This window comes from Streptomyces sp. PH10-H1, from assembly GCF_030063355.1.
In the GTDB taxonomy this organism is placed as follows: domain Bacteria; phylum Actinomycetota; class Actinomycetes; order Streptomycetales; family Streptomycetaceae; genus Actinacidiphila.
Genome location: NZ_JASISZ010000029.1, coordinates 1 through 57,262 on the forward strand (window position 1 = coordinate 1; position 57,262 = coordinate 57,262).

Sequence of the window (57,262 nt, forward strand, 5' to 3'; positions counted from 1 at the left end):
CACGCGCCATCAAACGCATCATCTCCCGCTACCGCATCAAGAAACCCGACGACCGGCAAGCTCCCACACCACCCCGCACCCCCACGCTCATACCACCCCACCCGAACTCTTAACCTAACGGCATTGGATACGGATCAAACGTTCGACGGCTGCCCGGTCCCTGGCGGACAGGCCGTCCTCGCCGACGATCTCTGCGAGCACAGTCAGGGCTGCAGCACGCAGCCACCCGGGCCCCGCGCGGCGGATCTCCTGCAGCAACGGCACGATGGACGGCCCCCAGGAGGTCAGGACGTACCGAGCCCGACTCCCGGTCCGGACGTCGGGGTCGTGGAGGAGGGGAAGCAGAGCGGTCACGGCCCGGAAGTCTCCTGCCCCGTGCGACTGGATGCCGCCCACAGCGGTCCTTCGGACGGTTGCCTCAGGATGAGACAACGAGGCCATGTACAGGGCCAACTCATCTGGCTCTGCACCGGACCTGGACTCCCGCTCCTTGCGCGCCTGGGCAGCCGTCTCGTCAGGAATGACGGTCTCCCTTTTGGCGGGTTGTACGGGCCCGCGTCTGCGACAAGGCAATGCGACGCCGTGCCAGATCGACATCGATGATCTTCACGGTAAGAGCGTCGCCGACCTCGACAACGACTCCGGGCGATTCATCCAGCTCGCTGGTGTGCACGAGCCCCTCGAAGCCGTCCTCTCGGTCTTCGATGCGGACGAAGACTCCGAACGGCACGATCTTGGTGACCGGTCCGGTGACCACCTGCCCGATTCTCTGCGCTACCTGCGGCCACGGGTCTTCCTGCACTACTCGGAGCGACAGCGGTACCCGTTCCCAGATCATGTCGACGTCGAGGACCTCAGCTGTGATCTTCTGGCCGACGCTGACGACGTGAGACGGGTGGTTGATCGGACGCCAGGACAGCTCCGGAATGTTAATCATTGCGGTGAAGCCGCCGATGTCCACGAAGGTGACACCGAAGCTGGCGATGGTCGTTACCGTGCCGGTGACGAACTGGCCGCGCCGCAGGGTTTTCAGGAACGCCCAGTCCCGGTCGCTGGGCGTCGGCTCGGTCTGCCAGCGTGCGCGGAGAACCCCATCGCTGTCCGGTAGCACAGCGGTGAATAGGGGGTGTCGCTCATCGGTAGCCAGGGATACGACGCCGGCAGCACGTGCGCTGGTGATCTGGGGGGTCACTGCCTCGAATTGGGTCTCGTCCACGACCAAGCTGCTGATCCGCCCGTCCTCGTCCTCCCAGAGGACTTCCACAAGGCCCTCCTCAGGCAGAGAGCCCATGGCCGCGTCGACGTCGGTGAGCAGGTCCGGCCAGACCGCCAGCTGTGCGCGAGGGGTCAACTGGGAGCGCACTGCCTCGACATTGTCGCGGGTGAGGCGGTGCCAGCGGGAGGCGTTCGCAGCGTAGTTCTCCTCCAGGAACGTGGCGCGGAAGGCGCTGACCGCCCAGTGCAGGCGGGCCCAAAAGTCGGCGTCGGCCGGGCGCTGTACGCGCAGTGGGTCGTCGGGGGCGAAGTCGTACGGCGATGCGTCCAGGCGTTCCGGGAACAGTCCGAGCGAGCGGGTGCGGGCGAGGGCTGCTTCGCAGGGGCGGCTGCTGCCGACGTACAGGTATTGGTCCCAGCCGACGTGCACGGTGAACACTCCCTCCGCCTCCAGACGGCACCAGGCGCCGTTGTCGCGGAGCATGGCCCGGACGAGTTCCAGGCCGGCGGCCATCGGTACCAGGGCACCGTCGTGGAACCCGGTGAGGCCAGCTGGGAAGAGGTCGGCTAGGCCGTAGCCGTCGACCGGCGGTTCCAGGCCGAAGGTGGCGAAGCCGCCGATCTGCGGCTCGCGGATGGCCAACTGGTCGACGCCGGTCTCTTCGGCGAAGGCGGCGATGGCCTGCAGGTAGGCGGCTTCGACCGGTCCGTGGTCACTGGTCGCGGGCTCGGCACCCGCGTAGTGGCCGTGCTGATCGCGGTCGGCAGGGTCGTACTTGGTGACCTGGTAGACGTAGGGCAGCACGTCACTGCCCGCCGGAGGTCGAAGGCACTGCTGCCGGGGTCTGGTGGCGTTCAAGAACGCGGTACACCGTGGCGCGGCTGACGGAGAAGAGCTCGGCAAGGTCGGCGATGGTGTGCTCGCCGGACTGGTGCTGTTGGACCAGATGAGTCTGCTGGCGGGAGGTGAGCTTGGGCTGCTTGCCTCTGAGTTTGCCCTTGGCCCGTGCGACCGCCATGCCTTCGCGGGTGCGCATGCGCAGCAGGTCGACCTCGAACTCGGCGAAGGTCGCAAGGATGTTGAAGAACATCTTGCCCATCGGATCGGCGGGGTCGTAAAGGGTGCCGCCGAGCGAGAGTTTGACGCCGCGGGCGGTGAGCGAGTCGCCGATGTCGCGGGCGTCGGGTACCGAGCGGGCGAGGCGGTCGAGCTTGGGGACGACGAGGGTGTCGCCGGCGCGTACGGCAGCGAGGGCCTGGGCCAGGCCGGGCCGGTCGCGGTTGGTCCCCGTCAGTCCGTGGTCCAGGTAGATCCGGTCCTCGGGGACGTCCAGGCTGAGCAGGATCTCGCGCTGGGCGGTGAGGTCCTGCTTGTCCAGACTGCATCTCGCGTAGCCGATGCGTTCGCTCATGCCCGGAGCGTACGGTAAGCCCCCGCTCACCGTACAGATCACCGGACACCCTAAATGAGACGCCGTCAGTGCAGGTCCCGGTACCAGGGCCCGTCCCAGCGGCCCGGCTGCGTGCTGTGGCTCATCGGGCGAGTGTGCCGGGCTGAACCGTCCAGCTCAACCGGGTTCTTCCGGCACCCCTCCAGCCCGGGTGCGGTTTACCGGTCAGGGTCGTACGGCGGGATGGTCCAGCGCAGTACCGCCTCGCTGCGCGGGCTTCGAGGGTGACGGGGTAGACCTGCCCGTAAGCCCGCTCTCCGCGGTGGCGCATGGAGTGGTCCCCATGGTCCCAACCAAGACCGAGCACTGGACATCCGCCGAGGTCGATGGCGCCGGCCAGCAGTGGGTGGCTCCATCCGGCCCGGTTGAATCGGTGGAAGTCGGTGTGGGCGTCGACGGCGACCATCAGCCCGTTGCCGGGTCCTTGCCGGTCAGTTCGCCGTCCTTGCCGTAGAACAGGTCGTGGTTCGCACTGTTCCAGTTATCGACGACCTGCAGGCCCTCGCCGATCTCCCGGCGCAGGTCGGCGTCGGCGAGGTAGTCGCAGATGAAGGCCGTGCGCACGGCCCGCCCCAGCTCTTCGATGGCCCGGTAGGTGGGGTGCTTGGGGCCGCCGCGGGTGAACCGGCGCAGGACCTGTTCGGCCTCCGCGGTGCCCAGGCGAAGGGCGGTGGTGTATTTGGCGATCTGGTCGTACTGCTGGCGGATGAGCTCCCAGTCGATCGTCTTGGTGGACAGCACCGGGCCCAGTTGCGGCCACTGCTCGTCCTCGCCGGCGGCTGGGCGGTACAGCCGGGCCGACCCGACGTTCTTCAATCGCGGGAGCAGGTTGAAGCCGAGCATGTGCGCGAACGCGAACCCGACGATGGAAGCGCCGTGGGTGTCGGTGTACTGCCGGTCGACCTCCATGTCGGTGCAGTGCCGCAGCACGCCCTCGATCATCGAGGCAACCTCGGAGGCCGAGCAGTGCTTGAGCTGGGAGTAGATGCACACCGACTTGCGCTCTACGTGCCAATAGATCATCACGCCGGGTCCCCGGTAGCGCTGGTGCCACTCGGTCATGAAGTTGCTGGACCAGGCGCCGAATTTGCGGCTGTCGGAGGCGCACGCGGTCCCGCCGCCCCACCAGCCCTCGTCCCTGGCGGCGAAGGTGTTGTTGACGAGCTTGATCAGCGCGGACCTCATGTTGGTCCGGTTCACGAACAGGTGCCGGATCCGCCGGAGAACCGCCTCGGACTCGCCGTGCTTGCCGGTGGCCACCACCCGCTTGATGCCCATGTTGGTACCCAGCGCGAACAGCACCAGCAGCAGGCGGCGCCGCAGGACATCGCGTGGGACCGCCTCCCTGGAGGCCACCGAGCCACCCAGATCTCGCGGCGCCGCAGCGCGTCCCGCAGGCTGACCAGCACGCACAGCTCGTAGGGGATGCGCTCGACCCGGCCCTTGTCGTCCACCACCGCGGCCCGCCACTGCTCGGGCACCACCCCCTCCAGCGGCACCTTCTCCGCCGCGTCGAAGAACGCCCCGTCCTTGATCGGCTGGTCCAGGTAGCGCTTGAGCAGGTCGATCGCGTCCATCACCGGCCGGTAGGCGGTGTTGTTGCTCTTCAGCTCCCAGGCCGACAGCAGCCGCGAGAGCATCCGGCGCCAGTGCGCAGAGTACGAGGACCGCAGCACGGTGCGGATGCGCGCCTGGTACTTGGCCTCGTTCGCCGCGGCCTCCGCCGCCAGCGCCTTGAGTGTCTTCTCCCCGCCGACCACCGGGTAGATCACCTTGCGGACCGTGCCGGACGGCTCGGCCAGGGCCGCTTCCACAACCCGCAGCATCATCGCCTCCTTGCCGCGGACCTTCTTCAGCTCCTTGACGAACTCGCCCTCGACCTTCTTCTCCGCCCGCGTGTTGATCTTCTGCACCAGCTGGATGAAAAGGTCCACCAGCGAGTCGGTGATCTCGGTCTCGCGCACATGGCACAACGCCGCCAGCAGCGTGTACCGCACCGCAGCCGGCGCGGCCACCAGGTCAGACGGATACTCCTTCGCCGCCCGCGCCCGCCACGCCGACACCAGCTTCTCCGAGAACTCCCCGAACAACTCCGGCGGCAGCTCCAGCTGGCGTACCCGCTGCAGCTTGTTCACCTCCGTCAGCAGACTGTCCAGGCCCAGCGCGCCGGGGTCCGCCTTCAGTTCGGTGAAGAACATCCGGCCCCCGCCCACGCTGCCCTCATCCCCGTCGTCCTCGGCGACCAGATCATCCAGCCGGGACCGAGAGGCCGCAGACAACCGCCCCACCGTCGTCGCGCAGAACCCCTCCTCGAAGGTGTTCACCGCCGAGGCGACCAGCCGCGTCACCTTCGCGGGCGCTGGGGGCTCCAGACGATCCTTGCGGCACCGCGCTACCACCGCCTCAGCCAGCCGGTCCCGGTTGAGCTCCACCGGGCACAGCTCGGCCGCCAACCACTGCGCGAGCTGGACCTGGTCGTCCTGCGTGCACTCGCGGAACCCGAACGCGTCCGGACCTCCATCCGGTGCCGCTTGATCGCCCGCCCGGAGCAGTCATAGGCACCCCACTCCTCGGCCGGCACCTTCACGGACCACACCCCCGTGTTGGTCCCCCCGCCGGCCGACCGGCTGCCGGTCGTTGTCCGGAACTGCCGTACCGGTCGGCGGCATCCAGCCTCTTGGAGGCAGCAGAGGGCGGCAATCCCTTCGAAGACGTTCGAAGTGACGCGCCGCCGGAGCCGGGCGCCGGCGCAACGCCGGCGATGATCTGAGACCCGCACGACGAACGACGGGCCGGGCACCGCGGTGCGGTGCGGTGCGGTCAGGTGCCGTACACCTCGAACTCGTAGATACGGGCGGCGGCGTCGGTGTTCTGGGTGGGAGTGATGACGTCGAGACGGGCGTAGCGGGCGGTGGCGGTCAGGGTGTTGTCGGTGACGTCGGTGGTGTTGCCGCGTACCTGGGCCACCGGGGTCCAACTACTGCCGTCAGTGGAGACGAGCAGGTCGAAGTCCTTGGTGTCCCAGCCGGCCGACTCCCCGCCGGCGCCGGCGTGGCGCACGGTGATCGAGCTGAGCGCGTGCGAGCCGCCGAGGTCGACCTGCAGGGTCTTGGTACCGGAGGCGAGCGAGCACCATTTGTCGGTGTTGCCGCCGGAGACGCTGCCATTGACCGCCTTGTCCGGCGTCTCGCTGCTGTTGCAGGAGGCCGACCCGGTGGCGGGCCGGTTCAGCGCCAGATTGGTCTGTCCGCCGCCACCCCCGCCATAGACCTCCAGTTCATAGATCCGCACGGCGGTGGCCCCGGTGTTGCCGGGTGTGGTGACGGCGAGCTTGACGTAGCGGGCCGACCGGGCGGCGATGGCGTTGTACGTCCGGCTGGAGCGCGAGCCGGTGACGGTCGCCGCGGTGGACCAGGTCGTACCGTCGGTGCTGGTCTGGATCTGGTAGGCCCCGGTGTTCCAGGCGGTGTTCTCACCGCCCAGTCCGGCGTGCTTGACGACGAACGAGGACACCGTCTGCGTGGACCCGAGGTCGACCTGCATCGCCGGGCTCGCCGAGTTCGTGCACCACTTGCTGTTGTTCTTCAGCGTGCCGTCGACGGCCTTGTCCGCCGACTCCGCCGCCGCGCAGGGAGTCGAGCCGGAGGTCACCGGCTTGCCCTGGGCGAGGTTGGCGCCCAGTTCGGGAGCGGCCGGAACCGAAGTGCCGCCGTCCTGGAAGGACGGAGGTGCGTCGGTGGCCCCGGTGCCCCAGGTGGCGCTGGGCGACCCGCCCATCGTGTAGGACAGCGTCCCGCCGCCGGCCACGTCGGGATAGCGCAGGTAACTGTGGTTGGTGGCAGTCCCGTTGACACTCAGACCCTGGACGTAGTTGCCGGAACCCGAGGAGTTGATGGTGATGTCCCCGGCGGCCCGCTGGATCGTGATCGAGGGGAAGGTGGGCCCGTGCACGGCGAGCGTGTCGGCGCCGGGGGTGGCCGGGTACATGCCGAGCGCCGCCCAGACGTACCAGGCGGAGGTCGCGCCCAGGTCGTCGTTGCCGGGCAGCCCGCCGGGACCGGTGGTGAACGAGTCGGTCATCACCTTGCGCACGGCGTCCGAGGCGCCGGACGGGTGCCGGGCGAAGTCGTACGCCCACGGCACTCCGTGCTCCGGCTCGTTGCCGATGTAGTAGTAAGGCCGGCTCTGTCCCGCGTTGACCTCGGTGAAGTGGTGGTCCAGCCGCTGTACCGCGGTCTGCCGGCCGCCCATCGAGTTGATCAGGTCGGCGAAGTCGTAGGTGACCATCCAGGTGTACTGGGCCGCGTTGCCCTCGGTGAAAGTGGACTGGCTGGCCGGGTCGAGCGGCCACGGCCAGCTGCCGTCGGTGTTGCGCGGGTGGATGTAGGCGGATTCGGCGTTGAACGTGTTCCGCCACCACTGGGCGCGGGTCATGTGAGTGTTGTAACTGGCCGTGTTGCCGAGCGACCTGGCGAACTGCGCCATGGCGAAGTCCGACGCCGAGTACTCCAGCGAGTCCGACGGGTCGCCGTTGATGTAGTGAAGATTGGTGTACGTGGACTGCCGGCTGCGGATCGCGCTGCCCTGCGTGGTGCCGCCGCTGGAGGACTTCTCCATCAGCGTCAGCGCGGCGGCGGTGTCGAAGTCGCGTGCGCCGAACGCGTACATGCTGCCCACGATGATGGGTCCTGGGTCACCGGTCATCACGAAGTCCTCGTTGGTCTGCTGCGACCATTTGGGCAGCAGACCGCCCTGCTGGCCGTCCAGGACCATCGACTTGGCGATATCACTCGCCTCGGCGGGAGCGATCAGCCCGATGAGGGCCGCCCAGGAGCGGTAGATGTCCCAGCCGGAGTAGTTCTGGTAGACCGGGTGGGCGGAGTTGTGCACCGCTCCGTCGAAGCCGCGGTAGTCGCCGTTGACGTCACTGGAGATGTTCGGGCTCTGGAACACGTGGTAGAGCGCGGTGTAGAACTTCTTCAGCTCGGTCGCGCCGCCGCTGGAGATCTGGACCCGGTTCAGGATCTGGTTCCAGGCGGTGTCCGCCGCGGTGCGGACGGCGCCGAAGTCCCAGCCCGCGTTCTCCGTGGTGATGTTCCGCTGCGCGTTGGCGACACTGACGTAGGACAGGCCGACCTTGAACTGGACGTTCTGGTCGGCGCTGGTGTCGAAGGTGACGTAGGCGCCGGTGTTGGTGCCGTTCGCGCTCGCCGAGCCGGCGGTCACGGTCCCGCCGGTCCAGGTGCCGAAGCCGGTGGGAGCCTTGTCGAAGCGGATGTCGAAGAAGATCTGGTAGGTCTTCGACGAGCCGCAGAACCCGCCGGCGGTGACGCTGCCGGTGACCTCCGAGCCGTTGACCTGAACCGAACCGGCGCGGTTGCCGGTCGCGCTGCGACTGGTGTTGATCAGCAGCCGGGAAGTGATGGAGGAGGGGTAGACGAGCTTGCCCATGCCCGTGCGGGTGGTCGCGGTCAGCTCGACATCGGTGGAGTACGTGTCCAGCCGGGTCTTGTAGTAGCCGGGTGCGGCGGACTCGTTCGCCTTGGTGTAGCCGGACGCGTAGCTGGTCCAGTTGGTGCCGGGCGAGGAGCCCAGCGCGCCGGTGACCGGGAGGATCGGGAGATCCTCGTTGTTCGAGCACCCCGCGCCGTCGAAGTGGGTGGCGCTGAAGGACTCGACGGAGGTGTCCGAGGAGCGGTAGCCGGACGGGGACGCGGTCGGGGTGTCCGGGCTCAGCTGAACACCGCCGAAGGGGACCACGGCACCCGGGTAGGTGCTGCCGCCGGCGCCGCCCGGCACCGGGTTGGGCGCGGTGCTGTCGTCGGTACCGACGAACGGGTCGACGTACTGCGTGGGGTTCGACACGGCGGCATGCGCCTGGGGCGAGGCGGCAGCGACCGCGCCGACGGCGGTCAGCAGCAGACAGGATAACGCCACGCCGAGTCGCAGCAGCGGGGTGGACCGGTCACGGCCCGGGGGAAGGTGTGCGCCTGGGGCACCACGGCGCCGGGCGGAATGCGATCGAAGCACGGAGAACCACCTTGTCGCGGGGGGCCGCTCGCCGTGGGGCCAGCGTCCTGAAGGCACGGGGGATGCTCGAAGTGCATGTGAACGTTATCAATCGAGACTGGATTCTTGACGTGTCCCTGATTCCTTGTCAAGAGTGCCCGCATACACGCGGATCGTGGATTTACCCTGACCTGTTCAGTTAAAACGAAGGTATGTGCGGAGTATTGACAGGGCCTCAGGCCACCCCCACAATCCGGGAATCGCTGAGAACGTTACCAGGATGCTTGGAGGCGTCTCGATGGCAGAACCACTCCTGGAAGCGCGGGGAGTGACCAAACACTTCGGCCATGTCCAGGCGCTCCAGGGCGCCGATTTCACCGCCTGGCCCGGCGAAGTCGTCGCCCTCATCGGTGACAACGGCGCCGGTAAGAGCAGTCTGGTCAAGACCCTGTCCGGCACCATCAGGCCGGACGGCGGGCAGATCCTGGTGGACGGTGCGCCGGTGCGGCTGAGAAGTCCGCTGGACGCCCGGCGGTACGGCATCGAGACCGTCTACCAGGACCTCGCGCTCGCTCCTGACCTGGACGCGGCGGCCAACCTCCACCTGGGCCGGGAGCTGTACCGGGGCGGGCTGCTCGGACGGCTCCATGTGCTCGACCGGGCGGCGATGCGCCGGTCCGCGGTCGCCGCCTTCGCCGAACTCGGCGTCGATCTGCAGGATGTGGGTGTCCCCGTCGCCTCCCTGTCGGGCGGCCAGCGCCAGTCGGTCGCGGTGGCCAGGGCGGTCGCCTTCGCCAACCGGATCATCTTCATGGACGAACCCACCGCCGCACTCGGCGTGGTGCAGCGCGGACGCGTACTCGACACCATCCGGCGCGTCCGGGACCGCGGCATCGCGGTCGTCCTGATCAGCCACAACATGCCCGAGGTGCTCTCCGTGGCCGACCGCGTCGAAGTGCTGCGGCTGGGCCGCCGGGTGGCCCGCTTCACCGCCGCGCAGACGTCGGTCGAGGAATTGGTCGGCGCCATGACCGGGGCACTGGACCCTTCGGCGAACGGCGGCGGCTCATGAAGCCGGACATGGCGGGGGCAGGGAAGACGGGGACCGAGGAGACAGCGGCCGGGAAGACCATGGCCGAGGAGACAGAGGCCGAGGAGACGGTGCGCGTGAACGACGACTCCCCCGCGCGCGACCGGCCGCGGATCGCGCTACCGGAGTGGGCGAAACGGCTCGCCGCGGTCAACGAGGCCTGGACGTTCGGGGTCCTGGCCATCCTCGTCGCCTTCTTCACCATCGCCGCGCCGGGCACCTTCCTGACCACGTACGACATCACCCAGATAGCCACCAACGCCGCGATCTATCTGGTGCTCGGCGTCGGCATGACCTTCGTCATCATCGTGGCCGGCATCGACCTGTCCGTCGGATCGGTCCTCGTACTGGCCGCCGTCCTGTCCGGCGAATACACCCTCCACCACGGCGGCGCCGAATCCGGCTGGGGCACCATCGCGGTCAGCGCCCTGATCGCCCTGGCCACCGGCCTGGTGTGGGGCGGCATCCAGGGACTGCTGGTCGCCAAGGCCAAGGTGCCGCCACTGATCGTCACCCTCGGCGGCTTCGGCGCGGCACTGGGCCTCGCCCAGATCATCACCGGCGGCCAGGACCTCACCGGGGCCGTGTCGGGCAAACTGCAGCACAGCATCGGCTTCGGCAAACTCTTCGGCCAGATCCCCTGGCTGGTGGTCATCGCCTTCGCCACCACCGTGCTGTTCGGACTGGTACTCGCCTACACCCGGTTCGGCCGCTACACCTACGCGATCGGCTCCAACGCGGAAGGCGCGCGCCGGGTCGGCATCGCGGTGGACCGGCATCTCATCCTGGTCTACGCACTGGCCGGCCTCCTGTCAGGGCTCGGCAGCGTGATGTGGCTGGCCTACTTCGGCACCACCTCCATCGCCGGCCACTCCACCGACAACCTCAAGGTCATCACCGCGGTCGTCCTCGGCGGCGCCAGCCTCTTCGGCGGGCGCGGTTCGGTGCTCGGCACGGTGATCGGTGTCTTCATCCCGGCGGTCCTCACCACCGGCCTGATCATCATCGGCGTCCAGCAGTACTGGCAGGACGTCGCCATCGGCGTCGTCCTGGTCCTCGCCGTCTACCTCGACCAGTTCCGCAGGCGCAGCCGCGACCGCGGCTGACGTTCCGGACAGCCCCCCGCGCACCGCACCGTTCCGTCATCACGTTCCCCCTGGGCCGAACCCTCACAGAAGGATCTCCGCCATGCACAGAGCCATGAAGATCGCCGGATGCTGCGCCGTGCTGGCCGTGCTGGCCGGCGCCGCCGGCTGCAGCAGCAGCAGTGACGGGAACGGGTCATCCGGCTCCGGCAAGAAGACCATCGAGCTGATCACCGGCGTCAAGAGCGACCCGTTCTACATCACCATGGCGTGCGCCGCGCAGGCGGAGGCCACGAAGGTCGGCGTCAACCTCAAGACCGACGGCTCGGCACAGTGGGACGTCGCCGTGCAGCGGCCGATCATCGACTCGGTCGCCGCGACCCGTCCGGACGGCCTGCTCATATCCCCGGTGGACAGCACCGCGCTGACGCCGTCGCTCCAGCAGATCCAGGGCGCGGGCACCAAGGTCGTCCTGGTGGACACCTCGGTCACCGACACCTCGGTCGGCGTCTCCCGGATCTCCTCCGACAACGAGGCCGGCGGCCGCTCGGCGGCGAAGGCACTCGCCCAGCTGATGGGCGACAAGGGCTCGGCCATCGTGATCAGCGTCAAGCCCGGTGTCTCCACCACCGATGCCCGGATCAAGGGCTTCACCGAGGAGATGCAGGCCAGCCATCCGGCGATCACCCTGCTCCCCGTGCTGTACGACAACGACCTGCCGGCCACGGCCGCGTCGCAGATCCAGGCGACCCTCGCCGCGCACCCCGACCTCGGCGGCGTCTTCGCCGGCAACACCAACACCGCCCAGGGCGTGTCCACCGGGCTGCAGGCCGCGGGCAAGCAGGGCAAGGTCAAGGTCGCCGCGTTCGACGCCGAACCCGACGAGATCACGGCACTCAAGAACGGCACCCTGGACGTCCTGGTCGCGCAGGATCCGGGCGGTATCGGCACCCAGGGCGTCGACCAGGCGCTGGCCGCGATCCAGGGCAAGAAGGCGACCGCACAGATCGGCACTCCGATGGTCGCCATCACGAAGCAGAACATGGCCGACCCGAACGTCAGCAAGTACTTCTACAAGTCGGCCTGCTGACCGCCGGAGCCAGGGGCGGGACCAGGCAATTCACCTGGTCCCGCCCCTGGCTCCGGCGGCGTGGGTGGGTAACGTTGGCGCCCTCGGCGCCCGGACCGCACGCGGGGAGTGCGGGCGGGTCCGCCGGCCATCAACTATGCGTCGGATCCCGTCAACGCACCGGATCCCGTCGATGAGGAGCCCCGTGAAGCGCCCGACGATGAAGGACGTGGCCCGCGCCGCGGGAGTGAGTCCCATGACGGTCTCCCGCGTCATCTCCGGCGAATCAGCCGTGTCCCCGGACACCACGGCCCGGGTCGAGCAGGCGGTACGGCGGCTGGGGTACCAGCGCAATGACAACGCCCGAAACCTGCGGCAGAAGAACCTGGGCACCTCCACCATCGGCCTGGTGGTGGACGACCTGGCGAACCCGTTCTACGCCCTGATGGCACGGTCCGTGGAGGACGAGGCGCACCGGCGCGGCTATCTGGTCCTGGTCGGCAGCACCAACGACGAGCCGCGCCGGGAGCAGGAAGTCGTCGCGGCGTTCTGCGCGCGGCAGGTCGACGGACTGATCCTCGTCCCGACCATCGGCAGTCATGGCTTCCTCAAGCAGCCCATGGAGGGCGGCACCCGAGTCGTCTGTGTCGACCGCCCGGCCAAGGGCCTGGCGGTCGACACCGTCACCGTGGACAACCGGGCCGGGGCGAACCGGGCGGTCACCCACCTGCTCGACCACGGACACACCCGGATCGCGTATCTCGGCGACCGGTTCGGCATCTGGACCCAGCGCGAGCGCTACGCCGGCTATCTCGAAGCTCTGGCGGCCCGGGGCGTGCTGGAGGATCCCGAGCTGGTCCGGCACGAGCTGCGCTCCAGGCCCGACGCGGCCGCGGCGCTGGCGGAACTCCGGGCCCTGCGTCAGCCGCCGACCGCGCTGTTCACCAGCAACGACCTGATCACCATCGGCGTCATGGACGGCCTCGGCCAGGCCGAGGGCAGCCTGTTCGACCAGATCGCGATCGTCGGCTTCGACGATTTCCCGCTGGCCGAACGGCTGAGCCCGCCGCTCACCGTGGTGAGCCAGGACCCGGTCGCCCTCGGCGGGACGGCGGCGAACCTGCTGTTCTCCCGGATAGCGGGCGACCGGTCTGCGCCGCGCTCGGTGATCCTGCTGACCCGCTTCATCATCCGCGGCTCCGGCGAGACATCCGCGGGCCCGGTCAGGACCGACTGACCACGCCCGACCCACCGGACGTCACGCGCGCAGCCGGCGCGCCGAGCGCCGGCTGGCTGTGCGCGGTTGCCCGCGCGCCGGGCGTCAGGTCTCCCTGGTGTAGAAGATGAAGAACGAGGCGGCCAGCGCCGCCCCTCCGAACACGATTCCCATGCCCGTGGACTTGAGGATGCTCGCGTGCGACAGGCTGTACAGGAAGCCCAGGGCGCAGCCGGTCAGCGTTCCGTAGGCCGCGGCGCGCAGCTCGCGCGGCAGGGCGTGCTGCACTCGGCCGAGCAGCATGCACACCGCGGCGACGGCCACGCCCGCGACGACTCCGAGCACCACCTGACCGCCGGTGACCGCACCGCCCGCCCGCTGCACGAATGCCGCGTAGAAGCCGTAGACCACACCCAGCGTGGCGGGCAGCGTCCACCCGAGTGAGCCATGGTGCCGTGCCGGCACCGTTGCGTAGGCCATGACGGAACCCCTTCCGCTGTCTCACTCCAGAGCACACCCGCGCGCCGCGCACGGCAAGTGGATCTACAGAACCGGCCGGACCACGGTGTTCATCGGACCGCGCTGAGTGACCGCCGGGGAGGGCGGCGCCCACCACCAGGCGTACCGCCCCGCACATCGCCGTCCGGCGTCCGGCTCCCACCGGCCAACAGGAGTGCGCCGAGGCGCGCAGGCCACCGGGCCGGAGCCGACGCGGACCGGCCGGCCGCCCGCCCGGCGCTGCGCCATTCAGGTCGCCGCGGCCCGGCGGCATGAGCCGCACGGGCGAGCCGGCCGCCGCAGCGGATTGCCCGCCGCCTGCCCTGGTACCTCTTCAGCGTGCGCTCGCGCTGTCCGCGGCCGCACGGCGACGCGCCGGTCCACCATCCGCGCCGGTTCCACTCCGGTTCCTGATTCCGCGCCATGAGGACAGCCCGGTGCGGTCGTCAAGGGAGAAAGCATGCGTCCCGCTCGCAGCACGGCCCGTCGGTTCGGGATCCTGGCCCTGACCGCCGTGGTGCTCGGCACCTGGTCCCCAGCGGCGGCGTCCGCGCCGCACCCCGGCGGCTCCGCCGCCTTCACCGCCGATCCACTGGCGCTCAGCGCCACCGTCGAAGCCGTCCCCGCGGCCAAGCTGCTCGACACCTACCGCGCCGGCTGCCCGGTGGGACCGGACGATCTGCGGCTGATCCGGATGAACTACTGGGGCTTCGACGGAGCGACCCATCCCGGTGAACTGATCGTCCACAAGAACGTCGTCGATCCGGTGCTGGAAGTCTTCACCAAGGTCTTCGCCGCCCGTTTCCCCATCGCCCGGATGCAGGTGATGGCCGACTTCCACGGCGATGACGAGGCCGCGATGAAAGCCGACAACACCTCGGCCTTCAACTGCCGCGAGGTCACCGGGGACCCCAGCACGCAATCGCAGCACTCCTACGGCGACGCCATCGACATCAACACCGTCGAGAATCCCTATGTCGACATCAACGGCCAGGTCCACCCCAGCAGCGCCGCGCCGTTCCTGAACCGCGCGCAGACCGTGCCGGGGATGATCCAGCCCGGCGATGTCGTCCACAGCGCCATGCGGGCCATCGGCTGGCAGTGGGGCGGCCGCTGGAGCAATCCCGACTACCAGCACTTCTCCCGGAACGGCCGCAGCCTGTGACCCTGCTCACCGCCGCCGGGTCCACCACAGCCGCGTCCGCCAGCGCCGGGACTGCGATCCGGCCCGGTCAACGGACCGGCGCCGGAACGGGCGCGGCCGGTTCCTCGCCGATGACCTGGACGTCGCTGTCGTACAGCGCCTGACCGCATCCGTCGCACACCAGCAGCGGTACGAAGTCCGCGCCGCAGTCGAGGTGGGTGGAGACCAGGGCCGGCCCCTCGGGAGCCGGGAACCAGCGCTGCCCCCAGTCGATCAGCGTCATCACGACGGGGAAGAAGGCGCGGCCCTTCGCGGTGAGCCGGTACGAACCGCGGCCCGGCTCCCCCGCCGAGACCTCCAGTACGCCCAGCGCGCAGAAGGTCCGCAGCCGGTCGGCGACCATCGCCGGCGGGGCCCCGAGCCGCTGCTGGAACTCGCCGAACCGGTGCGCGCCGAGGAAGGCCGCGCCGAGCAGCGCCACCGACCAGCGGTTGCCGATCAGGGACATCGTCTCGGGGAACAGACCCGCACCGCCCTCCGCGCCGGCGGCCCCGCTCGGGCCGAGCCGGCTGCTCACCTCGCGCGGCCGCACCGGCCGCGCGCAGCCGCCGCACACCATGACCGGCTCCATGTGCCGCCCGCAGCCGCCGTGGCGCATCCAGGGCAGCCGCTCGCTGTGACCGTCGACCCAGCGGTACTCCCATCCCCAGATGGAGACGAGCACCGGCCAGATCTCCCGCCCGCGCGGCGTCAGCCGGTACTCGTACCGGACCGGGCGCTGCTGGTACGCGCTGCGCGCCAGCAGCCCCATGTCGGTCAGCCGGGTGAGCCGGGTGGTCAGCACCGCGTGCGAGATCGGCAGCCGGCCGCGCCAGTCCTGGTACCGGCGGACGCCCTGCAGCGCGTACCGGAGGATGAGCAGGGTCCACTCGTCGCCCAGCAGGCCGAACGCCACCGCGATCGCGTTCTGGCCGCCGGGCGGCAGCGGGGTCGGTGCGGTGTCGTCCACTCGGCTCCCTCCGCGCTACAGGATGGTCTTCCCGCCGTGCCACCCCGGCAGCGAGGAGCCGGCCGCCCACGTCGAGTGGGTGCCGCTGGAGATCCGTTCCGGCAGCCGCACCCGGGCGATGGGACCGTCGGTGAGGCGCGCGGCGTCGAAGACGAGGCACTCGGAACGATCGGCGTTCATGTCGGTCGTCAGCGTAACAAGGTAGCCGTCGTCCTCGCCGGTCGCGCCGGATCGCGGCGCCATCGCCGTCTCGCTGCCGTACACACCGTCGGGGAGGGCGTACCGCTCCTCGCGCCCGGTGTGCAGATCGTGCTTCACGATGCCGTCGAAGAGGAACCAGCCGGGGCGCTGGGTGGCGGCGTACGTATAGCGGTACGGGCGCCCGCCGAGGTTCGGGTTGATCATCCCGAACTCGGTGAACCGTTCGCTGAGCCGCTCCTCCTTCACCTGCCCGGTCACCAGGTTGAGCCGCCAGCGGTGCAGCCGGGTCTGCATCCGTTCCAGCGCCAGGAAGCGGAACATGCGCTGGTAGACGCCCTCGCCGCGGGGGTCGGCCGGCTCGGGGCAGCCCTGGTGGAAGCCGTCGATGACGATCTCGTCGCCGTCCTCGTAGGCGTTGGCGAAGTGCAGCACGTACGTGGGGTCGGCCTCGAACCAGCGGACCTCGGTGCCGTACCGGGGGACGACCCCGAAGCGGCTCGGCAGGTCGGGATGGAAGCGGGAGGCGTACTTGCCCTGGGCGATCAGGGCGGGGTCCCAGAAGAGCGGGAAGTCGTTGAGGATCGCGTAGTTCTCGGTGAACGCCATGTCGTGCGGCAGCCGCGGGCCGGGCAGCGGAACGTCCGTGAGGTGCTTGAGGCGGTTGTCGGGACCGACCACTCCGTAGCGGAGATAGGGGGCCTCGGTGGCGTAGCTGAAGAAGAGCAGTTCGCCCGTCCGGTCATCGACCTTGGTGTGCGCGGAGACTCCCCAGTCGGGCGACCAGGGCGATTTGCCGATGGTCTCCAGGGTGAGCGGGTCCAGCCGGTAGAGGTCCCCGCACTGCCAGAAGCTGCTCAGCGCCTGCCCTGCGTGGACCACGATGTCGGTGCTCGACGCGTCTTTCATACGGGTGCGCGCTCCCCAGCCGTCCGCGCGCAACGACAGCGCGGGCCGCTCGGCGATGCCCGCCCAGAGGGCCTTCCCCGCCTCCTGCTCGGCGGTGAAGCCGTCGGTGCGCACGAAACGGTTGCGGTAGAAGGCCTTTCCGTCCCGGAAGCCCACCACATGGATCATGCCGTCGCCGTCGAAGGGGTGGTACAGCGAGATCGCGGGGTGCACGGGGTTCTCGGTGTTACGCAGGTAGACGCCTTCGAGGTCGGCCGGGATCTCACCGGTCACCTCCAGATCCTCCGCCCGCCACTCGGTGGTCTGCGGCCGCCAGGGGCCGGTGCGGTACGGGTGGTCGTCGTCCTCCGGCAGAGTCGACAGGGCGCGCCCGACGATCTCAACGTCCATGGGTGTCCTCCCCTTCCACGACGAAGCCGACCGTGGTGGTCGTGCTTCCGCCGATATTCAGTGTGGCGAACCGCTCCGCTCCTTCGACCTGGAAGCCGCCGGCCCGGCCGGTGACCTGGCGGCTCGCGTCGAGCAGCATCCGTACGCCGGTGGCGCCCACCGGGTGGCCACCGCCGATCAGTCCGCCGCTCGGATTGACGGGGATCCGGCCGCCGATCTCCAGGTCGCCGTTCTCGACTGCCTGCCAGCTCTGTCCTGGCGCGGTGATGCCGCAGTGGTCGATCGCCATGTACTCGGACATCGCGAAGCAGTCATGGGTCTCAAGCCCGTCGACCTGGTCGATGCCGCCGATTCCGGCGCGGCCGAAAGCGTCGATGACCGTCTGCCGCACATGGGGAAGCACATACCGGTCCCCGGCGCTGCGGTCGGTCTTCTGCCGCAGGGAGAGTCCGGCCGTACGGTGTCCCCATCCCGCGATCCTGGCGAGCCGCTGCCCGGGGCGGCCGGCGGGCCGGCGGCCGGCGAGCCAGCGGTCCGAGACGAGAACCACGCCCACGCCGCCGTCCGTCATCTGGCTGCACTCCTGGCGCCGCACACGGCCCTCGATGACCGGATTGGCGTGGTCGTCGGCGGTGAAACTCGCCTCGGTGAGCTTCCAGTCCCGGGTCTGGGCGTTGGGATTGGCGCGCCCGTTGCGGTAGTTCAGCTCGGCGATCGCCCGCAGGTGGGCGTCGTCCAGGCCGTACCGCGTGGCGTATTCGTCGGCCAGCGCGGAGAACATGTACGGCCACATGAAGGTCGCGTCCTGGCCCTCGTGCCCGGTCCAGGCCGCCGCGCCCAGATGGCGGGCCGCCTCGTCGCCCGGCACCGTCTTCTCCAGTTCCACGCCGATGACGAGCGCGCAATCGTAGCGGCCCGCCTCGAGATCGGCCATGGCGGAGAGCACAGCGATGCCGCCGGATGCACAGGCCGCCTCATGGCGGGAGGCGGGCACGCCCCACAGCCGGTCCTCCACGGTCGCGGGCATTCCGCCCAACTGGCCCTGGCCGGCGAAGAGCTGGCCGAAGGCGTTGCCGACGTGGATGACGCCGATGTCCCCGGGCTCCAGTCCCGCGTCCTGGAGCGTGCCGTCGACCACCTCCCGTACGAGATCGGAGAACTCCAGCCCGGCGCGCGCCCAGTTGCGGGCGAAATCCGTCTGATGGCCGCCCAGCACCCATGTGTTCATCCGTCACCTCCGATGCGATGCTACAACTAACAGAGTCACTCGGAGAAGGGACCGCGATGGACGACGTCTACGTGCTCGACTATGTACCCACCCCGCGAGGCAAGGGCTCCCGGCGCGGCGCCCTGCACGGGGTCGGCCCCGTCGGCGTAGCGGTCCTCCTGGAGCGCGTCCCGTAGGACGGCAGGACGGCAGGACTGGTGGACGGAAGGACTGGTGGACGGGTGGTCTTCGGTCAGAGGCTGTCGCGCAGCACCCGCTTCAGCACCTTGCCGACGGGGTTGCGCGGCAGCTCGTCACGCAACTCCAGCCGCTCGGGCAGCTTGTACGAGGCGATGTGCCGCTCCTTGAGGTACCCGACCAGGTCGTCCAGTACCAGCGCCGACCGCGCGACGACCACGGCGCAGGCCTTCTCGCCCAGCAGCTCGTCGGGGTAGCCGACGACCGCGACCTCGGCGACCGCGGGATGCCCTGCGAGGAGCTGCTCCAGCTCCGCGGGGGCGATGTTCATCCCGCCCCGGATCACCACGTCCTTCGCCCGGTCCACGTACTTGAGGAACTGCCCGCGGTCGCCCGCGATCTCGAAGAGGTCACCCGTCATGAGGTACCCCTGGTCGTCGAAGGGGCTGGGCAGGTCCGTGCCGCCCAGATAGCCCGCGAAGACCTGCGGGCTCTTGATCCGCAACTCGCCCGGACGGCCCGGCTCCTCGATGTCCTCACCCGTCGCGGCATCGACGATCCGCACCTTCGTCCACCGGGCGCCGCGGGTGGACCACTCGACGCCGTGCACGCCGTACCGGGGGAAGAAGCGCGCCCGCTGCTCCGGATCCGGTACGTCGTACGGGTCGGTGAGCATCCCCGTGCCCTCGTTCGACCCGAAGAAGTTGATCACGCCGATCCCGTACCGCTCCTGCCAGCCGCGCACCATCGCCGGGGACAGCGGCGCCGAGCCCGAACCGATCCGGGTGAGCGAGGAGATGTCGGTGCTCGCGAGGAGCTCGTCCCTGGCGAGCAGCATGGTCAGCAGCGCCGGCGGCGCGACCGTGTACGTGACGCGCTCCTCGGCGATCTGGCGCAGGAACACCGGCAGATCGAACGGATGGTGCTGCACCAGCACGCATCCGGCCCGGAGCCAGGGCAGGAACAGCCCGGCGAATCCGGCCATGTTGACCATGGGGAAGGGATTGAGCAGTACATCGTCCTCGGTCATCCGCGGCGCTTCCAGGCATGTCCAGGCGATGGCCAGCCAGTCGTTGTGGCAGCGGGGCACACCCTTCGGGGTGCTCTCGGTACCCGAGGTCCAGCAGATGGTGACGCAGTCGTTGGGATCGACCGGGTGCTCGCGCAGATACGCCGCGACGCCGGCCGGGTCGTACGGCAGGCGCAGTTCGGCGTCGAGCGGCACCGCCCCGGCCGGTACGTCCGCCCCGAACGCGAGCAGCAGCCTCAACTGCGGCAGCCGGTCCCGCAGCCGGTCGACCTCGGCGGCGATCTCCCGCCCGCCGACCCGGCCCGCCGTGATGAACGCCGTGAATCCGGCCAGGCCGCCCAGCTGCACCGTCTCGTGCTCGCGGTACTGCACCGGCAGCGGTGAGACGATCACCCCGATCCGCCAGCAGGCGAGATAGACACAGACCAGCTCGGCGATATTGGGCAGCTGTACGCCCACCACGTCGCCCTGCCCGAGACCGTGCCGCAGCAGCACGGCCGCGAAGCGGTCGACGTCCGCGTCGAGTTCGGCCCAGCTGAGCCTGCGCGCCGGCATGTCGACCAGGTCCGCCTTGTTCGCCGGGTCGACGAGCGCGAGCCGTCCGGGATGCAGCCGTATCCGCTCGCGCAGCAGCGAGTCCGTGGTCTCACCGTCCCACCAGCCCGCCTCGGTGTACTCGGCGACGCGTTCGGCCGGATGAAGTCTCCGTGCCCCCATGATGTCTCTCCCTCCGCCGGTCGGCCTGCCTGCCGCTCTGTCGTTCTACCGGTCCGCGGGTCCATCCGTCCGCCGGTCAGTCGATCTTCCGATCCGTCGATATGCCGGTGTACCGATCCGCCGGTCTGCCGGTCTGCCGGTGTATCGCCGAGGAGCGGGTCTACTGGTCCCGCAGCAGGGCGAGCGTCCGCTCGCCGCCCGGGTCGGCGTCCGTGCTCGACGCGACGACCGCGATCTCGTCCACTCCCGCCGCCGCGTACTCCGCGATCCTGGCCCGGACCGCGCCGAGGTCGCCGACCAGCCCGACGGCGGCGGCCAGTTCACGCGGCACCGCGGCGAGCAACTCCCGCGGATGCGGCCGGGACCGCGCGAACTCCACGATCTCTCCGAAGCCCGCCTCGATGAACATCTCGGCGTAGCCGGGCGCCGCCAGATAACCGACCACTCCGCGCCGCACCTGCTCCACCGCCTCCGGCGACGGATCGACGGCGGCCGTCACCCAGGCGGCGACCCGCGGCGACGGGCGCCCCAGCGCCCCTGCCTCCGCGCGCACCTGGGCGACCAGCTTCGCCGCCGAGGCCGGCGTGAGCAGATTCAGCACCATCCGGTCGGCGAGCGCGGCCGCCGTGCGGACGGCCGCGGGGCCGAAGGCGGCCACCGTCAGCTCCGATTTGGGCGCCGGCAGCCGCAGCCGGTAGCCGCTGGTCCGCACGACCTCGCCCTCCGAGGTCGTCTTCGCTCCGTCCAGCAGCTGCCGCAGCGCCGTCGCCGACTCCCGCAGCGCCACCCCGGCACGCCGGTGCGAACGGCCGTGCCACTGCTCGACGACGACCGGGCTGGAACTGCCGATCGCCACATCCACCCGCCGCCCGGTGAGATCGGCCACCGAGGCGACGCCGCGCGCGATCGTCATCGGGTCCCGTACGGACACGGCGAGCGGGCCGACGGTCAGCGGAATGCGCCGGGTGCGCAGACCGACGGCGGTGGCGAGCGCGAACACGTCGTAGGTGGCCATCTCGCCGAGCCACAGCTCCTCGTACCCGTTCCGCTCGGCGGCGGCCGGTCCTGCCAATAGCCCAGTGACACGGACAACTTCACGTGCTTCAGCCTCCCCGACCGCAGCCCACGAACCCTCGAATCCACGACACCGCCGAAGCTACAATAGGCAGAGTGACTCGGCCACCCTTCCCGCGCCGCCGAGCCACGTGGGCGGTTGTGGCCGCCCGCCGGACAACCTTCGGGAGGCGAGGACCGTCCTACTCAGCACCAGCCCCTGAAGACCGAGGTCAGCCGCCCATGCCCTTCGCCCGTGCGACCGCGACGACTCTGATCACGGCGGCCCTGCTCCTGGCCGCCGCCCCGTACGCCCTCGCGGACTCCGGTACGACGCTCTCCGTCGATCCCTCCTCCAGCCACCAGCGGGGGCGCGAGGCCACGTTCATCGTCGCCGTGACGGAGTCGGACCTCGGACGGGGCAAGGGGACGCTCACGATCGGGTCCCGCGCCTTCGTCAAACCGGTCACCCTCACGAAGCAGCGGTTCCATGAGGGAAAGACCGGCGGCGAGCTGTACGCGGAGACCCTGGCCATGGTGCTCTGCGACATCAACCCAGGCCCCTACACGGTGGAATTGAAGGACGGAGTGAGCGATCAGGCCCTGGCTGCGGTGACGCTGACGGTGGTGCCGGAGATGGACCCGGGAAACCAGCAGTTCTGCGGCGATCCCTCGGCCGGCTACGACTCGGTCGCCGACAAGACGAGCGAGGCCGCGGCCGATGACAATGTGGGCCACGACGGAATCGGAGTCGGCACGATCGTCGCGGGCGGGGTGGGGATCGGTCTCGTGAGTTCCCTCGCGACCGGATTCGCCGTCTCCCGCTGGCAGCGCAGGACTCGGCGCGAAGCGGAGTGACCTGCGGTCGTGCCGCTGACAGTGGCGCGGACGGCGGCAGGCGTTCATGACAGCGGCGCTGGATGCTGCTTAGGATGGCCTTACGGCATCGCACGTCGGTCACCGTCCGGGTGAGGCGCGGAGGTGCCCGTGAGGTGCCTTTTGGAGGCATTCCACTGTGTCAGTCGAGTTGAACCACACCATCGTCTTCGCCCGTGACAACCGGGCCTCCGCCGAATTCCTGGCGAACATCCTGGGCTTGAAGGCCGGCCCGCAATGGGGTCCCTTCGTTCCCGTCGCCACCAGCAACGGCGTCACGCTGGACTTCGCGAGCGTCGGCCTGGAGAAGATCGCCTCGCAGCACTACGCCTTCCTGGTGTCCGAGGAAGAGTTCGACGCGAGTTTCGAGCGAATCCAGCAGGCCGGAATCACGTACTACGCCGATCCGGCCCTCAAGAAGCCGGGAGAGATCAACCACAACGACGGCGGTCGCGGCGTGTACTTCCTCGATCCGGACGGCCACGGCATGGAGCTCATCACGCGCCCGTACGGCAGCGGCGGCCAGTAGCCCGGCACCGCCAACGGCCCGGCAGCGCAGGGTCGGCACTCGGCGGCCCCGCGATTCCTGACTGCCCGCCCAGCGGGACGGGAACTCCGCACGCCGGCGGCGCATGTGACGCAGGTCACATCGTGCAGTGACGTTTGATGTCCTCGAGGCCGGGCAGCCGAGTGGTCAGAGGCCCCCCATACCTCGCAGTCCCGGCCCGGCCAGGTCACCCCCCCTCCTGGCCGGGCCGATCTGCGTTCCGCCGCGCCCCGGACAGGATCTGGAGCGCCCGCTGCCTGGGGTGTCTACGGCACCCGCTGTCCCTTGCCCAGCGCCACGACGCCCCCGGCGGAGACGGTGAAGTGCCGGGCGTCGTGCTCGCGGTTCACGCCGATGGTGGCTCCGGCGGGGACCACGACGTTCTTGTCCAGGATCGCGCGCCGGACGACGGCGCCCCGGCCCACCCGCACCCCTTCGAGCAGGACGGACTCCTGGACGACCGCGCCCTGTTCCACGATCACGCCCGGGGCCAGCACCGACCCGGTGACCTGTCCGCTGATGATGCAGCCCGTGCTGACCATCGACTCGCCCGCGATCCCGCCGGCGACGAACTTCGCCGGCGGCCGCTGGGCCTGATTGGTGAAGATGGGCCACTGACGGTTGTAGAGGTTGAAGACCGGCTGGATCGATATGAGGTCCATATGGGCTTCGTAATAGGCGTCGAGCGATCCCACATCGCGCCAGTAGCCGTGGTCGCGTTCGGTCTCACCGGGCACCTCGTTGTCGTCGAAGTCGTAGACCTGCGCCTGGCCGAGCGTGGTGAGCATGGGGAGGATGCTGCCTCCCATGTCGTGCACGGAGTCCTCGTCCTCGGCGTCCTGCTGGAGCGCGTCGACGAGGACCTTGGTGGAGAAGATGTAGTTGCCCATCGAGGCGAAGACCCGGTCCGGATCGTCCGCCAGCCCCGGCGGATCGGCGGGCTTCTCCAGGAAGCCGTCTATCTGCGTACTGCGGTGCGCCGTGGTGATCACGCCGAACGCGGACGCCTGCTCGCGGGGCACCCGTATGCCGGCGACCGTCACTCCCGCGCCGGCCTCGATGTGCCGGTCCAGCATCTGCCGCGGATCCATCCGGTAGACGTGATCGGCCCCGAAGACCACGATGTAGTCCGGCTGTTCGTCATGCACGAGGTTGAGCGACTGAAGGATGGCGTCGGCGCTGCCGAGATACCAGCGCGGACCGAGCCGCTGCTGCGCCGGTACGGGCGTGACGTAGTCGCCCAGCAGGCCGGTCATCCGCCAGGTGGTCGACACATGCCGGTCCAGGGAGTGCGATTTGTACTGTGTGAGCACGCAGATGCGGTGGATTCCGCCATTCACCAGGTTCGACAGGACGAAGTCCACCAGCCGGTAGACCCCGCCGAATGGCACCGCGGGCTTGGCCCGGTCCGCGGTCAGCGGCATCAGCCGCTTGCCTTCTCCCCCAGCGAGGACAATGCCCAGTACGTTCGGTCGCCCGCTCACCCTGACCCCCTTCGTCTCCGGCTGCCCGCGGGGCAGCCGGTCACCCCAGCACCGACTCGTAGACCGCTACGGTCCTGCGTGCCACCGCGTCCCAGCCGAATTCCCGTACGGCTCGCTCACGCCCCGCCTCCCCCATCGCCTGCGCCCTGGAACCATCGGTGACGACCTCGTTGACGGCGGCCGCCAGCGCGGCCTCGAAGCCGAGCGGATCGGCCTCCTCGTACGGCACCAGCAGACCCGTCCGGCCGTGCTCCACCACCTCCGGGATACCGCCGACGGCCGAGGCGACCACGGCCGTACCGCAGGCCATGGCCTCCAGATTGACGATGCCCAGCGGTTCATAGACCGACGGGCAGACGAACACGGACGCGTGGGTGAGGAGTTGGACGACCTCGGGGCGCGGCAGCATCTGCGGGATCCACACCACACCGCCGCGGCGCTCCCGCAGCTCGGCGACCAGAGTGCGGAACTCCTCATCCAGTTCCGGAGTGTCGGGGGATCCGGCGCACAGCACGACCTGCGTGCCGGGGGCGAAGTAGCGTGCCGCGCGCACCAGGTGCGGTACGCCCTTCTGCCGGGTGATGCGGCCCACGAACAGGGCGTACGGCCGGGCGGGGTCGATGCCATAGTGCTCCAGGACGCCGACCCGCGGATCGGGGCGGTAGAGCGTGGTGTCGATGCCGTTGTGCACCACGTGGACCCGGTCGGGATCCACTCGCGGGTAGCAGGCGAGAACATCGGCGCGCATGCCGTGGGACACCGCGATCACCGCGTCGGCCGCCTCGGCGGCGGTGCGCTCGGCCCAGCAGGAGACCGCGTAACCGCCGCCCAGTTGCTCTGCCTTCCACGGGCGCAGCGGCTCCAGGGAGTGGGCGGTCATCACATGCGGGATCCCGTGGAGCAGTTTGGCGAGATGGCCCGCCATATTGGCGTACCAGGTGTGCGAGTGAGCCAGTTCGATGTCCGTCACCGCCGCCGCGATGGCCAGGTCCACCGACAGCGTCCGCAGCGCGCTGTTGGCCGACTCCAGCCCGGCCGCCGCCTGGTGGCGGACCACGCCGGCCGCTGGGTCGTCGGATCCGGTGCCGCCCCAGCTGTGGACCGTGAGGTCGACGAGCCCGCGCAGTTCTCGGGCGAGGAACTCGGCGTGCACCCCGGCTCCGCCGTACACGTCCGGCGGGTATTCGCGCGCCAACAGCCCGACCTTCACCGTGTCCCACCTCTCCGCTGACGACCCGGTGTCCCTGACACTGCCGTCCCGGCCTCCTCCGCTTCGCATCAGCGGGAGCCGGCCCGGGACGCGGCGATCGGTGCAGGACTCGTAGCCCTCTTCTGTACCGGATCGTCAGGCGCCAAACCACCGGCGGGCGGCTTGTCCCCCGGCACGGCAATGGTCCGGCGGTTCTCGGAGTGCGCCTACTCGCGTCGGGCACAGACACGGGAAACAATGCCGAACGACGCGGAACGCCACCGCACGACGGGCACGGGCCCACGGTGGCCGAGGCGGACTCGCACCCGGAGGAGACCCATATGCCGCACGAGCGCGCCGGACAGCCCGCACAGCCCGCCGACCTGATCGACGTGGCCCGGCTGGTGACCGCCTACTACACGCTGCGCCCCGACCCGGGCGAGGTGGGACAGCGGGTCGCGTTCGGGACGTCGGGCCATCGCGGTTCGGCGCTGGCGACCGCGTTCAACGAGGACCACATCGCGGCCACCAGCCAGGCGATCAGCGAGTACCGGGCCGGTCGGCGGACGGACGGGCCGCTCTTCATGGGCGCGGACACCCACGCGCTGTCCGAGCCGGCCCGGGCCACCGCGCTGGAGGTGTTCGCCGCCAACGACGTCTCCGTGCTGATCGACAGCGAGGACGGGTACACCCCCACTCCTGCGGTCTCGCACGCCATCCTGGTCCACAACCGCGGCCGTACCTCGGGGCTGGCGGACGGTGTGGTCGTCACGCCCTCGCACAATCCGCCCGCGGACGGCGGCTTCAAGTACAACCCGCCCAACGGCGGTCCCGCCGATTCCGCCGCCACGTCATGGATCCAGGACCGGGCCAACGAACTGATCGCGAACGGGCTCAAGGGCGTCCGGCGGATCCCCTACGCCCGCGCGCTCGCCGCCGGCACCACCGGCCGCTACGACTTCCTCACCCATTACACCGACGACCTGCCCGGCGCCGTGGACCTCGACGCGGTCAGGGCGGCCGGGGTGCGTATCGGCGCCGACCCGCTGGGCGGTGCGTCGGTCGCGTACTGGGGCCGGATCGCCGAACGCCACGGGCTGGACCTCACGGTGGTCAATCCGTACTCCGACCCGACGTGGCGGTTCATGACGCTGGACTGGGACGGCAGGATCCGTATGGACTGCTCCTCGCCGTACGCCATGGCCTCGCTCATCGAGCGGCGGAACGACTTCCAGGTGTCCACCGGCAATGACGCGGACGCCGACCGGCCCGGCATCGTCACCCCCGACGCCGGGCTGATGAACCCCAACCACTATCTCGCCGTCGCCATCTCCTACCTGTACGGGCACCGTGACCAGTGGCCGTCGAACGCCGGGGTCGGAAAGACCCTCGTCTCCTCGTCCATGATCGACAAGGTGGCGGCGGGCCTCGGCCGCAAGCTGGTGGAGGTGCCGGTCGGCTTCAAGTGGTTCGTCGACGGGCTGATGGACGGCTCGCTGGGATTCGGCGGCGAGGAGTCCGCGGGTGCGTCCTTTCTGCGCCGCGACGGATCCGTGTGGACCACGGACAAGGACGGCATCCTGCTGGCCCTGCTCGCCGCCGAGATCATCGCGGTCACCGGCCGCAGCCCGTCCCAGCACTACGCCGATCTCACCGCCCGTTTCGGCGAGCCCGCCTACGCCCGGATCGACGCACCGGCGACCCGCGAGCAGAAGGCCGTCCTCGCGTCGCTCTCCCCCGAACAGGTCCCGGCGGGCGAACTGGCCGGCGAGCCGGTCACCTCGGTCCTCACCGAGGCACCCGGCAACGGCGCGTCCCTGGGGGGCCTCAAGGTGGCCTCGGACAACGCCTGGTTCGCCGCCCGGCCGTCCGGCACCGAGGACGTCTACAAGATCTACGCGGAGTCCTTCCACGGACCCGAACACCTCGCCCAGGTACAGGAGGAGGCGAAGGCCATCGTGTCCAAGGCCCTGGACGACGCCTCCGGCCGGTCCTGACCGGCACGCTCGCCCCGTCGCACCCGTCCGGAGTCATTCAGCGCAGGCGATCGACGACTGAGCCGCGGGGTCGTCACCCCGCAGCCGCGCCCGGCCGTTCACTCACTACTGCTCGCTACTGCTCACTCACTACGCGGCCGGCGTGGGCCCCGGGGCCTACTGGGCCGCGGGCTCGCCCTGCGGGGCGGCGGTCGCTACTGCGTTCGCGGCACCGGCCGTGACGGACTCGTAGTAGACCGAGCGTGCCTGCTTGGACCGCAGGGCCGCGGACTTACGGACCAGACCCTCGAGAGCGGTACGGACGCTCATGACGGTGACCGCACGCTCCGGTGTCGAGATCGCCGTGGTGACCTCCGCCGCCGACGCCGGTGCACCCTGCTTGACCAGGAAGTCCTCGACGACCTTCACCAGCTTGTCGGCCTTGGGCGCGGCCGCCTTGCCGTCGGCCGGCTTGGCGGTGGCTGCCTTCTCGGTGGTCGCCTTGGCGGGCTTCGTAGCCGTCTTGGCGGTGGTGGACTTGGCGGTGGCCGTCTTGGCGGTGGCCGTCTTGACCGCGTGACCGGCGTCGGCCGCGCTGCTCTTGTTGTCGTTCTTGCGGCCGCGGCCGACCGTACGGCCCTGGGAAGGAACGGCCTTGCGTGCGGCGCGGCGCCTGGCTCCGGGAACCTTCGGCGTCTTCGCGTGCGACACCACGTGGGCTTCGGGCTCACTCGACGCGGCCGTGTGCGCTTCGCCCTGCTCGGAAGCGGACTGCTGCTTCTTGGAGCTGACGGCGTCCTGCATGCTCAGCAGCATCTCCCGGTCCTGCACCAGGATCTCCAGCTCCTCCTGGAGTGCGGCGATCTGCGCGATGACCCGGTCGCGGTCACCCTCGTTCTGCCGCAGATCGGCGGCGACGCGGGCCTCGTACTCGCCCTGCAGACTCTGGCTCTTGGACATGACGTCCGACATGGATACCACTCGCCTTTCCTTGCTCTCTTCGCGTCTTTGATGACCGTGATGGTAGCCATCAACGTATGGGGCGATATTCGAAACGGACGCGCACATCACATCTCGTGGTCCGGGCCGGACCGCGCTCCACCGACATCCGGATGACTACGACCATCCCAGTCAACGTCCGCGAAAGCCAACTCGGTTCCCCGGATCTCGTCCGGGAGGTTACATCTTCCGGGCGCGAGGCGATAGAAGCACGGGTCCCCGTTGACCTGGAAGGGTGCACACTTATCGGCGAATTCCTTTCGCCTCGGGGGGAGTTCGACCGTCCGCCCGGCGGACGGCTGCTGGGTCGCGGTGTGCCCGGTGTTCGCGGCGCGGCGGAGAAAGTCGACGAGCAGTTCGAGTTCGGTCTCACCGTATTCAGCGCGGATCTCGTCCACCGCGGTCCGATACGAGCCCAGCCATGCCTGCCGCGCCGGACGATCCGGCGGTGCCCGGTCCAGGCGGCCGACGTCGCGTACCGGCCTTCCCGGGCGGCGATCCGGCCCGGCGGGCGCCGACTCGTAGGGTGGCGCACGTGAATAGACACATAGCGTTCGACCGGCTGCACAACTTCCGCGATCTGGGCGGCTACCACACCGACGACGGCCGCACGGTGCGGTGGGGCCGCCTCTACCGCTCCGACTCACTCGCGAAACTCCACGGCGACGACTGGGACCGTTTCCAGGAACTCGGGGCCCGCACGGTGATCGACCTGCGCTATCCGTGGGAGATAGCGGCGAAAGGCCGGGTCCCGCACAGCGACGCCTTCACCTACCACAACCTGAGCATCGAACACCGGCCCTACGACCAGGCGGACATCGATCCGGGCCTCGACGTGGCTCGCTTCCTCGCCGACCGGTACGCGGAGGTGGCGCACGACGGAGTGAAGGAACTCCGCCAGGCCCTGGAGGTCATCGCCGCCGACGGCAACACCCCGGTGGTGTTCCACTGTGCCTCGGGCAAGGACCGCACCGGACTGCTGGCCGCACTCGTCCTCATCCTCCTGGGCGTGGCCGAGGACGACATCGTCGAGGACTTCGCACTCACGGAACTCGCCACGGACCGGCTGATCGCCGACTGGACCACCGCCAATCCGGACCGGACCCTGAACTGGCCCGGGTACGGCAGGGCGCCGGCCGACGTCATGCGCTTCTTCCTCGCGGACCTGGCCGCCGCCTACGGTTCCGTGCACAGCTACCTCACCGGCCGCATCGGCGTCGGCGACGACCTGACCGACGCGTTGCGCGCGAGGCTGCTGACGCACTGAGGCGGCGGCACGACTCGTTCGGCCGTGACGGCGCGGCCCGCCCGCAGGCGGGCCGCCCTGGCCGCGCCGGCGGGGTCCATCAGGTCAATCACCCGCCGTGCGCAGCGTGTCCGGTCGGAGACCGGGATTCCACCTTTACGGTTTGTACGTTCCTACAACTCCCCAGTGCCCCCTCTGTTGTTAGTTACTCTTTAACCCGGACCGCAGGATCATGATTCACTGGTGATCACCGCCCAGTAACCCGTACAACACCTGCCATTCGGACGCGAATGCTACGTGGTGAAGGCTGGAAGTACTCCACTTCTCCAGCCCGGCCCGCACCCCGGCCGATACCCACGGAATGTCTCAATGCCCCGGTCGGCACCCCCTTTCCGATGACATCAGTCTGTCTCGCGACGGCGTCGCCGCATCCCGGCCGGTCGAATGAACGGGAAGGACGACACATCATGCAGAGCCCGATACCGGACGACTAGGAAGGATTCTGCCGGCGGTCGGGCGCCTTGCTGCGCAGCGCCATCAACGATCTCAAACGCAATACCGCAGCAGCCGCAGCAGAGTTGGGACTGACCGAGCCGGAACTCGAGGAATACTTCACGGGCCGGGCGGCCATTCCGGACACGATACGGCGTAGGTCGTCCGCGATCTGGCCGCTGAACGAACGCGATCTGCTGCCGGTCAGAAACGACTGCCCCGACGGCGTCACCGTGTTCGGCGCGGAGGAATCCCTCGCGTCCTCCCGGGTGTTCCAGCGGGGTGGCGCCGACTACTACGAATGCCGTGACACCGCGATGTCGCGACTGGCGTCCTTCCGTCCGGAGTGGATACGGATGCTCTCGGTCGTCGAGAACGACGGCCTCGACGATCCTGCGGTGCACTGGACAAGGGACATCTCCTCTATCAGTTCACCTACTTCGTCGGCCCGGTCAACTATTACTACCGCTGGGGTGACGAGTCCCATGTGCTGCGGATGCGGACCGGCGATTCGATCCGGGGGCTGCCCTTCTCCCCGCACACGTTCACCGCGCGCAATGACCGGGAGCCGGCCTATATCCTCGCGCTGACCTACGGCGGCGAGCTCATGGGCGACGCCCAGCATGAACTCGCCGCGCTGGGACCCGATACGGCCCGGCGGTTCGCATGGGACGCGGATCCGCAGGCCACGCAGGCCAGGCTGCTGGCGGCCCACCTCGACGCGTCCCTGCTCCCGGTCCGGGAGCTGTCCCGGGGCAGCGCGGTCCACCCGGACCGGCTGGAAACGTTCCTCGCAGGGACGGACGGCCCGACGGCGGCCGAGGTGGAGTCCCTGGCGACGGCCCTGCGGGTCTCACCCCGCGATCTACTGCCGGTCTCCCCGGATTCGCCCGGCGGGATCAGTCTGTGCCGGGCGGCGGAAAGCGCGTCATGGCACTACCCGTCACAGGAGCGTGCCGATTACTCGGTACGGCAGTTGGCCGGAAACCGACTGCACCCCTACACCCGCGCCGTGGAAATCCGGCCGCTGCGTGACCGGGATGCCACCGCCATCACGACCCATCAGCACCAATATCTCTACAACGTCGGCGATGCCACCGCGACCATGGCCTGGGAGAACGCCGGCCGTCAACACGATTTTCAGTTGCGGCCCGGGGATTCGGCCTATGTCAGGCCGTTCATTCCCACGTCGTTCACCCTCGACGATCCCGCAGAGGCGTCCTCCGCGCGGCTGCTCGCCCTGCGTATCGCCGGCCGGGTGGGAACCGAGGCCCGCGTGGCTCTCGGCTCGATGCACCCGGGAAGTCTCGACCGGCTGCTCGGTGAGAACCAGCAATGGTACTGACCTCCCCAACGCACCCCACCACTCTCTTATCCAGCAACCACATGTCCAATTCATCGTTGCGGGGAACTATGACGACACTCAGCAGGACAACGTCCACCGCGACATTCCGGCAGGTGATGAACGCGGGAGGACTCGTCCGCCTCGCGGGCGCGCAGCGCACTCGGGGCCGCACTCGTCGAAGAGGCCGGATTCGACGCGGTGTGAGCATCGAGTCTTGAGATATCGGCGGCGCGCCGCCTGCCCGACGCGAGTCTGCTCACGATGACCGACTATCTCGCCGCCGCCGCTCAGATTCAGGCGTCCTGCGGTATCCCGGTCGTGGCCGATGTGGACACCGGTTTCGGCGGCAATATGAATGTCGCCCATATGGTGCGGGAATACGAGCGGGCCGGCGTCACCGCCGTATGTATCGAGGACAAACACTTTCCGAAGATGAACAGTTTCGTCGACAAGGGCCAGGTGCTGCTCGACGCGGACGACTTCTACCGGAAGCTCCAGATCGCCAAGGCGGCGCAGGAGAGCCCCGAGTTCTACGTCATCGCCAGAGGCGTACCCGTCCATCCGGAGGGCGGGCGGCGCACCGCCGCACGCTCCGACCAGGCGTATCAGAACCCGGCCGGGGACGCCGCGCTGCGCCGGGCCATCGCCCGGCAGACGACCAGGAGAAGCGGCGTCCTGGTCGACCCGGAGCAGGTGCTCGTCGCTCCGGGAGCGCGGCTCGCCATCCACTGCGTGCTCACCACCGTCCTCGGCGAACGCCCCGAGGTGCTGCTCCCCGCGCCCTACTGGGTGAGCTGTCCGCAGCTGGTAGCGATGGCCGGCGGCACCACGGTGCGGCTGCCGGCCCAGGTCGGTGACGGACACCTCGACGTCGGTGTCCTCGAGGCCCACCGCACCGCGGCGACCGACGTACTGGTGGTCAACTCCCCGCGCAACCCCGACGGCGCGGTGACGCCCGCGGAGTCCCTCGGCGAGATCGTCGAACGGGCCGGCCGGCACGGCATCGTCGTCCCCTTCGACGAGGTGTACCGCGGAGTCCCGGTCACCGCCGAACCAGCCCCCTCGGTCCTCGACATCCATCCGCGGCTGCCCGCCCACTGCGTCGTCATCGACGGGCTCAGCAAGAGCCACGCCCTGGCCGGACTGCGGGTCGGCTGGGCGATCGCGGACGAGGGCCTGACCCGGCGTGCGGCCGCGGTGACTTCGCATCTGTTCGGCGGAACGTCGACCGCCGTACAGGAGATCGCCGAAGCGATGCTGGACGGCGGCGAGGACGTCAGGACAGGCATCGGCGCCGCGCCGGCCGACAACCTGCGCTACGCCCTGAAGCAACTGGCCGATGTGCCGGGCGTCTCCTGCGCCGACCCGGCCGGGGGGATCTTCCTCTTCCCCGATCTGAGGCGGTGGCTCGCCGAGTGGGCTTCGGCCGGAGCCCGGGAGAATCTCGCCGGCTGGCTCGCTGAGGAAGGCAAGGTCGCCGTCGTGGACGGCGCCGCCTTCGGCGCGCCCGGCCATCTGAGGCTCTCCTTCGCGCTGCCCGCCGAGCAGCTCGAGGAAGGCGTCGACCGGCTCCGTACGGCCCTGACCGCCCCTGCCCACCAGCGATGACGGTCCCTCCCCGGGCCGGACCGCGAGGCCGGGCGGGGGAGTCGGGACCGGTAGATTCGAGTGCGATGAAGCGTAGTTCCAGCACGGTTGACGCAGCGTCAGCCGCCCGGCGGCGTGGCCGGTATCCGGCCGGCCGGCTGTCCCGGCAGATACCCGACGCCGGGCCGCCGCGGATGATGGCCCTGGCGACGTTCGTCAGCACCGTCGGCACCGGACTGTTCATGACCTCGTCCGTCCTGTACTTCACCCGGGTCGTGCAACTGCCGGCCACCCAGGTCGGACTCGGTCTGACCGTCGCGGGCCTGGTCGGACTGCTGGCCGGAATCCCGATCGGCGTTCCGGTCGACCGGCGCGGCCCGCGCGAGGTCCTGCTGGCCACACTCGCCGTCCAGGCCGCCTCGATGGCCGCGTACGTCCTGATCGACAGCTTCGCGGTGTTCATCCTGGTGGTCTGTTTCGACATGCTGGCGACCACGGCCGGCAGCGCGGCCCGCGGCCCCCTGATCCGCCGGGTGGGCGGCGAACAGGCGGCGGTCCTCCGGGCCAAGCTGCGCGCGGTGACCAACGCGGGCATCTCGATCGGGGCCGCTGGCCGCCGCGGTCGCCATCCAGATCGACACCCGCGCCGTCTATCGGGCGCTGATCCTCGTCAACGCGGAGACCTTCCTTCTCGCCCTGCTCGTGACCCTGCGCATCCCGCGTTTCGGTCCGCTGCCCCGGCCGGCCGGGGAGCGCCGCTGGTCGGTACTGGCCGACCGGCCCTTCGCCGCCTTCTGCGCACTGAACGGGCTGATGGGCCTGCAGTACCAGGCGTTGCTGCTTCCGCTGCCGCTCTGGATCGTCTCCTCGACCGACGTTCCCCGGTGGACCATCGTCGGCATCATGCTCATCAACACCGTGATGTGTGTGCTGTTCCAGGTCGGGGTGGGCGGAAAGTTCGAGACTTCACGCCAGGGCGGCGTGGCGATGCGCCGGGCCGGGCTGATCTTCCTGGCCGGCTGTACGGCGCTGGCGCTGGTCCCCGGACTGCCGGGCTGGGCCGCGGTGTTCGTGGTGTGCGCCGCGGTCGGGGTGCACACGATCGGCGAACTGTGGCATGCCCCGGCGACCTTCGCGCTCGGCTTCGGGCTCGCGCCCGCCCATGCCCAGGGCCAGTACCAGGGCCTGTTGAGCCTCGGCCTGGACGGCGGCCAGGCACTCGCGCCCGCGCTCCTCATCAGTCTGTGCATCGGTCTCGGCCAGGCCGGATGGGTACTGCTCGGAGTGTTCTTCGCCGTCATCGGTCTCGCGTCACCGGCCGTCACCCGCTGGGCCGAGCGGACCCGCCCTGCGGTCGTCCCCCAGAGTCCGGCCCCTTCGCCGTAGGGCTCGCCCGCCCAGGTGCGGCGCAGCAGCGTCATCTGCCCGTCGAGACGGTGGCCTGACGGCTCGTCATCGCCCGCCGCAAGACCCCACTCCAGGTGCCGGGTGCCGCCGCTGCGGACGCGGGCTCGCGTAGGGTCACGTGGTGGCTTTGTTCAGTATCGAGCGGTATTCACCCCTGCCCGTCGACGAGGTGTGGCGACGGCTCACCCGATGGGAGCGCCATGCGGCCCATGTGCCGCTGACCAGGATCTCCGTCACGACCCCGCCGCCGACGAGGGTGGGCACCGTGTTCGTGGCGCGCACCGGCCTGGGTCCGGTCGGATTCGACGACCCCATGGAGATCGTGCGCTGGGACCCGCCCTCGCCGGGCGTCGTGGGTCATTGCCGGCTGGAGAAGCGCGGCACGGTCGTCGTGGGCTGGGCGGAGATCGAGGTGAGCGCGCGGGACACCGGATCATGGCTCGTGTGGCGCGAGGACCTGCGGGTACGGAGGCTGCCGCGGCTGTTCGACGGCACGACGGTTCTGTCGGGCCGGCTGCTGTTCGGCCGCGCGATCACCGGCCTGCTCGCTGAACGGTAGCCGTACGGGCCTCGGCCGGCCGGGCGTCCGTCGGATGTCCCGGGCCCGCGCGCGCCTGTGCCGATCCGGCAGGCGGAGAACTCAGCGAAGAAGACGGCGGAGCACAGCGATGAATGAACGACTGATCGTGATCGGCAGTCTCAACATGGACCTGTCGGTCACCGTCCCCCGGCTTCCCCGGCCGGGGGAGACCGTCTCCGGCGCCGATGTGGTGCGCGGTCCCGGCGGCAAGGGCGGCAACCAGGCGGTGGCCGCGGCACGGCTCGGCGCGCGGGTCCGGATGGTCGGACTGCTGGGCGACGATGCCCACGGCGCGGACCTGCGGGCCGCGCTGGTCGCAGAGGGCATCGACGACCGCGCGGTGAACGTCCTCCCGGGCACGGCCACCGGGCTGGCGCTGATCGTCGTCCAGCACGACGGCGAGAACACCGTCACCCTCTCCCCCGGCGCCAACCGGCACCTCGACGAAGCCACCTTGCGGACGCTCACGGACGGAATCGTCGCGGATCGCGGCGACACGGTCCTGCTTCAGCTCGAAGTGCCGCTGCCCACCGTCCTGACCGCCGCCCGCGAGGCCCGTGCCGCCGGGGCGCTGACCGTGCTCAATGCCGCTCCCCTGCCCGAGCCCGGCCCCCTGATGGCCGAACTGCTGCGTGAGGTCGACGTCCTCGTCGTCAACGAGACCGAGGCGGCCGGACTGCCCGGTGCTTCCGGCATCGCTCCCCCGGCGGACCGGGACCACCCGGGCGCGGACCCCGCGGGTGCGGAGCCCGCACGCCAGGACGAGGACTGGACGGCTCGCGCGGACCGGCTCAGGCTGCTGGGTCCCGCGACCGTCGTGGTCACTCTCGGCGCTGTCGGCGCGGTCGCCGCCGGCTCCGGAGGCCACCACACCGAACCGGGCTTCCCGGTGGACGCGGTGGACACCGTCGGCGCGGGCGACGCCTGCTGTGCCCAATTCGCCATCGCACTCGGCCTCGGCCGCCCGCTCGCCGAGGCCGTACGCCGGGCCTGCGCGGCCGGCGCCCTGGCAGCAACCCGGCACGGCGCCCAGGACGCGCTCCCCTCCCGGGCCGCGGTCGACGCCCTGCTGGCGGGCGCGGCCCCGCGTACAGAGGTGCACCGTGCGCGCTGACGGGGTGTGGCACCCCCGGCTGCTGCACCTGGTCGCCGCACCGGGCCACGGCGACCTGCTGGTCGTCGCCGCCGGGCTCCCTGTCCCCCTCGGGGTCGGCCACTACCGCGGCCGTCTCCCCTCCCGCCTCCCCGTGCGGCCCCGATCTCCGCGCGCACGATTGCCGCGCGTTCGGGGCCATGGATCGCCGGACTCGGGGCACGAGTGACCGCACGGCACTGAGCGGGACCCGGTCAGCGGCCCCGCCGCCGTGACACGCAACGGAGGAACCCCCATGAACTGGCGACACCGTGCGGCCTGTCGTGCTGAGGACCCCGAACTGTTCTTCCCCGTCGGCAGTTCCGGCCCAGCGCTTCTGCAGATCCAGCAGGCGAAGGCGGTCTGCCACCGCTGCCCCGTGACGGAGAGCTGCCTGCGATGGGCCTTGGAAGTCGGCCAAGACGCCGGCGTGTGGGGCGGGCTGGACGAGGACGAGCGCCGGGCGGCGAAGCGCAGGGCCGCCCGTGGTCGCGCAGCCGCCGCACGGCGGATGGCGGACTGACCCGCTCGATGTCATCGACGCGCTCGCCCGATGGGAGGAGAGCCGCGGCTCCCGCCCGTCAGGGGGCGTCGCGCCGTGGTGCGATCCGTGTCCGGTTCCGGTTCGTCCGGTTCCAGTTCCGGTGCGGGCGCGGAGCCGAGGCGGCCGCGGGGCCGCGCACCAGGGATCCGAGGCCGACCAGGGTGACCGTCCAGGTGCCGACGAAGGTGTAGATCAGGGTCGGCGAGTCCGCCCGCACCGCTTCGACCAGCAGGAGCAGCGAGCCCGCGGCCAGGATGCCGAGCAGCGCCGTCAGCCAGCCTGCCGGCGGACGACGCATCCACCGGCAGGCGGCGGACACCCATCGGCCCAGCCGGCGCATGAGCCGTCCCTCGCGCCGCAGTTGGTCTTCCATGCGGCTGAGGATCCGGCGTTCCTCATCGGTGAGTTCTTCCGCGCTCATCGTGTGGGCCCCTCCCCTGTACAGCTGAGCGGACTGGTGGCGCGGGCTGCGCCGCGCTTCCGGGGGCCCTGGCCTCGGAAGCGCGGCGCAGCCGTCCTGGCCGCTCCGGGGAGATCGGGGACCTCGACCAGGGGCGGTAGGTCGGTTGTGAGCCGTGAGCGTTCATCAGCGTCCATGAGGACTCCCCCGCGATCTCTGGCCCCACCTGAATCCTGTATTGAAGCCGCTTCCCCCGCCACGAAGCCGCAAACGCCGGGGGCGCGATACAGGGGTCCGGTGTCCTGGGGCTCAACCGTCGCATGGAGCGCTTCACCGCGGTGGCGGCGCTCGGCGTGCCCTACGCCTTACGCACACCCGTGCCGCTGACCGAGCTGCTGCGGCGGTACTACCCGGGCAAGTTCAACGTGGTGCTCTACTTCCAGCAGCCCCGCGTCCCCGAGGCGGAGCTGGAGGCCGATGTTGCAAGGACGCTGCGCTTGACGATGTACGCGCTGTCCGGCGAGGCCCCGCCCGATCTGGTGCCCCGCTGGCTGACCGGGACGCCCGACCTGCCGCGGCTCGGCACAGGCCGCGTCACCCAGCCCGCCCTGTACATCAGCGGTGATCTCGATTCCGCGTACCGCTTCGGCAGCCTCGACCCGATGAAGGAGGCTGTCACCGGCCTGCGGGACATCATCATCCTGCCCGGCTGCGGCCACTGGACCCAGCAGGAACGGCCCACCGAGGTCAACGAGCGGCTCATCCCGTTCCTCGCATACGCCCTGGAGGCCTGACGACTCCCGCTACGCCGTCCGGGCGCTGCCCCGTGCACACCCTCCAGGACTGGGTATCAGATCCCCATGGGCACGGAGTCTGCGCCTGGCCACCACCGCACACCCCATTCCGGCAAGGACGGTCCCTCGTCACGCCGGGGAGCGAGGCTTGCGCGCATGGCGCGCCGGATCTGGCAGCGCGGCGTCGAGATCGAGCTGCTGCACCGGTCGATGGGGTTCGCCGCGCTGGGCCTGGTCACGCTCATCCCCCTGCTGATCGTCGTGGCGGCCGCGCTGGGACAGAACAACGGCCAGGGATTCGTGACGTGGGTGCGGGACGCGCTCGGGGTGACGGGCAATTCGGCCCGCGCGGTGGAGACCCTGTTCAGCACCCCCGCGAGCGTGCTGAGTACGACGACCGCGCTCAGCCTGGCGTCCCTGGCCGTCTTCGGGCTCTCCTTCGTCGCCGCCATCCAGACCGCCTACGAACGCATCTGGGACCTTCCGTCCGCTCCGTGGCACGCCACCTGGCGGCGGGCCCTCGCCCTCGCGGTCCTGGTCGCGTATCTGCTGGTGGCCGAGTACAGCGACCATGTCCTGCAGGGCACTGCCCTGCAGCCCACCATCAGTTTCGTCGTGACGGGCGGCGGGGGCATGGCGTTCTTCTGGTGGCTCCAGAGTTTCCTGCTGTGCGGCCGGGTCCCCCGGTCGTTCCTGCTGCCCGGAGCCGTAGCCACCGTCCTCGGGCTGGTGGGACTCCGGTTCTTCTCCGTCACCGTCTTCTCACCCCTGATCGCCAGCAGCGCGGTCTCGTACGGGCCCATCGGCACCGTGCTCATCGTGCAGTCCTGGCTGATCGGCGTCGGCTTCGTCATCTACGCGGGAGCCCTGGCGGGGCAGGGGCTGCGCGATCGCAAGCACTCCTCTTGACCGCCTCCCCGGCGGGCGGGTCGGTGGCGGGACGGGCGGGCGGCCGTCAGCCCTCGGAGATGTCATTCCGGGCGGCCAGCGGCGGGCCGTCCACGGCGCAGTGCAGCCGCGGCTCGTGCCGCTCGCATTCCCGCTCCGGTCCCGGCTCCGCTACCGGTCCCGGCTCCGCGGCGAGCGGGTTGGTGCGGATCGTGGCGGCGGCCAGGGCGGCGCCGGCGGCCAGCAGCACCGCCGCGATGACCAGCGACTGGTGGAATCCGTGCGAGAACGCCGCGGGATCGTCGTAGCTGCGTCCGGACAGCCCGGTGACGGCGGGGAGGGCGGCGACGGCGATGAGCCCGGCCGCACGGGCGACCGCGTTGTTGACGCCCGACGCCACACCCGCGTGCTCGGCCCCGACGGCGTCCAGGACCGTGGCGGTGAGCGGCGCGACCAGGACCGCCAGGCCGAAGCCCAGGACGAGGACGGCCGGGAGGACGTCCCGGGCGTAGTCCGCGTGCTGACCGACACGGAACATCAGCAGGACCGCCGCGGCGCAGATCAGCGGGCCGACCGTCATCGGCAGCCTGGGCCCGACGCGTTGCGACAGCCGGCCGAAGCGCGCGGAGAGCAGCAGCATCATGACGGTGATCGGCAGCATCGCCGTTCCGGCGGCGAGCGGCGAGAATCCGGCGACGACCTGCAACTGGACGGCGAGCAGGAAGAACACCCCGCCGAAGGCCCCGTAGACGGCGAAGGTGACCGCGTTCGCGGCGCTGAACTGGCGTGAGGAGAACATGCTCAGCGGCAGCATCGGATGCGTCTGGCGCGCCTCGGCGACCAGGAAGCCGGCGAGGGCGGCGACACCCACCAGCCCGCTGATGATCACCGCCGCCGATCCGGCGCCGTGCTCCGGGGCCGCGATGATCGCGTAGGTGACACCCGCCAGGCCCACCGAGCTGAGCGCCGCGCCGAGCACGTCGATACCGCCGGTGGCCGCGGGATCGCGCGTCTCGGGTACGTGCCGCTGGGCGATGAGGACGACGGCTACGGCCAGCGGGGCGTTGATGAGGAACACCCAGCGCCAGGACGCGGCCTGGACGAGCCAGCCGCCCAGGAACGGGCCGATCGCGGTCGCGACACCGCCGAACGCGGACCAGGCGCCGATCGCCCGGGCCCGGTCGTCCGGGTGGAAGGACGCCTGGATCATGGCGAGGCTTCCGGGCATGAGCAGCGCTCCTCCGACGCCCTGCAGCGCCCGGGCGGCCAGCAGCCAGCCCGCCGAGGGCGCCAGCCCGCACAGCAGCGACGCGCCGGCGAACCACAGGACACCGACGTTGAACACCCTGCGCCGGCCGTACCGGTCGCCGAGCGCGCCGCCCAGCAGGATGAGCGAGGCCAGCGCGACGGTGTAGGCGGTCACCGCCCACTGCAGAGTGCCGAATCCGGCGCCGAAGTCACGGCCGATCGCCGGCAGGGCGACATTGACGACGGTGGCGTCGATCCCGGCCAGCGCGGAGCCGAGTACCGCGGCCACCAGCACCCACCGCCCGGCGACCGACCCGACATGGATGGCCCCTGCCTGCCCGGCCTCTCCGGTTTTTCCGGTCGGATCGGTCTCCCGCCCGGCCGACCGCGACTTCGAGAACATCGAAGGGCCTACAGTCCGTGTCCGCGCGGCCGGAGCAGCGCCGCGTCGGCGATCTCCCGCCAGCCCTCGTCGATCACGAGCGAGTGCCTCCCAGGTCTGTGGTGGGCGAGCCGGCGGACCGGCCGCCACGCCTCACGCTAGGGGCGCCGATCCGCCATGGCAAGCGGTCCGAGCCCATTACAGCCCGGAGCCGGTCATCAGGTGCCGTCAGGTGCCGTCGCGTGCGCTCTCCGGCGTCAATGGCCTTGCAGGCGTTCCATCTCCCGCCGGTCGCGCTTCGTCGGGCGGCCCGTGCCGCGGTCGCGGTGGCCGATCGCCAGGATGTCCTCGCGGGCGGGCGGCGGCGGGCTGTTGTCGACGAAACACTCCGCAGCGACGGGCGCCCCGACCCGCTTGCGCACGATGCGCGAGACGACCACGATCCGCTCGGCGCCCTCTCCGCGGATCCGTACCTCGTCCCCGGCGCGCACCGCCTGCGCCGGTTTGACGCGCTCACCGTTGACCCTGACGTGGCCGGCGCGGCACGCCGCGGCGGCCAGCGAACGCGTCTTCGTCAGCCGTACGGACCAGATCCAACTGTCGACCCGCACGGTCCCCTCGTCTGCAGCCATGACATGACCTTAAAGCCCTTGAAGCCGGCCGGCGGTGGATGGGACGTAGTGGCGCCAGCGCGCCGACCGCATGGGTTCGCCGGGGCCGCTCGGTTCTCGATGGCCGGACGAGCGCGAAATCCAGCCCGTCCAGGGGGCGCCTCCCAGCGGTAGCCGGGGGATTGAGCACAGCGCGGCCGAAGGGCGGGTAACCCGGTGAACGCTGCCGGTCACGGCGCTAGCGGCCGCGGGCCGTGCCGGTCCCCAGGGCGGCCGGCCGCAGTCCGAGGAGCCGGCCGGCGAGGCGGGAGGTGCGGCGCGGCGGGACCGCCGCGCGCCACAGCCGCACGCACGACAGCAAGGTGGCGACCGCCAGCAGCCCGTTGCGCACCACCAGGACCGCGACTCCCTGCCAGGAGCTGTTCAGTACCGCGCCGAAGAACAGCGGGAAGTCGACGGAGGTGACGGCGGTCGTCAGGAGCAGCAGCGCGGCCACCGGTCGCTGGGTGGTGCCCCGCACCGTCAGGCACACCGCGGCCAGCGCGATCAGCCAGATCAGATACTGCGGGCTGATCACCCTGCTGGTGGCCGTGAACAGCAGCACCGCCGTCAGGGCGGCATCGTAGACGGTGGCCTCGCTCCAGACGCGGGCGCGCCAGCGCCACAGCAGCAGCCACCCGAACGCGACGGCGGTCAGCAGCAAGGAACCGTGCGCGACGGAGGAGACGTACGGGCCGATGAACTCGAACGAGCCGTAGTGGAGCCTGACGCGGCCGGGCCAGCCGCCCAGCCGCGCCAGATGCAGCACGGTGCCGCCCATCGACTCGACCTCCACGCCGCGGTTTCCCTGCGCGGACAGAAACCCGAACGTCCCCTGGAAGGCGATCGCCAGCACGGCCAGCAGGACCGCGGCGGAGACCAGTAGCGCGCTCCAGGCCTGCCGGGTGGAGCGGCCCCTGGGGGTGCCGAGCACGATCAGCGCCGGCCACACCTTGATCATGGCGGCGATCCCGGCGAGCGCGCCGCCCAGCCACGGCCGCCGGCCGATCACCAGCAGGGAGACCGCGGCCATGGCGGCGACCGCCACATCGAAGCGCGCGAAGGACAGCGCCAGCAGCAGGGGCAGGCCGCCCGTCCACATCCAGGCGCCCGCCGCACTGCCCCGCGCACCCGCGGTGCCGGCGCGCGCGGCGCGGGCGAGTGCCAGCGTCATCACCGCGTCGGCCAGCAGCATCAGGGCCACGAATCCCTGCAGGTACGACATCATCGGCAGCAGCCGGGGCCCCAGCATCACCAGCCCGGCGCCCGGCGGGTACTGCCAGGTGACATCCCCGGCGGGGAACGACCCGGCGGCGAGTTGTCCGGACCAGCGCGCGTACAGCCGGTGCACCTCCTGGGCGATGTCCCCCTGCCCGGTGCGCAGCACGGCCAGCATCACCATTCGCGACGCCGCCCAGTACACGGCCAGCGGCCACCACTGCGCCACCGCGCGGGATGCCGTACCCAACGGGCCGCGGTCGAGGCGCACGGCAGGCGCCGCACGCTCCCGGTCCGTTCCGCACGCGCATCCCGCGCACGTGGCCTCACCGCACGACGTCACCCGAACCTCCACAGTCCACGCCACCCGCCAACCACACCACCCCTGACGCTAAAACATCCGAAATCGGACAAAAAGACCAACACGCTGAAACCGCCGACCAAAGCCCGGCCTGCCGCTGGAACGCGTTGGCGAAGGTGGCGGCGGACGCGAAGCGACGGCGAACGGGATCAGTGGCCGGGGGCGGCCGCGAGAGGTTCCAGGAGCCTCACGGCCGGACCCGGCAGAGCGGCGATCTCGTCCCGCAGGCCTTCGGCCGCCGGCCGGTAGGCGGGGTCCGCCGACACCTCGGTGACCGCCTCGCGGACGAGGTCCGGGGTGGCCCGCACCGCGTCGAGCACCCGTGAGACGCCCAGCGCGGCGCAGCGAGCCGCGTTCCGGGGCTGGTCGTAAGGCTCTACTCGGCAGGAGCCGGTTCCACCAGCAGCCGGGCGTAGTTGGCGGCCGACCGCTGATACCGGGGCAGATGACGGGCCAGCGCCATCAGCGCGATGGACAGCGCTTCGCGCTCGCGGCCGGCGTCCGCCAGGGCGAGCGCGAGGAAGACGCTGACCGCGTCGTCCAGGTGGTCGGATCCGGCGTCCCGCTCGGCCGTCAGCAGGGCGGCGCTCTCCGGTGCGCGGCCGAGGTTGCGCAGCGAGCTGGACAGCTGGATCACGGCCCGGCGCCGGCGCTCACCCGATATTCCGAGGTCGAGCGCCTGACGGTACAGCGGCACCGCCAGGTCGGAGTGGCCGGTCGAGTCCAGCGAGGCGGCCCGTTCGAAGACCGCCACCGGATGGCCCGCCGGCAGCTCGGCGTTGAGTTTCTCCACCCGGGCCAGGAAGTCCTCCTCGCTGTGGTCCTCAATGGATGCCCACAGGTCGAGAGACCGCTGCTCCCACTCCGCGCTGACGCCGGCCGGGTCCGTCTGGCGCGTCGTGTTCGTCGTACCGGTCGTGCGCGTCGTGTCGTTCATGGTCGTCGTGCTCCTTTCACGGTCGCCCCGCCGGCGGCGGTGGCGCTGCTCATGCGGGCCATCCTGCGAGCGTTGCTACGCTCCTCACCAGTGATTCGGCCCGGACCGAATCACTCACCGGGACGTCCGGTCGCCACCGGGGAGGACACCATCGCGATCACTCTGCAGTTCAGCTCCGCTGACCTGCGGCGATGCCGCTTCGCGGTCTCTCCGGCCTTCGAGACCCTCGCCGCGATCCGCGTCGCCACCGGAGAACAGGGTCCCGGCCACCACCAGCGGTGGCTGGACTCCGTCCGCCCCCGGCTGAGCGCGCTCGACCTGCGGCCGGTCACCCTGCTCCAGCCCCGGCGCGGATACACCCCCGACTTCCTGTCCCCGCCGCCGACGAGTCCGCACATCCGGTTCGACGAAGACCTCGCCCGGATCGCGGCGACCCCGCCGGCGCAGGTGGGCGCCGAGATCGTCCGGTCGCTCGGCGAGACCCCCGGAGCATCGGACAGCGAAACCGGGCGGCTGCTGCTCGGTGACCCGGCGAGCGTTCTCGAGCTGCTGACGCAGCTGATCCGCGAGGCGTGGCAGACGCTGGTCGAACCGGTCTGGCCCCGGGTGCGCGCCCTGCTGGACGCCGATGTCGCCTTCCAGTCCCGGCGGCTGGCCGACGGCGGACTCGACCGGCTCTTCGCCGAACTCCACCCCATGCTGCGCTGGCACGACAACACCCTGACGCGGGAGTTCGGCGACGACGACCGGCGCGATCTGCACGGCGAGGGTCTGGTGCTACTGCCGAGTGCCTTCAAGTGGGACGAGGTGGTCATCGTGCTGGACCCGCCCTGGCAGCCCACGGTGGTCTATCCGGTCCGCGGTCTCGGCACCCTGTGGCAGCCCGCGCGTGGGACCGGCGACGCCGCATTGGCCCGGCTGATCGGACGCACCCGGGCCGCACTGCTGACCGGCCTGACGGAACCGGCCTCGACCTCCGCGCTCGCGCACCGTCACGCCCTCGCGGGCGGCACCGTCTCCGAACACCTCTCGGTCCTGCGGGATGCGGGCTTCGTCGTCGGCGAGCGCCACCGGCACGAGATCCGCTACCGCCGCACCGCTCTCGGCGGCGCGGTGGCGGAGCAGGGGCGCGGAGACGGCTAGCGGCTACCGGGGTCAGCCGGTGGGGCGCTCGTAGAGCCGGTTGAGCCGGCGGTCGAGGGCCACCAGATCGGGGTGCCGGGCCACGAAGCGCCTGCCGCGCTCCCGTTCGTGCACGGCGATGCGGACACTGCGCCGGGCCGCCCGGTGGAGTGCCGCGGCGAAACGGACGGCCGGCTGCCCGGCCGCTTCCAGCTCGGCTGCCATGGCCCGGAACTCCGCTTGGACCTCGGCGAGATGGGGGCCTCGCCCGCCGGCGGCTTCCTCGACCGCGACACGGGCCTCGGCCCGGTCGATGCCCAGCCGCACGGCAAGCCGGAACGCGATCGTGTCCAGAACACGCTGCTGTTCGGGCGTCATGGATCCAGTGTCACTCACGGACGCCCACCGCGGAAGCGTGCCCGGGTTCCCGTGCGGGGGCAGGGCCGCACGTCAGTGCGGTGAGGTGTCGTCCGGGGGGTCGATCCGGCGGGAATCGCGGGCGCGCCGGCGGAGCGTGTTGCGACGATATCCGGCCGCCGCGATCAGCGCCCCCGCCGCTAAGCTCACGGCGACCCACAGACCGAGCCACTCCAGAACAGTGATCACGAGCGTCGCCACCTCCTGCTCTCGCCAGCTGCGCGGCAGCTGGCGGCGGCGAGACAAATCCGTTCAATACATCGCAGGGGTCCCGGAACATGCCGAGACCGCTATAACGGAAGTGTCCCGCACATCGACGAGCGGCAGGACGGCTTTCCGCAACGGTCACCCCTGCTGGTGACGGCTGTCCTCAGACTTCAGCGCCCTGATACGCACCCGACCGCTCGTCCTCGTAACGCTCCCGTAGTTGCCCGGCGTAACGGCGCAGACTGTCGGGGCTCATCGGCTGGCCAGCGCGGCCGGAGACGTTGTACCGGGCGAAGAGGATCTTGGAGAGATCGTCGAAGGTCGGGTACTGGCCGAGGGCGTCGGTGAGTTCGACGAACGCCGCGTAGATGGTGTCGAGACGTGAGCCGGAGCCGGACGCGGTGGGCGGTGCGGCGGCTTCGGGCTCCGGCTCGGGCGCCGGGCCCGCCCCGACTTCACCGTCGGCGTCCGCAGGGAGAACCGGGACCGGGGTGAACCAGAGGTTCTCGTAACCCTCGTCGGACCCCTGCTGCCCCGGGTGGGCGCGGCCGTCCACGCTGTCCTGTCCGGGGGCGGCGGACTGCTCATGGCCCGCGGCCTCGGAGTCCCGGACATCCGCTGCCGCAGTCGCGGTGTCGTCCGGCGCACCGTCCGCTTCCGGCTCGGGCGCGCCCGACGCGACGGCGGGCACCGCGGCGAGGGTGATGCCGGCGGCGGCGAGGCCGAGGGTGGCGGTTTCGGCGAGGGGGATGCCGTAGCGGGCCAGGCGCAGGGGCATGAGGGCTTCGATGGGGGCTTTGCGGCGCCAGGTGCGGCCGTAGCGGGCCTGGAGGCGGGCCTGGTAGACCAGGCGGTCCTGTTCGAGGCGGATGACCTGGTCGTAGGAGCGCAGTTCCCACAGTTTCATCCGGCGCCAGAGCCGGAAGGTGGGGAAGGGGGCCAGCAGCCAGCGGGTGAGGCGGACCGATTCCATGTGCTTGTCGGCCGTCAGGTCCGCGACGCGTCCCACCGCGTGCCGGGCGGCCTCCACGCAGACCACGAAGAGCACGGGGATGATGCCGTGCATGCCGACCCCGACCGGGTCGGGCCAGGCCGCGGCCCCGTTGAAGGCGATGGTGGCGGCCGTCAGCAGCCAGGCGGTCTGGCGCAGCAGCGGGAAGGGGATCCGCAGCCAGGTCAGCAGCAGGTCCAGGGAGAGCAGCACCACGATCCCGGCGTCCACCCCGATCGGGAAGACGTTCGCGAACCAGCCGAAGCCCTTGGCCCGGGCCAGCTCCCGCACCGCGGCGTACGAGCCCGCGAAGCCGATCGCGGCGATCACCACCGCACCGGCGACGACCACACCGATCAGAATCCGGTGTGTCCGGGTCATACGTATCGCGGCCACCCGCGACCCCTCCTATACATCTCGTACATCAGTTCAGTGGTGCCAGAGTCTCACGGGCGGGGCTCTCCGGAACGGACCCCCCTGGCCTACCCGCGGTGTACCCGACAGAGGGTGTCCGGAATTGCGTGGAGCATGAGGTCATGACCACTACTTGGGCGGGATTTCACACGGCGGAGCCCGAACTGGCCAGGACCGTCTCCGAGCGGTTCGGCCTGTTCACCCACCATGTCCTGGCGACACTGCGCCGGGACGGATCCCCACGGGTGACGGGTATCGAAGTGGACTTCCGCTTCGGTGAGCTGTGGCTCGGCATGATGCCCAACTCCCGCAAGGCCCAGGACCTCCGGCGTGATCCGCGGTTCGGCCTTCAGGCGAACCCCGGCCCCGGCACCACCATGAGCGGTGGCGACGTCCGCGTCGCGGGACATGTGGCGGAGGAGACCGATCCGGAGGTGATTTCCCGCTACGTGCAGGAGGCCAAGCCGCCGCAGCCGTTCCATCTGTTCCGCGCGGAAGTGGCCGAAGTGGTGCGCACCTACGTCGAGGGCCCCGATTCTGGATTCGGTCCTGATTGCCGCGAACGGGTCGCATGGTGACGGCGATCGTCCCTGTGGCTTCGACTCTGATCACCCAGACCCTCCGGTCCGCGACCGCCAGCGCCCTCGCGCCGCGCCGCCCCTGGCGGTCCCCCGCCGGGCAGCCCGCGTACGCACGGCCACTGCTGCTGCTGATCACCGCGGTCGCCACCGCGCTGTATGTGTGGAACATCGACCGCGGTCAGTTCCACCCCTTCTACGCCGACACCGTGCTCAGTATGACGAGGAACTGGAAGGCGTTCTTCTTCGGCTCGTTCGACCCCGGCAACTCCATCACCCTCGACAAGCTCCCCGGGTTCCGGTGGCCGCAGGCTGTTCCGTTCCGCGGTGGAGGACGCGCCGTTCACCGTGTTCCTGCTGCTCGCCGCCGACGCGGCCCTGCGGGCGGCGCACTCGGCGCGGCTGCGCCCGCTGATCAGCTGCGCGGTCTGGGTCGGGCTCGCTTTCCAGACGAAGATGCTCGAGGCCTGGGCCGTGCTGCCCACGCTGGGCGCCGTGTATCTCATCTCAGCGCCCACGGCACTGGGGCGCCGGGTGACCCACACCGCCGTCGCGGCCGCGGTGACGGTCTCGGTGTCGGCGTCCTGGGTGCTGGTGGTCGCGCTCACGCCCGCCGCCGACCGCCCGCACATCGACGGGACCACGAGCAACTCGCCGGTGAGCATGGTCGTGGGCTACAACTTCCTCAACCGCTTCCCCCAGCTCGGGCTCACCCCCCAGGCCACCGGGAGCGTCGACTCCGTGCCCGGCGGCCCCGCCGCGGCGAAGGGATTGTGGGGGGACCCGCATCGGCCACCGCGTCGGGCGATGAGGGCGGCTGGAGCAAGATGTTCCGCGCCCCCCCACGCCTCACAGACCGGCTGGCTGTATCCGGCGGCGGCGCTGTCCCTCGGCTGCGGTCTGTTGTGGCGGCGGCGCATGCCGTGTACGTCCTGCGCGCCGGTGCCGGCCACCGCCTACGGCGGCACGGTCACCGACGCCGCCGACGGCGCGCCCCTGCAGCTCTACCGGTGCGCTCCCGCGCGGTGAGGGCCGACGCCAACTCCCGGCGCCGCTGGGGCGGGTGTCGAGGTCACGGACCGAGCGACCGTGAGCGGGGAACCGTCACTGGGGGACGGACAGGGACAGCCCGAAACGGCCGGCCCGGTCCGTCCACCAGTGGCGCAGGTCGAGGCCACTGGCGTCAAGTTCCTTGCGCAGCCCTTCCTGGCGGAACTTCGCCGAGATCTCGGTGCGTATCTCCTCACCCGGCTCGAAGGTGACTGCGAGGTCCAGCTCGGGGATCTTCACCGTCTGATGAGTGCGGGCCCGCAACCGCATCTCGATCCATTCGCGCTGCCGGTCCCACAGCGCGATGTGGTCGAACGCGCCGGGGTTGAAGTCGGCTCCGAGTTCACGGTTGATGACATGCAGCACGTTCTTGTTGAACTCTGCGGTCACCCCGGCGGAGTCGTCATAGGCGGCCACGAGGGTGGCCTCGTCCTTGACGAGGTCCGTGCCGATCAACAGCGCGTCTCCGGGGGCGAGTCCGGCGCGCACCGCGGCCAGGAAGTGGGCGCGCTCGCGCGGCAGCAGATTGCCGAGGGTGCCGCCGAGGAACGCGATCAGCCGCGGTCCCTGCTCTCCGGGCACCCGCAGGTCGCCCTGGAAGTCGCCGATGAGGGCGTCGACCCGCAGCCCGGGGTACTCGGCGAGCAGCGCGTTGCCTGCCTGTTCCAGGGCGGCCTCGCTGACGTCCACGGGCGTGTAGCTGCGCAGCGTCCCGGCGGCGAGCAGGGCGTCGAGCAGCAACCGGGTCTTGTCCGACGATCCGGAGCCGAGCTCGATGAGGGTGGCCGCGCCGGTGGCCACGGCGATCTCGCGGGCTCTGGAGTGGAGGATCTCGCGTTCCGCGCGGGTGGGGTAGTACTCCGGGAGCCGGGTGATCTGCTCGAAGAGCTCGCTGCCGCGTGCGTCGTAGAACCACTTGGGCGGCAGCCATTTGCGTTCCGCGGTGAGTCCGTCCCGTACGTCGGCGCGCAGGGCGTCGGCGGTGGCGTCCACGGGCAGTCGGCGGGTGAGGGTGAAGGTACTCAACGGTTCGGCTCCTTGAGCGTGGTGAGCTGGACATCGTCAGGGGTGGCGACGAGCAGCGTCCGGTCGGGGACCCGGATCCAGTCGTCCTGGTCGTCGTGGGGTTCTGAGGCGACGAGGACGGAACGGCCCGGCTCATGGCGGTAGTAGAGGGTGTCGCCCCAGGCGGTGGCCGCGATGGCGGCGCCGTCGGTGAGCAGGAGGTTGAGGCGTCCGGGGTCGTGCGGCGCGAGGTCGGCGACGGTGCCGGCGAGCGCGTCGCCCTGCGGCTCCCCCGCCCGCAGCCGGTGCAGGGCCAGCGCCCAGACGAAGGCCGAGTCGCAGCGCGCGTCCAGGGACAGCAGTTCGGCGGCCGAGAGCCGGGCGGCGGCGGGCTCCAGGGTCCCGGGCCAGCCGGTGAGCGACCCGTTGTGGCTGAAGAGCCAGCGCCCGGCGGTGAAGGGCGCGGCCGCGGCCTCTCCGGCCGCGCCGCCCTCGGTGGCCGAGCGGACGGCGGCCAGCAGCGCGCCGGCGGTCACCACACGGGCGAGGTCGGCGAAGGAGGCGTCGGCCCAGATGGGTCCCGCGCGGCGGTAGCGGGCCGGCACCGGGTCCCTGTCCGCGTACCAGCCGACGCCGAAGCCGTCGGCGTTGACGGTGCCGTGCCGTTGCTCGCGAGGCGCCCAGGACTGCCGGTAGAGGCTGTACTCCGGCTCGGTGAGCACGGTGCGCAGCGCGGTGGGCGGCCCGAGGTAGGCCAGATGGCGGCACATCAGCGGGCGTCCCGTTCGGAGCGGGCGGTGCGGAAGCCGGAGAAGATCTGCCGGCGGACAGGATGGTCCCAGTTGCGGAAGGTGCCGCGGCAGGCGACCGGGTCGACGGCGAACGAGCCGCCGCGCAGCACCTTGTAGTCGCCTCCGTAGAAGACGTCGCTGTATTCCGGGTACGGCCACGCGGCGAATCCGGGATAGGCCAGGAAGTCGCTGGAGGTCCATTCCCAGACATCGCCGATCAACTGGCGTACGCCCAGCGGGGAGGCTCCTTCGGGATAGCTGCCGGCGGCGGCGGGCCGTAGGTGGCGCTGGGCGAGGTTGGCGTGTCCTGGTCCGGGATCCCGGTCTCCCCAGGGGTAGCGCCGGGAGTACCCGGTGGCCGGGTCGTGGCGGGCGGCCTTCTCCCATTCGGCCTCGGTGGGCAGCCGGCGGCCGGCCCAGCGGGCGTACGCGTCGGCCTCGTACCAGGACACGTGCAGGACGGGTTCGGCCGCGGGCACCGGTTCGGTGACGCCGAAGTGCCGGCGCAGCCACTGGCCGGCCTCCTGGCGCCAGTACAGCGGTGCCCGCAGTCCGGACCGCTCGCGGTGCTCCCAGCCGGGGCCGGTCCACCAGCGGGGGTTGTCGTAGCCTCCGTCGGCGATGAACTGCAGGTAGGCGCCGTTGGTGACCGGAGTGGTGTCGATGTGGAAGGCGTCGACCTGGACGCGGTGGGCGGGGCGTTCGTTGTCCAGCGCCCAGGGTTCTGTTGAGGTGCCCATGGTGAACGGTCCGCCGGGTACGAGCACTTCGGCGGGGAGCGTGGCGGCGTCGGCGGGCGCGGCGGGGGGCTCGGGCGCGGTGAGCACCGCGGGGCCGGTCCGCAGCTGATGGGTGATCAGCATGGTCTCGTCGTGCTGCTGTTCGTGCTGGGCGACCATGCCGAAGGCGAATCCCGCGTCGAGGAGCCCGCTGCCGTGCAGCGGGGTGGTCTCGATGAGGTCCATGACCCGGCCGCGGACCTCGTGGTTGTACTCGCGGGCCTCGGCGGGCGGGAGCAGGGGCAGCCGGGGCCGCTCCGCGCGGGGGTGTTCGAAAGCGTCGTAGAGGGTGTCGATCTCACTGGGGAAGATCGGCTGATGGCCGCCGACGGTGCGCAGCAGCCACAGCTCTTCCTGATTGCCGATGTGCGCGAGGTCCCACACCAGTGGTGACATCAGCGGTGAGTGCTGAGCGGTGAGGTCCGGGTCGTCGACACATTCGGTCAGGGTGCGGGTGCGGGCGCGCGCGGTGGTCAGAGCCGCCGCGATGTGCGCGCGCAGAGCGTCGTCGTCCTGCCCGGGGGCGGTGCTGGCGTTCACGCGCGGTCCTCCTTGGTCTCTGTGCCGGTCCGGGCCGGGGACCGGTCGGCTTCGGAACGGACTTGGTCGATCAGGTCGTCGGCGGGACATCGGCCGCGCGCGATGTAGCGCTCGGCGAACTCGGTGACGGTGGCCTGCACGTACCCGGGTGCGCCCATCCGGGGCAGCGCCTCCATGGCGGCCCGGAAGCAGGCATCGGCGGCCCGGCGCAGCGCGGGGTCGGTCAGGCCGCGGCGGGCCGCCCGTAGCCACAGGGGGTTGCGCGGGGCGGGCGTACCGCCCGCGCCGAGCGGCAGGACGGCCCGCAGGGCCGCCTCGTGCGCGACCGGGTCGTCGAACAGGGCGGCGACCACCGCGAGCGGCACGATCCAGCCGTCGTCCCCGGACTGCGCGTCGATCATGCGCAGTTCGAGGTGGCCCTGCGGCCGGACGGGCGGGAACAGGGTGGTCAGGTGGTAGCACAGATCGTCGAGGGTGGGGGTGCTGCCGGCCGGGCCGCCGGCCTCGATCCAGCCACGGAAGGTGAGGCCGGGGGGCGCGGTCCAGGGCTGTCCGTCCTGCTGCCGTATGCACATCAGGGGCGCGTCGAGCGCGTAGCGGGCCCAGGCCGCCCGCGGATCTCGGTCCAGGGGCGGTGCGAGGGTGCGGGCGGTGTCCATCCGGGACCACACCGCCTGGCGGGTGGACCGCCAGCCGCTCGGGCGGCCCTGGCGCAGCGGGGAGTTGGCGAACGCGGCGACCAGGACGGGACCGAGCAGGTGGGCCAGGAGCCAGCGGGACCGGATCCCGTGCGGGCCCGCGATGTCGGTGCCCGCGTCCACGCAGACCTGCACGGAGGCGGTGCTGCACATCATGGAACGGCCTGCGGGTCCGCCGCGGTCGAAGTACTCCTCCATCGCGGCGTAGCGCGGGAGATCCAGGACCCGGCGCGGTGTGCGCCAGGGGTCGTGGCCGTGGCCTGCGGCGACGAGGCCACGGGCCCGGAGGTGGCTGCGGACGGCGACCAGGTCGGCCGAGGTCTCCTCGACGCATTGGGCGAGGGTCTCGGCGGGGCGGGAGCTGAGTTCTATCTGACCGCCCGGCTCACGGGTGAGCGCGGCGTTCAGGGGGAGCCGTTCGAGGCCGGCGACGGCCTCGGCCAGCCGGCCGGGGTCGATATGGAGGGCCGGGTCGTGCGCGTCGTACAGGAACCATTCGAGTTCGGCGCCTATCCGGCTCGGTGGGCCGGTCTTGAAGCAGATGCCGTGGATGTACGACTCCGCCTCGGCCTCGGTGACCGGCCCGGCGGTGCCGGGCCGCTGGCGGGCCGGGCGCCGGGTGGTACCTGCCATGTCATGGCGCATGGTGATGTCTCCCATCGGACCGCAGTTCGCGGCCGCTAACCAATGTGCCTCACTACTGACGAGTGTGCGCACTTTTTCTTACGATATGTTCGAATATGTTCACTTTCTCGGCGATGTTCACATGCGCCACATGCCCCCCGGCCGTATGCCCTTCGCCTCTTCGGCGAAACGAACGAGCCGGTCGGCCGCCTCGGCGAGCCGGGGTTCCGGCAGCGCGAAATTCAGCCGCGCGTAACCCTCCCCCGCGGCGCCGAACGCGGCGCCGTCCGTCAACTCCACACCGCACGCGGCCAGCAGCCGCTCCCGGATTCCCGGGGCGCCCTCCGCCCGCTCCGCGTCGTCCCCCGGCGGTGCGCCGTCGAACGCTGCGCCCCGCAGCCACAGCAGGAAGGACGCCTCCGGCACACAGGCGACGAGCCCGGGAACCGCGTCCGCCAACCGGGTGACGATCAGATCGCGCCGTTCGGTCAGGCCGGACGTCAACGAGCGCAGCCACGGCTCGCCGTGCTCCAGCGCGACCTCCTGGGCGAGAGCCCCGAGCAGCCGCCCGCCCTCGAAGAACCCGAAGCCTTCCAGCGTGGCCACGACGCGGCGCCGCAGCTCCGCGTCCGGCACCAGGAGGAACGCGTCCGCCAGTCCGCTGACGTTGAACGCCTTGCCCACCGAGTGCACAACAACCGTATGCCGCGCGAACTTCCCCGCGGCGCGCACGGCGGTGATGTGCCGCCGCCCGGGGTGCAGGATCTCGCAGTGCACCTCGTCGCTCAGCAGCAGTCCGTCGCCGGCGGCGGCCGCCTCGGCGAGCGCGTGCAGTTCCCCGTCGTCCCACACACGGCCGGTGGGATTGTGCGGGCTGCTCAGCGCCACCACCGCGCCCGGCTCCCGGCGGCACCGGTAGGCGAACTCGTCCACGGGCAGCCGGTATCCGCCCCCGGCCCGGCCCAGCGGGATCTCCTGGACGGTGCGGCCCGCCGCGCGGGCCACGACCGCGAAACCGCCGTACTCCGGCGACGCCGTCAGCACCGGGCCGCGCGGCGCAGGGCCGGCCGCCGCGGCGTCGAGCACCACGCGCACCGCGGTGCGGGGGCCGAACGGCAGCAGGACCACCCAGTCGGGGTCGATCTCCGCCGCGTGGCGGCGGGCGTACCAGCGCGCGACCCGCTCACGGGCGGCGGGATCGGCCCGCGTGTATCCCAGGGCGTGATGGTCCAGCCGGGCCCGCAACGCCGCGTACAGGGCGGGAAACCCCGGCAGGTCCATATCGGCCACGCCCAGGGGGATCCGCCGGGCGTCCTGCTCCACGCCCGCGTTCTGCCACTTCACACTCCGGGTTCCGGTCCGGTCCAGCCCGTGTTCGCCGTCCATCCGACCTCCTTGGCCTCGCTGCCGACCTGACGCTGCCCGACGGTGCCGGGCCCCGCCTGTGCCGTCCCTGCCCGTCCCGTCCCTGCCTACCCGATCACATGACGCTGACAGCGAACGTTCTTGCCTCCACAGGTCCTCGGAGTAATTTTGATTACATGATTACATCGAAGGATCGTGAGGCGGTGCGCGGCTGGTTCGCCGGACGCCTGCCGGAAGGACTGTTCACCGAGCTCCTGGACGTCACCGTCGACCGGGAGGAGATCACCGTCCTGGGGCGGATCCCCGAGCCCGAACTGGGTCCGGAGGTCTCACAGCCGGAGCGCGACGCGGCCCGGGAAGGACGGATCGCGGAGTTCCGCGGCCGCACCCGCGGAGCCCGGATGGAAGTGGCCCGCGAGGCCGAGGAGCGGTACGGGCGAAAGGTGTCCTGGGGCGTTCAGTGCGCGGACACCCGCGGGTGGTACACCACGGTCGCCGCACCGGTGATGACGCGGCTGCGCCAGCCCGAGCGCCAGGTGCTCGACACCCTGATCGCCGGAGGGGTCGCCCGCAGCCGCAGCGACGCCCTGTCCTGGTGCGTCCGGCTGGTCCAGCGCCATGCCGACGACTGGCTCGGCGATCTGCGCGGCTCCCTGGAGCACGTCCATGAGGTGCGCGCGCAGGGCCCGGACACCGACTGACACCCCCGCGAGCCGGCCCGGTCCCGCCACGGCGGGGCCGGGCCGGCTCCTGCACGCCCTCACCCAGGCGCCGTTGACATGCCTTGTTCCGCTCCTTAGGTTCAGGGGAACCTAGTTAGTAAAGTTGCTTAACTTGAAGTTCGGCACCCCTGCCCCGGCGCGAACCCCCCACGAGCCACTGGGAGACACAGCGTGTTCCTCCGTCCGGCACCACACCGTCGGCGGCAGGCCACGGCGGCCGCATTTGCCGTCCTCGGCCTCGCCCTCGCCCTCGTCCTTCCCGCCAGCGCCGCGCCCCCTGCCCCCGGCGCCGCCCGCTCCCCGGTACCCGTCACCGTCACCGCCCCGGGACCCGGCGCTGCGACCGCCCTGACCGGCTACGCCATCCAGTCCTCCGCGAAGGTCACCGACACCCCCGCTGCGGTCTCCACCCCTGGCTACCCCGCCGCCGGCTGGTACCCCGCAGGCCCGCGCTCCACCGTGCTGGCGGCGCTGCTCTCCAACGGCCGCTACGCGGACCCGTTCTACTCGCAGAACCTCAAGAAGATCCCCGCGGCGGACTTCACCGTCCCGTGGTGGTACCGGTCCGACTTCACCGTCGCCGACACGTCCGCGCGCACCTATCTCGACTTCAGCGGGGTCGTCTCGGCCGCCGACGTGTACGTCAACGGCAGCCGGATCGCGACCAAGGACACGGTGGCGGGCGCGTACACCCACCATGAACTCGACGTCACCGCCCAGGTCAGAGCGGGGACCAACACGGTCGCCCTCCTCGTGCAGCCCAACGATCCCAAGAAGAACCTGACCATGGGGTGGATCGACTGGCTCCAGCCCCCGCCCGACGAGAACATGGGCCTGGTCCGCGACCTCCTGGTCCGCCGCGGCGGACCCGTGGCCCTCCGGGACACGCATGTGGTCACCAGCCTCACCCTGCCCTCGCTCTCCTCCGCCGACCTGACCGTCAAGGCGCAGGCCCGCAACGACTCGCCGGACCCGGTCACCGCGACGGTCTCGGGCACGATCGGCCCCATCGCCTTCAGCCAGAGCGTCAGCCTCGCCGCGCACCAGAGCAGGACGGTGCTCTTCGCCCCGCCGGCCTATCCACAGCTGCGGGTGAACCACCCAGCGCTGTGGTGGCCCGCCGGCGTGGGCGCTCAGCCGCTCTACGACCTGCGGCTCACCGCAACCGTCTCCGGCGCCGTCTCGGACAGCGCGGACGAACGCTTCGGGATCAGGGACGTCAAAGCCCCGGTGGACGGCAACGGCGCGCGCCAGTACTCCATCAACGGCCGCAAACTGCTCATCAAGGGCGGCGGCTGGTCACCCGACATGTTCCTGCGCTGGGACCGGACGTACACCGAGGACCGGCTGCGGTACGCGCTGGATCTGGGCCTCAACACCATCCGGCTCGAAGGCCATATCGAACCGGATGAGTTCTTCGACCTGGCCGACCAGTACGGCATTCTGACGCTGCCCGGCTGGGAGTGCTGCGACAAGTGGGAGGGCAACGTCAACGGCGGTGAGCCCGGAGACAAGTGGACCGCGGCCGACTACCCCGTCGCCAAGGCGTCCATGGCCGCCGAGGCCGCCCGGCTGCGCGACCACCCCAGCGTGATCTCCTTCCTCATCGGCAGCGACTTCGCTCCCGACGCCACCATCGAGAAGAACTACACCGACGCCCTCCAGGCCGCCGACTGGCCGACGCCCGTCGTGGCCGCCGCCTCCGCATCCTCCGCTCCGGTGTCGGGACCGTCCGGAATGAAGATGTCCGGGCCCTACGACTGGGTGCCGCCCAACTACTGGTACGCCAAGCGGGAGGGCGGCGCGACCGGCTTCAACTCCGAGACCAGCGCCGGGCCCGACATCCCGACCGCCGACACCCTGCGCCGCACGCTGTCCCCCGCCGAGCTGGACACCCTCTGGAAGGACCCCACCGCCAAGCAGTACCACCGCTCCCCCTCATCGACCTTCAGCGACCTCAAGCTGTTCGGGAACGCACTGACCGGCCGGTACGGCAAACCGACCGGTCTGGACGACTACGTGCGCAAGGCGCAGCTGGCCCAGTACGAGAACGTCCGCGCCCAGTTCGAGTCGTACGGCCGCAATGCCTCGGACGGATCCAAGCCGGCCACCGGTGTCATCTACTGGATGTTCAACAGCGGCTGGACCTCACTGCACTGGCAGCTCGTCGACCGCTATCTCGACCAGGG

53 protein-coding genes (1 of these 53 cut by a window edge) are annotated in these 57,262 nt (G+C 70.8%); 22 read left to right on the plus strand and 31 right to left on the minus strand.

Annotated elements, in window-relative coordinates:
• Positions 1-114 precede the first annotated feature (114 nt).
• From QMK24_RS18735 to QMK24_RS18760, 6 genes are all read right to left on the minus strand, one after another.
• Positions 115-354 carry a hypothetical protein gene (locus QMK24_RS18735; protein ID WP_283467357.1) on the minus strand — a complete coding sequence of 80 codons (240 nt, stop codon included), beginning with the start codon at positions 352-354 and terminating at the stop codon, positions 115-117.
• A 160-nt stretch (positions 355-514) separates the two neighbouring features.
• Positions 515-2,074 carry a S1 RNA-binding domain-containing protein gene (locus QMK24_RS18740; RefSeq protein ID WP_349307813.1) on the minus strand — a complete coding sequence of 520 codons (1,560 nt, stop codon included), beginning with the start codon at positions 2,072-2,074 and terminating at the stop codon, positions 515-517.
• Positions 2,022-2,627, minus strand: coding sequence for a recombinase family protein (locus tag QMK24_RS18745; RefSeq protein ID WP_283467359.1), 606 nt, complete (start codon positions 2,625-2,627; stop codon positions 2,022-2,024). Before QMK24_RS18745 ends, QMK24_RS18740 begins: the two co-directional genes overlap by 53 nt.
• 444 nt (positions 2,628-3,071) lie before the next feature.
• Positions 3,072-3,968: a Tn3 family transposase gene (locus QMK24_RS18750; RefSeq protein WP_283467360.1), complete on the minus strand. Its 897-nt coding sequence runs from the start codon at positions 3,966-3,968 to the stop codon at positions 3,072-3,074.
• Positions 3,863-5,098, minus strand: a complete 1,236-nt coding sequence (locus tag QMK24_RS18755) for a hypothetical protein (protein ID WP_283467362.1) — start codon at positions 5,096-5,098, stop codon at positions 3,863-3,865. The genes QMK24_RS18750 and QMK24_RS18755 overlap by 106 nt, the downstream gene beginning before the upstream one ends.
• A gap of 388 nt (positions 5,099-5,486) precedes the next feature.
• The gene (locus QMK24_RS18760; RefSeq protein WP_283467363.1) at positions 5,487-8,696 is read right to left on the minus strand and encodes a GH92 family glycosyl hydrolase; all 3,210 of its coding nucleotides are present in this window, start codon (positions 8,694-8,696) and stop codon (positions 5,487-5,489) included.
• Positions 8,697-8,973: 277 nt separating this feature from the next.
• Between QMK24_RS18760 and QMK24_RS18765 the strand changes: the two genes are divergently transcribed.
• From QMK24_RS18765 to QMK24_RS18780, 4 genes are all read left to right on the plus strand, one after another.
• Complete coding sequence (locus QMK24_RS18765) at positions 8,974-9,747, plus strand: ATP-binding cassette domain-containing protein (protein ID WP_283467364.1); 774 nt, start codon at positions 8,974-8,976, stop codon at positions 9,745-9,747.
• An 8-nt stretch (positions 9,748-9,755) separates the two neighbouring features.
• Complete coding sequence (locus QMK24_RS18770; RefSeq protein WP_283467365.1) at positions 9,756-10,871, plus strand: ABC transporter permease; 1,116 nt, start codon at positions 9,756-9,758, stop codon at positions 10,869-10,871.
• 82 nt (positions 10,872-10,953) lie between these two features.
• Positions 10,954-11,940: an ABC transporter substrate-binding protein gene (locus QMK24_RS18775; protein ID WP_283467367.1), complete on the plus strand. Its 987-nt coding sequence runs from the start codon at positions 10,954-10,956 to the stop codon at positions 11,938-11,940.
• A gap of 184 nt (positions 11,941-12,124) precedes the next feature.
• The gene (locus tag QMK24_RS18780; RefSeq protein ID WP_283467369.1) at positions 12,125-13,156 is read left to right on the plus strand and encodes a LacI family DNA-binding transcriptional regulator; all 1,032 of its coding nucleotides are present in this window, start codon (positions 12,125-12,127) and stop codon (positions 13,154-13,156) included.
• Positions 13,157-13,240: 84 nt separating this feature from the next.
• Here QMK24_RS18780 and QMK24_RS18785 read toward each other — a convergent pair whose 3' ends face one another.
• Positions 13,241-13,615 (minus strand): hypothetical protein, encoded by a 375-nt coding sequence (locus QMK24_RS18785; protein WP_283467371.1) that lies wholly within the window; start codon positions 13,613-13,615, stop codon positions 13,241-13,243.
• 478 nt (positions 13,616-14,093) lie between these two features.
• Here QMK24_RS18785 and QMK24_RS18790 point away from each other — a divergent pair, with 478 nt between their 5' ends.
• A complete protein-coding gene (locus tag QMK24_RS18790) occupies positions 14,094-14,798 on the plus strand; it encodes a M15 family metallopeptidase (RefSeq protein ID WP_283467372.1) in 705 nt (234 codons plus the stop codon).
• Positions 14,799-14,865: 67 nt separating this feature from the next.
• Here QMK24_RS18790 and QMK24_RS18795 read toward each other — a convergent pair whose 3' ends face one another.
• From QMK24_RS18795 to QMK24_RS18815, 5 genes are all read right to left on the minus strand, one after another.
• Positions 14,866-15,786 carry a winged helix-turn-helix transcriptional regulator gene (locus tag QMK24_RS18795; RefSeq protein ID WP_283467375.1) on the minus strand — a complete coding sequence of 307 codons (921 nt, stop codon included), beginning with the start codon at positions 15,784-15,786 and terminating at the stop codon, positions 14,866-14,868.
• Between the two features lie 15 nt (positions 15,787-15,801).
• A complete protein-coding gene (locus QMK24_RS18800) occupies positions 15,802-17,283 on the minus strand; it encodes a carotenoid oxygenase family protein (protein WP_283467376.1) in 1,482 nt (493 codons plus the stop codon).
• A complete protein-coding gene (locus QMK24_RS18805) occupies positions 17,273-18,511 on the minus strand; it encodes an acetyl-CoA acetyltransferase (RefSeq protein WP_283467377.1) in 1,239 nt (412 codons plus the stop codon). Before QMK24_RS18805 ends, QMK24_RS18800 begins: the two co-directional genes overlap by 11 nt.
• 232 nt (positions 18,512-18,743) lie before the next feature.
• Complete coding sequence (locus tag QMK24_RS18810) at positions 18,744-20,435, minus strand: class I adenylate-forming enzyme family protein (RefSeq protein ID WP_283467378.1); 1,692 nt, start codon at positions 20,433-20,435, stop codon at positions 18,744-18,746.
• 160 nt (positions 20,436-20,595) lie between these two features.
• Positions 20,596-21,507, minus strand: a complete 912-nt coding sequence (locus QMK24_RS18815) for an LLM class F420-dependent oxidoreductase (protein ID WP_283467379.1) — start codon at positions 21,505-21,507, stop codon at positions 20,596-20,598.
• 224 nt (positions 21,508-21,731) lie between these two features.
• On the opposite strand from QMK24_RS18815, the gene QMK24_RS18820 reads away from it, so the two are divergent.
• Both QMK24_RS18820 and QMK24_RS18825 read left to right on the plus strand, forming a co-directional pair.
• Positions 21,732-22,346, plus strand: coding sequence for a hypothetical protein (locus tag QMK24_RS18820; protein WP_283467381.1), 615 nt, complete (start codon positions 21,732-21,734; stop codon positions 22,344-22,346).
• 157 nt (positions 22,347-22,503) lie between these two features.
• On the plus strand, positions 22,504-22,893 hold the full coding sequence (locus tag QMK24_RS18825) for a VOC family protein (RefSeq protein ID WP_283467382.1): 390 nt from the start codon (positions 22,504-22,506) through the stop codon (positions 22,891-22,893).
• A gap of 284 nt (positions 22,894-23,177) precedes the next feature.
• Here the strand turns inward: QMK24_RS18825 and glgC are convergent, their stop codons facing one another.
• Both glgC and glgA read right to left on the minus strand, forming a co-directional pair.
• Positions 23,178-24,395, minus strand: a complete 1,218-nt coding sequence (gene glgC, locus QMK24_RS18830; RefSeq protein WP_283467383.1) for a glucose-1-phosphate adenylyltransferase — start codon at positions 24,393-24,395, stop codon at positions 23,178-23,180.
• A gap of 40 nt (positions 24,396-24,435) precedes the next feature.
• Entirely contained in the window at positions 24,436-25,605 is a 1,170-nt protein-coding gene (glgA, locus tag QMK24_RS18835; protein WP_283467384.1) for a glycogen synthase, read from the minus strand.
• 320 nt (positions 25,606-25,925) lie between these two features.
• Here glgA and pgm point away from each other — a divergent pair, with 320 nt between their 5' ends.
• Positions 25,926-27,581, plus strand: a complete 1,656-nt coding sequence (pgm, locus tag QMK24_RS18840; protein WP_283467385.1) for a phosphoglucomutase (alpha-D-glucose-1,6-bisphosphate-dependent) — start codon at positions 25,926-25,928, stop codon at positions 27,579-27,581.
• A 156-nt stretch (positions 27,582-27,737) separates the two neighbouring features.
• Here the strand turns inward: pgm and QMK24_RS18845 are convergent, their stop codons facing one another.
• Both QMK24_RS18845 and QMK24_RS18850 read right to left on the minus strand, forming a co-directional pair.
• Entirely contained in the window at positions 27,738-28,532 is a 795-nt protein-coding gene (locus QMK24_RS18845) for a hypothetical protein (RefSeq protein WP_283467387.1), read from the minus strand.
• 95 nt (positions 28,533-28,627) lie between these two features.
• Positions 28,628-28,957 carry a hypothetical protein gene (locus QMK24_RS18850; protein ID WP_283467388.1) on the minus strand — a complete coding sequence of 110 codons (330 nt, stop codon included), beginning with the start codon at positions 28,955-28,957 and terminating at the stop codon, positions 28,628-28,630.
• A gap of 137 nt (positions 28,958-29,094) precedes the next feature.
• Here QMK24_RS18850 and QMK24_RS18855 point away from each other — a divergent pair, with 137 nt between their 5' ends.
• The 3 genes from QMK24_RS18855 to QMK24_RS18865 all read left to right on the plus strand — a co-directional run bounded on the left by QMK24_RS18855 (position 29,095) and on the right by QMK24_RS18865 (position 33,250).
• Positions 29,095-29,826, plus strand: coding sequence for a tyrosine-protein phosphatase (locus tag QMK24_RS18855; protein ID WP_283467391.1), 732 nt, complete (start codon positions 29,095-29,097; stop codon positions 29,824-29,826).
• Between the two features lie 817 nt (positions 29,827-30,643).
• A complete protein-coding gene (locus QMK24_RS18860; protein WP_283467392.1) occupies positions 30,644-31,642 on the plus strand; it encodes a cupin domain-containing protein in 999 nt (332 codons plus the stop codon).
• Between the two features lie 261 nt (positions 31,643-31,903).
• Entirely contained in the window at positions 31,904-33,250 is a 1,347-nt protein-coding gene (locus QMK24_RS18865; protein WP_283467393.1) for an aminotransferase class I/II-fold pyridoxal phosphate-dependent enzyme, read from the plus strand.
• Between the two features lie 98 nt (positions 33,251-33,348).
• Here the strand turns inward: QMK24_RS18865 and QMK24_RS18870 are convergent, their stop codons facing one another.
• A complete protein-coding gene (locus QMK24_RS18870; RefSeq protein ID WP_283467394.1) occupies positions 33,349-33,870 on the minus strand; it encodes a hypothetical protein in 522 nt (173 codons plus the stop codon).
• Between the two features lie 61 nt (positions 33,871-33,931).
• Here QMK24_RS18870 and QMK24_RS18875 point away from each other — a divergent pair, with 61 nt between their 5' ends.
• The 4 genes from QMK24_RS18875 to QMK24_RS18890 all read left to right on the plus strand — a co-directional run bounded on the left by QMK24_RS18875 (position 33,932) and on the right by QMK24_RS18890 (position 36,871).
• Positions 33,932-34,615 carry an MFS transporter gene (locus tag QMK24_RS18875; protein ID WP_283467395.1) on the plus strand — a complete coding sequence of 228 codons (684 nt, stop codon included), beginning with the start codon at positions 33,932-33,934 and terminating at the stop codon, positions 34,613-34,615.
• A 142-nt stretch (positions 34,616-34,757) separates the two neighbouring features.
• Positions 34,758-35,195, plus strand: a complete 438-nt coding sequence (locus tag QMK24_RS18880; protein WP_283467396.1) for an SRPBCC family protein — start codon at positions 34,758-34,760, stop codon at positions 35,193-35,195.
• Between the two features lie 109 nt (positions 35,196-35,304).
• Positions 35,305-36,330 carry a ribokinase gene (locus QMK24_RS18885; RefSeq protein ID WP_283467397.1) on the plus strand — a complete coding sequence of 342 codons (1,026 nt, stop codon included), beginning with the start codon at positions 35,305-35,307 and terminating at the stop codon, positions 36,328-36,330.
• Between the two features lie 274 nt (positions 36,331-36,604).
• Positions 36,605-36,871: a WhiB family transcriptional regulator gene (locus tag QMK24_RS18890; protein WP_283467398.1), complete on the plus strand. Its 267-nt coding sequence runs from the start codon at positions 36,605-36,607 to the stop codon at positions 36,869-36,871.
• A 58-nt stretch (positions 36,872-36,929) separates the two neighbouring features.
• Here the strand turns inward: QMK24_RS18890 and QMK24_RS18895 are convergent, their stop codons facing one another.
• Positions 36,930-37,313, minus strand: coding sequence for a hypothetical protein (locus tag QMK24_RS18895; RefSeq protein ID WP_283467399.1), 384 nt, complete (start codon positions 37,311-37,313; stop codon positions 36,930-36,932).
• A gap of 299 nt (positions 37,314-37,612) precedes the next feature.
• Between QMK24_RS18895 and QMK24_RS18900 the strand changes: the two genes are divergently transcribed.
• Together QMK24_RS18900 and QMK24_RS18905 are read left to right on the plus strand one after the other, a co-directional pair.
• Positions 37,613-38,086, plus strand: coding sequence for an alpha/beta fold hydrolase (locus QMK24_RS18900; RefSeq protein WP_283467400.1), 474 nt, complete (start codon positions 37,613-37,615; stop codon positions 38,084-38,086).
• Between the two features lie 156 nt (positions 38,087-38,242).
• Entirely contained in the window at positions 38,243-38,995 is a 753-nt protein-coding gene (locus tag QMK24_RS18905) for a YhjD/YihY/BrkB family envelope integrity protein (RefSeq protein WP_283467401.1), read from the plus strand.
• Positions 38,996-39,041: 46 nt separating this feature from the next.
• On the opposite strand, the gene QMK24_RS18910 is transcribed toward QMK24_RS18905, so the two are convergent.
• The 5 genes from QMK24_RS18910 to QMK24_RS18930 form a co-directional block, all read right to left on the minus strand.
• Positions 39,042-40,625: an MFS transporter gene (locus tag QMK24_RS18910; RefSeq protein WP_283467402.1), complete on the minus strand. Its 1,584-nt coding sequence runs from the start codon at positions 40,623-40,625 to the stop codon at positions 39,042-39,044.
• A gap of 236 nt (positions 40,626-40,861) precedes the next feature.
• Positions 40,862-41,236 carry an RNA-binding S4 domain-containing protein gene (locus tag QMK24_RS18915; RefSeq protein ID WP_283467403.1) on the minus strand — a complete coding sequence of 125 codons (375 nt, stop codon included), beginning with the start codon at positions 41,234-41,236 and terminating at the stop codon, positions 40,862-40,864.
• Between the two features lie 217 nt (positions 41,237-41,453).
• Positions 41,454-42,722, minus strand: a complete 1,269-nt coding sequence (locus QMK24_RS18920) for a glycosyltransferase 87 family protein (RefSeq protein ID WP_283467404.1) — start codon at positions 42,720-42,722, stop codon at positions 41,454-41,456.
• Positions 42,723-42,982: 260 nt separating this feature from the next.
• The gene (locus QMK24_RS18925) at positions 42,983-43,153 is read right to left on the minus strand and encodes a hypothetical protein (RefSeq protein WP_283467405.1); all 171 of its coding nucleotides are present in this window, start codon (positions 43,151-43,153) and stop codon (positions 42,983-42,985) included.
• A gap of 56 nt (positions 43,154-43,209) precedes the next feature.
• The gene (locus QMK24_RS18930; protein WP_283467406.1) at positions 43,210-43,770 is read right to left on the minus strand and encodes a tetratricopeptide repeat protein; all 561 of its coding nucleotides are present in this window, start codon (positions 43,768-43,770) and stop codon (positions 43,210-43,212) included.
• Positions 43,771-43,860: 90 nt separating this feature from the next.
• Between QMK24_RS18930 and QMK24_RS18935 the strand changes: the two genes are divergently transcribed.
• The gene (locus tag QMK24_RS18935) at positions 43,861-44,913 is read left to right on the plus strand and encodes an ArsR/SmtB family transcription factor (protein WP_283467407.1); all 1,053 of its coding nucleotides are present in this window, start codon (positions 43,861-43,863) and stop codon (positions 44,911-44,913) included.
• Positions 44,914-44,925: 12 nt separating this feature from the next.
• Here QMK24_RS18935 and QMK24_RS18940 read toward each other — a convergent pair whose 3' ends face one another.
• The 3 genes from QMK24_RS18940 to QMK24_RS18950 all read right to left on the minus strand — a co-directional run bounded on the left by QMK24_RS18940 (position 44,926) and on the right by QMK24_RS18950 (position 46,888).
• Positions 44,926-45,270, minus strand: coding sequence for a hypothetical protein (locus QMK24_RS18940; RefSeq protein ID WP_283467408.1), 345 nt, complete (start codon positions 45,268-45,270; stop codon positions 44,926-44,928).
• 72 nt (positions 45,271-45,342) lie between these two features.
• A complete protein-coding gene (locus QMK24_RS18945; RefSeq protein WP_283467409.1) occupies positions 45,343-45,498 on the minus strand; it encodes a hypothetical protein in 156 nt (51 codons plus the stop codon).
• Between the two features lie 181 nt (positions 45,499-45,679).
• The gene (locus QMK24_RS18950; protein WP_502962451.1) at positions 45,680-46,888 is read right to left on the minus strand and encodes a DUF2637 domain-containing protein; all 1,209 of its coding nucleotides are present in this window, start codon (positions 46,886-46,888) and stop codon (positions 45,680-45,682) included.
• A gap of 155 nt (positions 46,889-47,043) precedes the next feature.
• Here QMK24_RS18950 and QMK24_RS18955 point away from each other — a divergent pair, with 155 nt between their 5' ends.
• Positions 47,044-47,499 (plus strand): pyridoxamine 5'-phosphate oxidase family protein, encoded by a 456-nt coding sequence (locus QMK24_RS18955; RefSeq protein ID WP_283467411.1) that lies wholly within the window; start codon positions 47,044-47,046, stop codon positions 47,497-47,499.
• A gap of 327 nt (positions 47,500-47,826) precedes the next feature.
• Positions 47,827-48,528, plus strand: a complete 702-nt coding sequence (locus QMK24_RS18960; RefSeq protein WP_283467412.1) for a glycosyltransferase family 39 protein — start codon at positions 47,827-47,829, stop codon at positions 48,526-48,528.
• A 75-nt stretch (positions 48,529-48,603) separates the two neighbouring features.
• Here the strand turns inward: QMK24_RS18960 and egtD are convergent, their stop codons facing one another.
• From egtD to QMK24_RS18985, 5 genes are all read right to left on the minus strand, one after another.
• Positions 48,604-49,575 (minus strand): L-histidine N(alpha)-methyltransferase, encoded by a 972-nt coding sequence (gene egtD, locus QMK24_RS18965; protein WP_283467413.1) that lies wholly within the window; start codon positions 49,573-49,575, stop codon positions 48,604-48,606.
• Positions 49,572-50,324 (minus strand): ergothioneine biosynthesis protein EgtC, encoded by a 753-nt coding sequence (gene egtC / locus QMK24_RS18970; RefSeq protein WP_283467415.1) that lies wholly within the window; start codon positions 50,322-50,324, stop codon positions 49,572-49,574. Before egtC ends, egtD begins: the two co-directional genes overlap by 4 nt.
• Positions 50,324-51,664 (minus strand): ergothioneine biosynthesis protein EgtB, encoded by a 1,341-nt coding sequence (gene egtB / locus QMK24_RS18975; protein WP_502962448.1) that lies wholly within the window; start codon positions 51,662-51,664, stop codon positions 50,324-50,326. Before egtB ends, egtC begins: the two co-directional genes overlap by 1 nt.
• Positions 51,661-52,995: an ergothioneine biosynthesis glutamate--cysteine ligase EgtA gene (egtA, locus tag QMK24_RS18980; protein ID WP_283467417.1), complete on the minus strand. Its 1,335-nt coding sequence runs from the start codon at positions 52,993-52,995 to the stop codon at positions 51,661-51,663. Before egtA ends, egtB begins: the two co-directional genes overlap by 4 nt.
• 129 nt (positions 52,996-53,124) lie before the next feature.
• Positions 53,125-54,372, minus strand: coding sequence for an aminotransferase class I/II-fold pyridoxal phosphate-dependent enzyme (locus QMK24_RS18985; protein WP_283467419.1), 1,248 nt, complete (start codon positions 54,370-54,372; stop codon positions 53,125-53,127).
• A gap of 155 nt (positions 54,373-54,527) precedes the next feature.
• Between QMK24_RS18985 and abmR the strand changes: the two genes are divergently transcribed.
• Positions 54,528-55,052, plus strand: a complete 525-nt coding sequence (gene abmR / locus QMK24_RS18990; RefSeq protein ID WP_283467421.1) for an ATP-binding transcription factor AbmR — start codon at positions 54,528-54,530, stop codon at positions 55,050-55,052.
• 192 nt (positions 55,053-55,244) lie between these two features.
• A protein-coding gene (locus QMK24_RS18995) for a glycosyl hydrolase 2 galactose-binding domain-containing protein (protein WP_283467422.1) crosses the window boundary here: on the plus strand, positions 55,245-57,262 show its 5' portion. It continues 718 nt past the right edge of the window; only the first 2,018 of its 2,736 coding nucleotides appear in the window; its start codon is at positions 55,245-55,247; its stop codon lies beyond the right edge, outside the window.

Coding starts and splice junctions, on each gene's coding strand:
- QMK24_RS18910 (WP_283467402.1), bottom strand. CDS start 40,625: ATGTTCTCGAAGTCGCGGTCGGCCGGGCGGGAGACCGATCCGACCGGA.
- QMK24_RS18745 (WP_283467359.1), bottom strand. CDS start 2,627: ATGAGCGAACGCATCGGCTACGCGAGATGCAGTCTGGACAAGCAGGAC.
- QMK24_RS18810 (WP_283467378.1), bottom strand. CDS start 20,435: ATGGGGGCACGGAGACTTCATCCGGCCGAACGCGTCGCCGAGTACACC.
- egtC (WP_283467415.1), bottom strand. CDS start 50,324: ATGTGCCGCCATCTGGCCTACCTCGGGCCGCCCACCGCGCTGCGCACC.
- QMK24_RS18930 (WP_283467406.1), bottom strand. CDS start 43,770: ATGAACGACACGACGCGCACGACCGGTACGACGAACACGACGCGCCAG.
- QMK24_RS18805 (WP_283467377.1), bottom strand. CDS start 18,511: ATGAACACATGGGTGCTGGGCGGCCATCAGACGGATTTCGCCCGCAAC.
- QMK24_RS18900 (WP_283467400.1), top strand. CDS start 37,613: ATGGAGCGCTTCACCGCGGTGGCGGCGCTCGGCGTGCCCTACGCCTTA.
- QMK24_RS18885 (WP_283467397.1), top strand. CDS start 35,305: ATGAATGAACGACTGATCGTGATCGGCAGTCTCAACATGGACCTGTCG.
- QMK24_RS18890 (WP_283467398.1), top strand. CDS start 36,605: ATGAACTGGCGACACCGTGCGGCCTGTCGTGCTGAGGACCCCGAACTG.
- QMK24_RS18985 (WP_283467419.1), bottom strand. CDS start 54,372: ATGGACGGCGAACACGGGCTGGACCGGACCGGAACCCGGAGTGTGAAG.
- egtA (WP_283467417.1), bottom strand. CDS start 52,995: ATGGCAGGTACCACCCGGCGCCCGGCCCGCCAGCGGCCCGGCACCGCC.
- QMK24_RS18940 (WP_283467408.1), bottom strand. CDS start 45,270: ATGACGCCCGAACAGCAGCGTGTTCTGGACACGATCGCGTTCCGGCTT.
- QMK24_RS18820 (WP_283467381.1), top strand. CDS start 21,732: ATGCCCTTCGCCCGTGCGACCGCGACGACTCTGATCACGGCGGCCCTG.
- QMK24_RS18905 (WP_283467401.1), top strand. CDS start 38,243: ATGGCGCGCCGGATCTGGCAGCGCGGCGTCGAGATCGAGCTGCTGCAC.
- QMK24_RS18950 (WP_502962451.1), bottom strand. CDS start 46,888: ATGACCCGGACACACCGGATTCTGATCGGTGTGGTCGTCGCCGGTGCG.
- QMK24_RS18770 (WP_283467365.1), top strand. CDS start 9,756: ATGGCGGGGGCAGGGAAGACGGGGACCGAGGAGACAGCGGCCGGGAAG.
- QMK24_RS18800 (WP_283467376.1), bottom strand. CDS start 17,283: ATGGACGTTGAGATCGTCGGGCGCGCCCTGTCGACTCTGCCGGAGGAC.
- QMK24_RS18845 (WP_283467387.1), bottom strand. CDS start 28,532: ATGTCGGACGTCATGTCCAAGAGCCAGAGTCTGCAGGGCGAGTACGAG.
- QMK24_RS18785 (WP_283467371.1), bottom strand. CDS start 13,615: ATGGCCTACGCAACGGTGCCGGCACGGCACCATGGCTCACTCGGGTGG.
- abmR (WP_283467421.1), top strand. CDS start 54,528: ATGATTACATCGAAGGATCGTGAGGCGGTGCGCGGCTGGTTCGCCGGA.
- QMK24_RS18955 (WP_283467411.1), top strand. CDS start 47,044: ATGACCACTACTTGGGCGGGATTTCACACGGCGGAGCCCGAACTGGCC.
- QMK24_RS18915 (WP_283467403.1), bottom strand. CDS start 41,236: ATGGCTGCAGACGAGGGGACCGTGCGGGTCGACAGTTGGATCTGGTCC.
- pgm (WP_283467385.1), top strand. CDS start 25,926: ATGCCGCACGAGCGCGCCGGACAGCCCGCACAGCCCGCCGACCTGATC.
- QMK24_RS18865 (WP_283467393.1), top strand. CDS start 31,904: ATGACCGACTATCTCGCCGCCGCCGCTCAGATTCAGGCGTCCTGCGGT.
- QMK24_RS18895 (WP_283467399.1), bottom strand. CDS start 37,313: ATGAGCGCGGAAGAACTCACCGATGAGGAACGCCGGATCCTCAGCCGC.
- QMK24_RS18790 (WP_283467372.1), top strand. CDS start 14,094: ATGCGTCCCGCTCGCAGCACGGCCCGTCGGTTCGGGATCCTGGCCCTG.
- QMK24_RS18775 (WP_283467367.1), top strand. CDS start 10,954: ATGCACAGAGCCATGAAGATCGCCGGATGCTGCGCCGTGCTGGCCGTG.
- QMK24_RS18765 (WP_283467364.1), top strand. CDS start 8,974: ATGGCAGAACCACTCCTGGAAGCGCGGGGAGTGACCAAACACTTCGGC.